We start from the raw sequence: 57671 nt of genomic DNA, 5'->3' as shown, positions 1-57671 counted from the left end.
CTGTTTCCAGCTAAAGGCTTTCACCTGCAGGCGTTTGGCATATTCATCCGCCAGCTGCCACTCGCGATCGTCATTCAGCACCCCGCTGGCGTTGAGCTTGCTGAGCTGCGGCAGACTGATGTTCTGCGCAATCGACAGCTCGATAATCGCCCCCTGCTTCTGGCGCTCTTCCGGCACGCAGACAATCCCGGCCCGGATGGCGTCCGCCGGCTGGCGGAAATGCTGTTCTTTACCGTTCAGCACGATGCTGCCGGAGGAGGGACGCGAGACGCCGGAGAGCGCCTGCATCAGCTCGGTACGCCCGGCCCCCACCAGCCCATAGAAGCCGAGGATCTCGCCTTTGCGCAGGCTAAAGGAGATATTCGCGAACTCGGTGGGATGGCAGAGATTTTTCACCTCCAGCACGGTGTCGCCTTTTTCGCACGCCACTTTCGGGAAGGTCTGGGTAATGGCGCGGCCGACCATCATCGCCACCATCCGCTCTTCGGTGATGTCGTTGATGGCTCCAGCACCAACAAACACGCCGTCGCGCAGGATGGTGTAGTGATCCGCCAGCTCAAAAATCTCGTCGAACTTGTGCGAGATAAACAGGATCGCTTTCCCCTCCTGTTTCAGGCGTTCGACGATCTGATAGAACTCAAGAATTTCATGCTGCGACAGGGCGGCGGTGGGTTCATCGAGGATCACCACCTGGGCGTCAAACGACAGCGCCCGGGCAATCGCCACCATATGCCGCTGGGCGATGCTCAGGGTTTTCAGCGTCGCGCGTGGGTCGATCTGCACCTCCAGACGGGTGAGGATCGCCTGCGCCCGGCGGTGCATCTCCGGCCAGTCGAGTTTTTTGAAAATGCCTTTATAGAGGTACTGACCGACAAAAATATTTTCGGTGACCGACAGCTCATCGAACAGCACGGTCTCCTGGTGAATTGCGGTAATGCCTACCTTGTGCGCCGAATCGGGCGTCGGCAGGTGGATAGGAATGGCTTTGTAGAGGATCTCGCCCTCGTCGGGCTGGTAGATGCCGGTCATCACTTTGACCAGCGTCGATTTACCCGCGCCGTTTTCACCGATCAGGGCGGTGACTTTGCCGGGCCAGAGTTCAAGCTGCACGTTCTCAAGGGCGCGCACACCGGGGAAAACCTTGGTGATGCCTTTAAGTTGAAGCAATGGGGTCATGATAGTTCTCCATTTGATCTCCTCTCCCCTCGGGAGAGGGGAGAGGGAGAAGGAATCAGAAGATTTTCGAGAACTTATCAATGTTGCTGGCATCGTAAACAAACGGCTCAGCCATCGCGCCGCTGCCGTCGGCATCCAGCTTCACTTTGCCCAGTTTGCCCATGCTGGCTTCTTCTTTGGTCGCCGTGCCTTTCACCAGGTCATCCGCTAAGTAAGTGGCGGCATACCCAAGGTCGATCGGGTTCCAGATGGCGAAGCTCTTGCTGGCACCGGATTTCACCGCGCCCGCCATCTCAGACGGCAGGCCCAGACCGGTGACGTACACTTTGCCGATCTTGCCCTGATCTTTCACCGCCTGCGCCGCCGCCACGATGCCGACCGACGACGGAGAGACGATCACTTTCAGATCCGGGTAGGTTTTCAGCAGGCCGACCGCTTCGCGGTAGCTCTTATCCGACAGATCGTCGCCATAGGCCACGGTCACCAGATTGACGGACGGGTACTGCGGCAGCACCTTTTTCATCTCGGCAATCCAGGTGTTCTGGTTGGTGGAGGTTGGGGTGGCGCTCAGCACCGCCACGTCGCCTTTCTCCACGTTCAGCGCTTTCAGCGCTTCGGCCGCCAGCTTGACGTTCGTCTCGCCAATCAGCGCGTTATTGGAAGGGTTGAGGTGGATCTGGCGCCCGGCTTTCGCCACGCCGGAGTCCCATGACACCACTTTAATCCCGCGCTGCATCGCTTTTTTCAGCACCGGCACCACGGCATCGGGATCGTTAGCGGAGATAGCGATCGCATCCACACCCTGGGCGATCAACCCGTTCAGCACTTCGATCTGCGCTTCGGCGGTGGTGGTGGTCGGCCCGGTATAGATCACTTTGACATCACCTAACTCTTTGGCTGCCTCCTGGGCACCCACGTTTGCCGCTTCAAAGAAGCCGTTACCTAAGGATTTCGCCACCAGGGCGATTTTCACTTCAGCTAAAGCAGAACCGGACAACGCCAGGGCGGCAACGGTGAGGATCAAGCTTGTCTTTATTTTCATTGCTTTTACTCCACTTAATGAGGTGATTTGTGTAGGGATTGCAGGTGTAGCTTCGCCCCGTCTCAGTGAGCGGGGCGCGATGTTCTTATTTGTACAGATCTAACGCCGACTGCACAGGGTTAACGCCAAAGCGTTTGCCCAGCGCAATCAGTTCTTCCCGGGTGATGGTCTGCTTCATGCCACCCATCGAATACACTTTTACCAACACTTCGGCAGACTTCTCGGCGGTGTCGATCAGACCAAAGGTTTCATCGAGCGTCGGGCCGCTGCCGAACACGCCGTGGAACGGCCACAGCACCAGAGAGTGTTTTTGCATCTCAATCGCCGTGGCTGCGCCGATCTCGTCGGTACCCGGCACCATCCACGGCAGAATGCCCACGCCATCCGGGAATACCACCAGGCACTCGGTGCTGCCTTCCCACAGCTGACGGGTAATAACGTCAGTGTTGTTCTCCAGGACGAAGGTCAGGGCGATCAGGTTGGTGGCGTGGCAGTGCATGATCACGCGATCTTTCCCACTGGTGGCCTTGATACGTTCGCAGTGGGAGAGGAAGTGGGCCGGCAGCTCAGAGGTTGGCACCGCTTCGTCCGTCAGTCCCCAAAGAATGTGGTAGCCCGCGCCGTCGCTGTCCACTTTTACCACCCCTAAATTCGCGGTGGGATCGAGCTGCACGTTGCGGAAGAATTTGCCGGAACCGGTGACGATAAACGGCGTGTTGGCGAGCAGCGGCATCGGCTGGCTCAGGGCGATATAGCGCGGCTTCTGATGGAAGTCGGCGGCAAAGGGTTCAATATCCGCGTCATCCAGGCGCAGCGTCAGGTTGCCGCCGTTGCGCTCGTCCCAGCCTTTCAGCCAGGCGTCGGAGGTGGCTTTGATCATGCCCTGAACGAACCAGGATTGGGTGATGGTCTGCATTCTGTGTTTCCTTTGAAAATGCCGGGTGGCGCTGCGCTGACCCGGCCTACTTTTACCCGTAGGCCCGGCAAGCGAAGCGCCGCCGGGCAATGTCTTTACTTACGATTAGCTAATACGTCCTGCTCATACGCCCGCACGGTATCCAGCCACTGGCTGCCCGCCGGGGCGTCGTTGCGCTGGCAGTACATTTCCCATACCGCCTGCCACGGCAGTGATTTTTGCTCCTCCAGCAGTGCCAGACGTGCGGTGTAATCCCCTGCGGCTTCCAGCGCGCGCAGCTCGGAGGTCGGCTCCAGCAGGGCGCGCAGCAGGGCTTTCTTCATGTTGCGGGTGCCGATAACCCAGGCCGCAATGCGGTTGATGGAGGCATCGAAGAAGTCGAGGCCGATATGCACCCGGTCAAACAGGTCATGGCGGACGATCTCGCTGGCGATGGCCTGGGTTTCGTCATCCAGCAGCACCACGTGGTCGCTGTCCCAGCGCACCGGACGGCTGACGTGCAGCAGCAGGTGCGGCACATACAGCATCGCGGCGGAAATTTTGTCGGAGATCACTTCGGTGGGATGGAAGTGTCCCGCATCCAGGCACAGCGCGGTCTGACGGCTGGTGGCGTAGCCCATGTAGAACTCGTTGGAACCCACGGTGTAGCTCTCGGCGCCAATGCCGAACAGCTTGCTCTCCACGGCGTCGATGTGGTGCGCCGGGTCCAGCTTTTCGCTGATCGCTTCATCCAGCGCGGCCAGCAGGCGCTGACGCGGGGCGAGGCGGTCAACGGTAATGTCTTTCATCCCGTCCGGGATCCAGATGTTCATCACCGACGGGGTGCCCAGCTGCTCGCCAAAGTACGCCGACACGCGACGGCTGGCCTTCACGTGGTCGATCCAGAACTGACGGATCTCGTCATCGGCATGGGCGAGGGTAAAGCCGTCGGCGCTCAGGGGATGCGAGAAGCAGGAGGGGTTAAAATCGAGTCCCAGCTTTTTGGCTTTGGCCCACTCGACCCAATTCTTAAAATGTTCCGGCTTGATGGCATTGCGATCGACCGGCGTGTCGGACTCCAGATAGATGGCGTGCAGGTTCAGGCGTTTTGGCCCCGGGATCAGGCTCAGGGCCAGCTCCAGATCTGCCCGCAGTTCGGCGGCGTTACGCGCCTTGCCCGGATAGTTACCGGTGGCCTGAATACCGCCGGTCAGCGCGCCGCCCGGATTCTCAAAACCGGCGACGTCATCGCCCTGCCAGCAGTGCATAGAGACGGGCAGACGGTCGAGCTGACGCAGAGCCTCCTCGACATCCACGCCCACGGCGGCGAAACGCTGTTTAGCCAGTTCCCAGGCTTGTTCAAGTTGAGTGGTCATGCGCAAAGCTCCTTAGTCAGTCGTTTTTGCTGAAACTGCGCCCGGTAGCGGGCAATTTCATGGCAGGGATTGGGTGTGAAGGTGGTCAGGCCGTAATTCGCCGATACCACCGAACGGAAATCGTCCACGCTGGTCAGCTCGTCCAGGGTCATCAGCTGAATGCCGATATTGCCGAGGGTAGAAGCCTCGACCGGGCCCGCCACTACGGTAATACCGCAGGCATCGGCACAAAGCTGGTTGAGCAGCTGGTTCTGGCAACCGCCCCCGACGATATGCAGCTGGCTGAACGGCTTACCGCGCAGGTCAGCCAGTTCGTGCAGAATGTCGGCATACAGCAGGGCAAGGCTGTCGAAAATGCAGCGCGCCAGTTCGGCCGGGCGGGAAGGAACCGGGTGTCCGGCCTCGAAGCAGGCGGCCTGGATCTCAGCGCTCATGTGCGCCGGATTGATAAAGCGGTCGTCGTTTGGGTTGATCAGGAACGTGCAGGCCGTCAGCTTTTCGGTCTCGGCGATCAGCGCAGGCAGGTCGGTAATGTTTTGCTCTTTCAGCACCCGCTGCAGCAGCCACAGGCCCATGATGTTTTTCAGCACCCGGTAGCGGCCTTCGGCGCCGCCTTCATTGGTGATGTTCGCCGCCATTGCCGCATCGCTGGTGTACGGAGTCTTGCTCTCAAAGCCCATCAGCGACCAGGTGCCGGAGGAGAGATAGGCGGCGTCTTTACTGGCAAGCGGAGAGGCGATGACCGCGCTGGCAGTATCGTGGCTTGCCACCGCGACCACCGGAATGTGATTGCCCTGCGGGCAAAGCCACTGACCGATCACATTACCCGGATGGGTTGGTGTGCCAAACCAGGCGGGCGAGGCGCCGGTCCAGTTCAGCAGCTTTTCATCCCAGTTATCCGAGTTGATATTAACCAGTTGGGTGGTGGTCGCGTTGGTATATTCCCAGTTCATGTTGCCGGTCAGGCGATAGCTGAAATAGTCCGGGATCAGCAGCGCGTGCGCCACGCTGGCGGCCAGGTCCGGCTGTTGCTCAACCAGCGCGCGCAGCTGGTACAGCGTGTTAAAGGGCAGGAACTGGATGCCGCTGCGCCCGTAAATGGTCTCTTTGCCAAGCTGGGCAATAGCATGCGCCATCACGCCATCGGTACGGTTATCACGATAGGAGACTGGCAGGCCGACGCGCTCGCCGTGGCGGTTAAGCAGCACGTAGTCAACGCCCCAGGTATCAATGCCAATGCTGTCAATGAGAATGCCTTCATTGCAGACGTTGGCCAGGCCGGTACGGATCTCCGTCTCCAGAGCGTCAATATCCCAGGTATCGAAGCCATCCTGCTTTTGCAGGCAGTTAGCAAAACGGTGCATTTCACGAAGCGAAAGCGTGCGCTGGTTACAGTCCCAGGTGGCCAGCATGACGCGGCCGCTGGATGCGCCTAAATCGACTGCCACACAATGGCGAAAAGTCATGGTCGGGTCCTTCTTTAAGTCATTGGCGATGAGTGTAAGAAAGGGAAGAAAAAGCCACCTTCTCGCCACTGACAGACGAAATCTGCGGCTGGCAAGAAAGCAAAGATGAACGTGAGGAAGTTCACAGTTTCCAGTAATGGCGGGGTTTGTGGGCAATGTGATGGTTACCGCATTTCCTGATCTTTCCGCCTGTTTCTTGAAAAACAGACAGCTTTTGCGAGGTTTGCTGCCGAAAATTTAAGGTGAGTCCGGAGAGCCTTAATTACTATTTTGAGAACATTTCTCATTGGTGGGGGCCGTTATGACCGTACTACACAGCGTGGATTTTTTTCCTGCGGGAGGTTCGCCTGTCGCGATTGAGCCACGGCTCCCTCAGGCAGCGTTTCCAGAACATCATCATGATTTTCATGAGATTGTTATCGTTGAGCACGGTACGGGCATTCACGTGTTTAACGGCCAGCCGTACACCATCAGCGGCGGCACGGTGTGCTTTGTGCGCGACCATGACAGGCACCTGTATGAACATACCGACAACCTGTGCCTGACCAATGTGCTCTACCGCTCCCCGGACGCGTTCCAGTTTCTCTCCGGGCTGAACCAGCTGCTGCCGCAGGAAAAGGACGGGCACTATCCGTCACACTGGCGGGTGAATCAATCCACGCTCCAGCAGGTGCGCCAGCTGGTAAGCCAGATGGAGAAGAGCGAAGAGGGTCAGGAAACGCACGCCATTGCCACCCGGGAGCTGTTGTTTATGCAGCTACTGGTGCTGCTGCGCCGCAGTAGCCTGGTGGAAGGGCTGGACAATAACGACGCGCGGTTAAACCAGCTGATGGCCTGGCTGGAAGATCACTTTGCTGAGGATGTCTGCTGGGAAACGCTGGCGGATGATTTTTCCCTGTCGCTGCGCACCCTGCATCGCCAGCTTAAGCAGCACACCGGCCTGACGCCCCAGCGCTATCTCAACCGGCTGCGTTTAATTAAAGCCCGTCACCTGCTGCGCCATACCGACGAAAGCGTGACGGATATCGCCTATCGCTGCGGTTTCGGCGACAGTAACCACTTTTCGACGCTTTTTCGCCGCGAGTTTAACTGGTCGCCGCGTGACATTCGCCACGGCAAGGACGCTTCACTTCAGTAACGCGAAGGCAGTCACCGTTTTTCACCGCAAAAAGGCTAATAATGTCAGGTTATTGGCCGTTGAGGTGATGGTGTGGTTGCTCAGTTAATTCTCCGTAAAGATGATTTTTTTACCTCCGCAGGCCAGGCCGTCGCGGTGGCGGATCGCTATCCGCAAAACGTCTTTGCTGAGCACACCCATGAGTTCTGTGAACTGGTACTGGTCTGGCGCGGCAACGGTTTGCACGTTCTCAACGATCGGCCCTACCGCATTACCCGCGGGGATCTGTTCTACATCCGCGCCGAAGATAAACACTCCTACGCCTCAGTGAACGACCTGGTGTTGCAGAACGTCATTTACTGCCCGGAAAGGCTGAAACTCAACGTCGACTGGGCCGCCAATATCCCCCGTTTTAATGAAGCAAAGAGTACGCCGCACTGGCGCTTAAGCAGCAACGGCATGACCCAGGTGCGCCAGGTGATCTCCCAGCTGGAGCAGGAGAGCCAGAAAAGCGATCCTGCTGCTAACCAGATGGCGGAGCTGCTCTTCGCCCAACTGGTAATGACCCTCAATCGCCATCGTTACGCCACCGATAACCCCTCAGCCACTGCCCAGGAAGCCCTGCTCGATAAGCTGATCACCACCCTGGCGGGCAGCCTGAACAAAAGCTTCGTGCTGGAGAAGTTTTGTGAACAGGAGCAGTGCAGCGAGCGCGCCCTGCGCCAGCAGTTCCGCTCTCAGACCGGGATGACGGTCAACCACTATTTGCGCCAGCTGCGCATCTGCCACGCCCAGTATCTGCTGCAGCATACGGAGCTGATGGTCAGCGAAGTGGCGATGCGCTGTGGCTTTGAGGACAGTAATTATTTTTCGGTGGTGTTTAACCGGGAGGTAGCGATGACGCCGGTACAATGGCGTCATCGCAGTCGAAAGGCCGCGTAATCAGTTTGCCATGCCAAGGCCGACAATGTTGGCCGCGATAATAATCACCACGCAGCCCAGGCTCAGCACGCCCACCGGACGACGCCCGGCGTTGTTCCACTCCTTCAGGATCAAGCCCACCAGCCCGCCGCAGAGCACGTAGAAGCTCATGTGCAGCATCCAGCTCATGTAGTCATACTGCGCCGGAATGCTGGCATGGCCCCAGGCGTAGAAGAAGAACTGCAGATACCACATCAGGCCGCCGAGCGCCGAGAGCAGCACGTTGGTGACGATCAGCGATTTTGCCAGTGAGAAATCCGCTTTTACCGACAGATCCTTCACTTTGGCCAGACGAATAAAGCAGAAGCCGAGGTTAACCAGCGCGCCGCCGCCCATGATCACCACGTAGCTTGGCAGAGCGACGTACAGCGGATCGACCCCCAGCGCGGCTGCGGCTTCATGCATCGGTTTGGCGGCGTTCATCGCAAACGACATCCCCGCTGAGAAGATGCCGCACATGACCGCCAGCACCAGGCCTTTCTTCAGGTTGAAGTCCTCTGCCTTGATACCCATTTTGCGCTCTTTCAACTGACCTGCGCGGGTGACAATACCCACGCCGATCACCGCCACCAGCACCCCCAACAGCGTCATGCGGCCGCCTTCGGTGTTGATCAGCACGTCGAAATTGCCGTTGAGGATCGGCGTCATCAGGGTGCCGACGATCAGCGTAATGCCGATCGCAATGCCGATACCCATCGACATGCCAAGGTAGCGCATGGTCAGGCCGTAGTTGATGTTGCCGATGCCCCACATGGCGCCAAACAGAAACACCGGCAGCAGGGTGGAGGCGCTGAAGGAAGAGAAGTAACCCCAGAAATCCGGGAGCAGCATGGCGCTAATGGTCCAGGGTAAAATCAGCCATGACACGGTACCGCCAACGGACCACATGGTTTCCCATGACCAGCCTTTAACCTTTTTAAACGGGGCATAGAAACAGGCTGCACTGGCCGCGCCTATCAAATGCCAGAAAATACCCATCGTAATCACATGATTCATTTTTACATCCTCATCGTTTTTATAGTCAGTAGCTTCCCGCCGACTTGATGAGTGTAAAAATTAGGCGGTTTGGGTACCTTCGGTAGGTTGCCGCACCTTCGTTTTGAATGGCAATCAACGCGTTAACCGCGTGAGCAGACTCACAAATTCGTTATTTATCAAAACTGAATAACCTTATTAAAACTACGGCATTGATAAACATTTTCAATATCATTTAATTAACTATAATGAACCAACTGCTTACGCGGCATTAACACGTTTGCCGCCCGACTATAATGGAGATGATTATGAGCTATACCCTGCCATCCCTGCCGTACGCTTACGACGCCCTTGAGCCGCATTTCGACAAGCAGACGATGGAGATCCATCACACCAAACACCACCAGACTTACGTTAACAACGCCAACGCGGCGCTGGAAAGCCTGCCAGAGTTCGCCAGCCTGCCTGCTGAAGAGCTGATCACCAAACTGGATCAACTGCCAGCTGACAAGAAAACCGTACTGCGTAACAACGCTGGCGGCCATGCTAACCACAGCTTCTTCTGGAAAGGCCTGAAAACCGGCACCACCCTGCAGGGTGACCTGAAAGCCGCTATCGAGCGCGACTTCGGCTCCGTTGATAACTTCAAAGCTGAGTTTGAAAAAGCCGCTGCGACCCGTTTCGGCTCTGGCTGGGCGTGGCTGGTACTGAAAGGCGACAAACTGGCTGTGGTTTCTACCGCGAACCAGGATTCCCCGCTGATGGGCGAAGCAATTTCTGGCGCGTCTGGCTTCCCAATCGTGGGCCTGGACGTGTGGGAACACGCTTACTACCTGAAATTCCAGAACCGTCGCCCGGACTACATCAAAGCCTTCTGGGACGTGGTGAACTGGGACGAAGCAGCAGCACGTTTCGCCGCTAAAAAATAAGGTTGCAAAGCCGCCTGTGAGAAGCGAGTCTGATGACTCGCTTTTTTTATACCCACAATCTGCACAAGGAGCCGCGATGAACTATCCCGTTAATGTATTCACCGGAAAAATAAGGGACTATGACGGTAGCCGCCCGAGCGCAATTGCCAAACTGCAGGTTGACGGGGAACTGACGTTAACCGAGCTGGGTCTGACGGGAGATGAGCAGGCAGAGAAGAAAATCCACGGCGGGCCGGATCGGGCGCTGTGCCACTATCCGCGCGAGCATTATCAGCACTGGGCGAGCGAATATCCTGCCCAGGCCGGGCTTTTTGTCGCGCCGGCGTTCGGCGAAAACCTCTCCACTGAGGGGCTGACGGAGAAGAACGTCTTTATCGGGGATATCTTTCGCTGGGGCGACGCCCTGATCCAGGTGACCCAGCCGCGCTCCCCGTGCTTCAAACTCAACTTCCATTTTGGCATTAACGACATGGCCACGCAGTTACAGAACGCAGCGAAAACCGGCTGGCTCTATCGCGTGGTGCTGGCAGGGCAGGTTTCGGCTGATGCGCCGCTGACGTTGGTCTCCCGCCTGAGCGATGTGTCGGTGCATGACGCCTGCGCCATCGCCTGGCACATGCCCTTTGACGATGACCAGTACCGCCGGTTGTTATCGGCGGCGGGGCTATCGACCAGCTGGACAAGAACCATGCAGAAGCGGCGAATTAGCAACAAGATCGAGGATAATTCCCGGAGATTATGGGGAAGGTAGGCCGGGTAAGGCAAAGCCGCCACCCGGCACAATAGCTACGATCGTTTGTACAACGGCAACCAGAGCGTTAACCGTAATCCGCCCAGCGGGCTGTCGTCGGCTTTCACCCAGCCGCGGTGCTGCTGAATGGCGGTTTCGACAATCGCCAGGCCCAGCCCGGTACCGCCAGATTCCCTGTCGCGTGCCTCATCGGTACGATAGAACGGACGGAAAATCTGCTCGCGATCTTCCGGGCTCACGCCAGGACCATCGTCATCGACGTTGATGGTGATACCGTCTTTATCCACCGAGAACGCCACCTCGATTTTGGTATGCGAGTAGCGCAGGGCGTTACGTACAATATTTTCCAGCGCGCTTTCCAGCGTATTGGGGTTACCGTACAGCGGCCATGGCCCCGGTGGGAAGTTAACCGTGAAGGATTTCCCCATCTGCTCGGCTTCGAATGCCGCGTTATCCAGCACCTCATGCCACAGGTGGTTAGCTTTCACCGTTTCGCTCACCAGCGCGTTTTTCTGCTGATTGCGTGACATCACCAGCAGGTCATTGATCATGCTGTCCAGACGATGCGCTTCCGTTTCGATACGCTCCAGCTCTTTGCTCTCTCCGCCGCGGCGGCGCAGCAGGGCGGTGCCCAGTTGCAGACGCGTCAGCGGAGTGCGCAGTTCGTGGGAGATATCAGAGAGCAGACGCTGCTGTGTGGTCATCATCCGCTCCAGCGCCGTCACCATCTGGTTGAAGCTGGCACCCGCCGCCAGGAACTCCTGCGGCCCGGCTTCCAGTTCCGGGTGCTGCCGCAGGTTACCCTGCGCCACTTCATCCGCGGCGTTTTTCAACTTACGCGCCGGTTTCGCCAGGCTCCACGCCAGCCACAGCAGCAGCGGTGAACTCACCAGCATAGTGACAATTAAGAGCAGCAGCGGGCGGTCAAACAGCAGGTTGATAAAGTCGGACTGGGAGTTGCTCGCCGGACGAATCAGATAGAGCTGGTAATTATCTTCCCCGTCATTGACGGAGAATGGCCCCACCATCTCTACCCGACCATATTTTTTCTTTTGCGGATGATCGGCGTTATCCGCCTGGCCAATGAAGTTGCGGATGATCTGCATTTCATTGCGATCGGCACCGATTACGCGGCCTTCGCTGGTGACCAGCAGCAGGCGTTGCCCCGGCGGCGCCCATTTTTCGATAGCGCGAAACAGCCTGCGCCACCACATCAAATCATTGGGCGGATCGATGGCCAGCTCTGCTTCTACGTGCTGCTCGATCATCACACCCTGACGTTGCTCGCTGTCGAGGAGCTCCGTCATCTGGCGTGAGTCGAGTTTGGGTAACATCAAAACCAGCATTAACACCAGTGCCAGCGTCAGCCAGAAGATGGCGAAGATGCGGGCGGTTAAGCTGCCTATCATGAAGCGGACACCATCAGATAGCCGCGTCCGCGCAGGGTTTTAAACCACGGGTGACCATCCTTGCGCTCCGGTAATTTGCGGCGCAGGTTGGAGATGTGCATATCAATGGCACGGTCGAACGGGGTCAGGCGCTTACCCAGCACTTCCTGGCTCAGATGTTCACGCGATACCACCTGGCCCAGATGCTGCGCCAGCAGATAAAGCAGGGTGAATTCGGTGCCGGTCAGCTCCAGCGCCTGGCCGTCGAAACTGGCCTCCTGGCGGCCCGGGTTGAGGCTCAGGGAGTCCACTTCAAGGGTTGGCGAACCGTTGTCGGTGTTCTGCTGCTGCTCGCTCCAGTGCGAACGACGCAGGATCGCCCGAATACGTGCCACCAGCTCCCGGTCGTTAAACGGCTTAGGCAGATAGTCATCGGCACCCAGCTCAAGGCCCAGCACGCGATCGAGTTCGCTGCCGCGCGCGGTCAGCATAATTACAGGGGTCTGGTGAGTCTGGCGCAGCTCTTTAAGGGTGTCGATACCGTTCTTCTTCGGCATCATGACGTCGAGCAAAAGCAAGTCGATGCTATCGTCGAGTTGACTCAGCGCCTGCTCCCCGTCATGGGCCACCGACACGTCAAAGCCTTCCATGTCGAGCAACTCCTTTAAAAGGGATGTCAGCTCTCGGTCATCATCAACTAACAGGATTTTATTCATTGTTTAAATACCTCCGAGGCAGAAATTACGTCATCAAGGCTCTCTAATCCATGACTTTACGTTGTTTTACACCCCCTGACGCATGTTTGCAGCCTGAATCGTAGACTGGTTCTCGTTGAATCGCGACACGAAAGATTTTGGGAGTAAGTGATGCGCAAAGTTACCGCTGCCGTCATGGCCTCAACGCTGGCGTTTAGTGCATTTAGCCAGGCTGCTGGAGTCATCACCGGCGATAACCGTCCTTCAGCAGAGGGCATCGCGCAGCAGAGTGGCCAGGGCCATATGTTCGACGGCATAAGTTTAACCGAACATCAGCGTCAACAGATGCGAGATCTGATGCAGCGGGCTCGACATGACCAGCCCCCTGTTAATGTTAGCGAAATGGAGACAATGCATCGCCTTGTCACCGCAGAAAATTTTGACGAAAACGCTGTGCGCGCTCAGGCAGACAAAATGGCGCAGGAGCAGGTTGCCCGACAGGTCGAAATGGCTAAAGTCCGCAACCAGATGTTCCACCTGCTAACGCCCGAGCAGCAAGCGGTTTTGAACCAGAAACACCAGCAACGTATGGATCAGTTGCGTGAGGTTGCACGGATGCAAAAGAACGCTGAATCGACGCTTTTTAGTAGCAATACCCGTAGTAACCAGTAGACCCTGTTTTCCTTGCCATAGACACCATCCCTGTCTTCCCCCTCATGATGAGGGGGTTTTTTTTGCCCGTCATTCAAACGTAGTAACCGTTTATTCATCTTAATGACTCCTCTGCATCCGTTATACTAGCGGCATAGCATGACAGGAGTGTTTATGAATCAATCCTATGGGCGGCTGGTAAGCCGGGCCGCATTGGCTGCGACGATCATGGCGTCGTGCCTGTTAGTGATTAAAATTTTTGCGTGGTGGTATACCGGTTCAGTCAGTATTCTGGCGGCGCTGGTCGATTCGCTGGTGGATATTGCTGCTTCGCTCACTAACCTGTGGGTGGTGCGCTACTCGCTGCAGCCGGCGGATGAAGAGCATACCTTTGGTCACGGCAAAGCCGAGTCGCTGGCGGCGCTGGCACAAAGCATGTTTATTTCCGGTTCGGCGCTGTTCCTCTTTTTGACCGGTATTCAGCATCTGTATACCCCGTCACCGATGAAAGATCCGGGCGTGGGCGTTGTCGTCACGGTTATTGCACTTATTAGCACATTGATTCTGGTAACGTTCCAGCGCTGGGTTGTGCGCAAAACGCAAAGTCAGGCGGTACGGGCCGATATGCTTCATTATCAGTCTGATGTTATGATGAACGGCGCGATCCTGATTGCGCTCGGTCTGGCCTGGTATGGCTGGCATCGGGCCGATGCGCTATTTGCGTTAGGGATTGGCTTTTATATTTTATACAGTGCGTTGCGCATGGGGTACGATGCGGTGCAATCGCTTCTCGATCGCGCCTTGCCAGACGCAGAACGGCATGAAATCTTCGAAATTGTGACCTCCTGGCCTGGCGTCAGCGGCGCTCACGATCTTCGCACGCGGCAGTCAGGGCCGACCCGCTTTATTCAGATTCATTTAGAAATGGAAGATAACCTGCCGCTGGTTCAGGCACATCTGGTGGCTGAGCAGGTTGAGCAGGCGATTTTGCAGCGTTTCCCGGGGTCAGACGTCATTATTCACCAGGATCCCTGTTCAGTCGTACCTAAGCCAGGCAATGGACATTTTGAGCTTTCGTAATTCGTTGTAAAAAAGTGAACCGGGCCAGCATTTTGTGGAAAAATAACCGCCATATGGCCTGACCTGAATCAATTCAGCTGGAAGTGATTGATATACTATTTGCAGTATTCGTTGGTCGTCAGAAGTCTTCCGGCAACAGATTTCATTTTTGCATTCCTAAGTTCAGAGGTAGTCATGATTAAGAAAATCGGTGTGTTGACAAGCGGCGGTGATGCGCCCGGCATGAACGCAGCAATTCGTGGTGTAGTTCGTGCTGCGTTGACGGAAGGTCTGGAAGTTTTTGGTATCTATGACGGTTATCTGGGCCTGTATGAAGATCGCATGGTGCAGCTCGACCGCTACAGCGTGTCCGACATGATTAACCGCGGCGGTACCTTCCTGGGTTCCGCTCGTTTCCCTGAATTCCGCGATGACCGCATCCGTGAAGTGGCTATCGAAAACATGAAAAAACGTGGCCTCGACGCGCTGGTCGTTATCGGTGGTGACGGTTCCTATATGGGCGCCAAACGACTGACCGAAATGGGCTTCCCGTGCATCGGTCTGCCTGGCACCATCGACAATGACATCAAAGGTACCGACTACACCATCGGCTACTTCACTGCCCTGGGCACCGTGGTTGAAGCGATTGACCGCCTGCGCGACACCTCTTCTTCTCACCAGCGTATCTCTATCGTTGAAGTAATGGGCCGCTACTGTGGCGACCTGACTCTGGCTGCGGCGATTGCCGGTGGCTGTGAGTTTGTCGTGGTTCCGGAAGTGGAATTCAGCCGTGAAGACCTGGTTGCGGAAATCAAAGCCGGTATCGCGAAAGGTAAGAAACACGCCATCGTAGCCATCACCGAGCACATCTGCGACGTTGACGAGCTGGCGAAGTACATCGAAACCGAAACCAAACGCGAAACCCGCGCCACCGTTCTCGGCCACATCCAGCGCGGCGGCTCCCCGGGTCCTTACGACCGTATCCTGGCCTCCCGTATGGGTGCGTACGCGATTGAACTGCTGCAGCAGGGCTTCGGCGGTCGTTGCGTCGGCATTCAGAACGAAAAACTGGTTCACCATGACATCATCGACGCTATCGAAAACATGAAGCGTCCGTTCAAAGGTGACTGGCTGGACTGCGCGAAAAAACTATACTAATCAGCAGATTGTTGCCGGGTGGCGGCTACGCCTTACCCGGTCTACAAAAGCAGGGTCCGTAGGCCCGGTAAGCGAAGCGCCACCGGGCTTTTTTATGTGCACAATACCGCTTTTTATTCCCTGAAGTTATAGCCAATCTTTTTTTATTCTTTAATCATTGGTTTCCTTTCTGGCACGCTGCATTCATCAAACACAACATTAAGAGAGTGGGACGATGAACAAGTGGGGCGTGGGGTTAACTTTATTGCTGGCATCGACCAGCGTTCTTGCAAAGGATATCCAGTTACTGAACGTGTCTTACGATCCGACACGTGAACTGTACGAACAGTACAACAAAGCGTTTGCCGCACACTGGAAACAGGAAACCGGCGATAACGTGGTGATTCGTCAGTCGCATGGCGGCTCCGGCAAGCAGGCGACCTCGGTGATTAACGGTATTGAAGCCGATGTCGTGACTCTGGCGCTGGCGTACGACGTGGACGCCATTGCGGAACGCGGTCGTATCGATAAAAACTGGATCAAACGTCTGCCAGACAACTCTGCGCCATACACCTCCACCATCGTTTTCCTGGTGCGTAAAGGCAACCCGAAACAGATCCACGACTGGAACGACCTGATTAAGCCGGGCGTTTCCGTGATTACCCCGAACCCGAAAAGCTCCGGCGGCGCGCGCTGGAACTATCTTGCAGCCTGGGGCTACGCCCTGCACCACAACAATGGCGATCAGGCCAAAGCCCAGGACTTCGTGAAATCGCTGTTTAAAAACGTTGAAGTGCTGGACTCCGGCGCGCGTGGCGCAACCAACACCTTTGTTGAACGCGGCATTGGCGATGTGCTGATTGCATGGGAAAACGAAGCGCTGCTGGCGACCAACGAGCTGGGTAAAGACAAGTTTGAAATCGTGACCCCAAGCGAATCGATTCTGGCTGAGCCGACCGTCTCTGTGGTCGACAAAGTGGCGGATAAGAAAGGCACCCAGGCCGTGGCGGAAGCCTATCTGAAGTACCTTTACACCCCGGAAGGTCAGGAGATCGCCGCGAAGAATTTCTATCGTCCACGTGATGAAGCGGTGGCGAAGAAGTATGAGAACGAATTCCCGAAACTGAAGCTGTTCACTATCGATGAAGAGTTTGGCGGCTGGACCAAAGCGCAGAAAGATCACTTCTCGAATGGCGGCACCTTCGATCAGATCAGCAAACGTTAATCACCCATAGCGTTTAAAAAGCCCGGCAGAATCATACTGCCGGGCTTTTTTGTTTGTCATCAAAGTGCGTTACTCTTTTGGTTCAACCGGATACAGGGAACGCGTTGTGAAAAAAATAATTGTGCTGGCACTGATCCTCATCGCGCTTGCCGCGGGGGGCTGGTTCTGGATGAAGTCGGGTAACCCAAACGCATTACGGCATATCGTTCTCGACCAGTGTGTACCCAATCAGATGCAAAACCGTAACCCGGCGCCCTGTGTCCTGGTGAAGAGGGATGCGGGATATGTGGTATTCAAAGACCGCAACGGCCCCCTGCAATATCTTCTGATGCCAACGTACCGCATCAACGGCACCGAAAGCCCGCTTCTGACTGAGGCCTATACGCCGAACTTCTTCTGGCTGGCGTGGCAGTCGCGCAACTTTATGAGCATGAAGCGGGGTGCCAAAGTGCCTGACAGCGCCATTTCCCTGACCATTAACTCCCCAACGGGCCGTACGCAAAATCATTTTCATATCCATATCTCGTGCCTGCGGCCGGACGTGCGCGAGAAGCTCAATACTCATCAGGGGCAAATCAGCACCCAATGGCTGCCGTTTCCCGGTGGGCTGAAAGGGCACGAGTATCTGGCGCGTCGGGTGACGGAAGCGGAGCTGGTGAAACGCAGCCCATTTATGATGCTGGCAGAAGAGCTGCCGGAAGCGCGCGACCATATGGGACGCTTTGCGCTGGCGATGGCGCAGCAGGCGGACGGCTCTTTTGTCCTGCTGGCGACCGAGCGCAATCTGCTGACGTTCAACCTGGCCTCCGCTGAGGAATTGCAGGATCATCAATGTCATATCCTGAATTGACCCCACCATAAATAGCGTTTACTCCCGCTGCCTGCCGCCGTAGACTTGCTGAAAAATTCTACAGGAGACAGGCATGTCGCTCTGGATCACTCACCCGCTGTTTCTGCCCTCGCTGATTATCGTCGTCACCATCATCCTGTGGGCGACCTCGCTGTTGCCGGAATTCCTCACCGCGCTGCTGTTCTTTACCGCAGCGATGATCGCCAAAATTGCGCCGCCGGAGGTGATATTCGGCGGGTTTGCCTCGTCGGCATTCTGGCTGGTGTTCAGCGGGTTTGTGCTGGGCGTGGCGATCCGTAAAACCGGGCTGGCGGACAGAGCCGCGCGGGCATTATCGTCCAGGCTGACCGACTCCTGGCCGCTGATGGTGGCCAGCGTCGTGCTGCTTACCTATGCGCTGGCGTTTGTGATGCCCTCCAACATGGGGCGCATCGCGCTGCTGATGCCGATTGTGGCGGCGATGGCGAAGCGGGCGGGCATTGCCGATGGCTCCCGGGCGTGGTTTGGTCTGGCGCTGGCGGTGGGATTTGGCACTTTCCAGCTGTCGGCCACTATCCTCCCGGCTAACGTACCTAATCTGGTAATGAGCGGGGCGGCGGAAGGGTCGTATGGTATTCATCTCAACTATGTTCCGTACCTGCTGCTGCACACCCCGGTGCTGGGCATTCTCAAGGGCCTGATTCTGATCGGCCTGATCTGCTGGCTGTTTCCCGGCGCCCCCAAACCGGCAAAAGATCTGTCTCCGCCGGAGCCCATGGGCCGTGACGAAAAGCGCCTCGCCTGGCTGCTGGCGGTAGTACTGGTGATGTGGGTGACGGAGAGCTGGCACGGTATCGGCCCGGCATGGACCGGGCTTGCGGCATCGCTGGTGGTGATGCTGCCGCGAATTGGTTTTATCACCGGCGAGGAGTTCTCGGCCGGGGTGAACATGCGCACCTGTATTTACGTGGCGGGCATTCTCGGGCTGGCGATCACCGTGACGCAGACCGGGATCGGCAGTGCCGTGGGCGAGGCGCTGATGCGGGTGATGCCGCTGGATGCCGACGCGCCCTTCACCAGTTTCCTGGCGTTAACCGGCATCACTACCGCGCTGAATTTTATCATGACCGCCAACGGTGTTCCGGCGCTGTATACCACTCTGGCGCAAAGCTTCTCGGACGCCACCGGCTTCCCGTTATTGTCGGTGATTATGATTCAGGTGCTGGGATACTCCACGCCGCTGCTGCCGTATCAGGCGTCGCCGATAGTGGTGGCGATGGGGCTGGGAAGAGTGCCTGCGCGGGCGGGGATGCTGCTCTGCCTGGCGCTAGCGGTGGCAACCTATCTGGTGCTGCTGCCGCTGGATTATCTGTGGTTTAGTATCCTGGGACGGCTGTAAAAAAGCCCGGTGGCGCTTGCGCTTACCGGGCCTGGAGAACCCTAGGGCGGGTTAGCGAAGCGCCACCCGCCGCAAAGGTTTTTTACGCCTGTTTAGCCGCTTCTGCTGCTTTAACGATCACCGCGAAAGCGTCTGCTTTCAGGGATGCGCCGCCAACCAGCGCGCCGTCGATGTCCGGCTGGGTGAACAGCTCTGCTGCGTTCGCTGCGTTTACGGAACCGCCGTACTGGATGATTACTTGCTCAGCCACTTTCGCGTCTGCTTTAGCAATATGGTCACGGATGAATTTGTGAACCGCCTGAGCCTGAGCTGGGGTTGCAGATTTGCCGGTACCGATCGCCCATACTGGCTCGTAAGCAATGACCGCGCCTTCGAACGCGCTCGCGCCCTGAGTGGTCAGCACTGCGTCGATCTGGCGTGCGCACACTTCTTCAGTTTTGCCCGCTTCGTTTTCAGCTTCGGTTTCACCGATGCACAGAACCGGGATCAGACCCTGCTCTTTCAGTACCGCGAATTTTTTAGCGATGAATTCGTCGGACTCTTTGTGGTAGGTACGACGCTCAGAGTGGCCGATGATGATGTATTTTGCGCCGATATCTTTCAGCATTTCAGCGGAGGTTTCACCGGTGAACGCGCCAGACAGGTTAACGTCAACGTTCTGCGCACCCAGAACGATGTGGCTGCCGTCAGCGGCGTGTTTAGCCATATCCAGGTACATGTCCGGCGGAGCGATCGCAACAGCACAGCCAGTCACGCCAGCCAGCTCTTTACGCAGGTTAGCTACCAACTCGTTTACCATGTGGCGGCTGCCGTTCAGTTTCCAGTTACCCATCACTAAAGGATGTCGCATTTCAATTCTCCACGCTCAAGAGCGAATTAAGGAATATGGCCACCCGGCTGGGCAGCATGGTCTGTGAATCAGTATAGAGATTTTCCCTCGAAAGGCTTTGCTTTTTGTCATGAATTCGCCCCGCCGAGGGTCTCAGATAACGCCAGCTTAATCGGTTCAACAGCGAAGGTCAGCCCCTTTTCGCCGTTATCTGCCACCACATAGCGAACCGCGCCTTCCGTTTCGGCGTAATAACGTTTGTTTTTACCGGCAGCCAGCAGCTTTTGCAGCTTTTGCTGGCTTTGTGATTTGGTTAACGCCGGGGTGAACGCCCGTAAAATGGCGCTCATATACTCCAGCGCTTTGGCTTTGGCGGCCTTTTGCTCAGGCCCCTGAATCGGCAACCAGGTAATCTGCATACTCTTAATTTTGAGCGTTCCACGCTCCAGCGCCGTTGAGGCGTACAGATTCTCGTTAATCTTGCTGGCGGCACGGGTCAGGTTGGGGGTATCGCGGGCACCATCGATGGCGCGAAACTCATTCAGCGACAGGCCAGGGTTAGCGCTGTTGAAGGCCTCGCGGAACAGGCTAATGGATTGATCAAACGACGGCGCGCCCGGCATCACGTAGGGGGCAGTGGCAGGTGCGGAGGTCTCGGCAGCGCGCAGAGAAACGCTCGCGCACGACAGTGTTAAACCCAGCCAAATAAGGTGAAACCACATCTTCATCAATAAAGTCTCTGAATGTTACTGTCACGATTAAAACGATATCTGGCTGGCTTGTCAAAAGGATGCGACTCCAGGGTAAACTACGCTCCGCAATGATTTTAAGGAACCTGACATGACCATACAGCAGTGGTTGTTTTCATTCAAAGGGCGTATTGGACGCCGTGATTTCTGGATCTGGATTGGCGTATGGATTGTCGCCATGCTGGGTCTGTTTATTTTTGCGAATAACGCGTGGCTGAATACCCAGACGGCGGCATTCGCGCTGGTTTCGCTGCTGTGGCCGACCGCGGCGGTGTTAGTGAAACGTCTGCACGATCGTGGCCGCTCGGGGCTGTGGTCGCTGCTGGTGGTGCTGGCGTGGATGCTGCTGGCGGGCAACTGGTCGATGCTGCCCTCCATGCTGCCGTGGGCGGTTGGCAGGCTGATCCCTACCATTATTTTTGTGATGATTATTGTCGACCTGGGCGCGTTCGTGGGCACCCAGGGCGAGAATAAATACGGTAAAGATACGATCGACGTAAAGTACCGCTAATTACCAGTAGTGTTCTGCAGTCATATGGCCCGGACGGCGGCGTAAATGTTTGGTCATCTGCCGGGTCTCTTTCAGCAGCTGTTGAGTGTCGCGCACCATCTGCGGGTTGCCGCACAGCATGACATGGCTGCTCTCGGCCGTCATCGGCAGGCCAACCGCAGCTTCCAGTTCACCGCTTTCAATCAGGGCCGGCACGCGGCCGGTCAGTGAGCCCGCCACCGTTTCACGGCTCACCACCGTCTGAATTTTCACTTTCCCTTCATAGCGTTGCTGCAACTCCAGCATCTGCGGCAGGTAGCTCAGGTCCGCGGCATAGCGTGCGGCATGCACCAGCACGATATTTTTAAAACGCTCCAGGTCTTTCCCGTATTGCAGGATCGAAAGGTACGGGCCGATGGCGGTACCGGTCGCCAGCATCCACAGGGTGTCGCAGTCCGGCACTTCATCCAGCACGAAGAAGCCTGCGGCTTCACTGACTATCTGGATCTCGTCGCCGGGTTTGAGGGCCGCCAGGCGCGGGCTGAGTTTGCCATCGGGAACGGTGACAAGATAGAACTCGAGATCCGGGTTATCCGGCGGGTTGACATAGGAGTAGGCGCGCTGCACGCGTTCACCGTCGATTTCCAGCCCTAGCTTGGCGAATTGTCCGGCCGTGAAGGGATGGATGGGCGCATTGACGGTAAGACTAAATAGCGCATCGGTCCAGAACTCTACCTTTTTGACTTTACCTGTTACCCAGTCTGCCATGATGTTCTCCTGTACTGATCTCGGGTTCTATCTTCCTTACCTGAGAGAGAGATTTCCAGCCCGTGCGGGCCGGAAAGCTCAATTGATCAAACGGTTTTACAGAATGTGAGTCTGCACGTCGGGATCTTTGCGGTCGAGATAGTGAATCGACTGGATGCGGCGAATGGTGCGTGATTTACCGCGGATCAGCAGCGTTTCGGTGGTCGCCATATTGCCTTTGCGGGTGATGCCGTCCAGCAGATCGCCTTTGGTGATACCGGTGGCCGAGAAGACGACGTTATCGTTGCGCGCCATATCATCCAGACGCAGCACGGTATTGGCCTCGATGCCCATCGCGGCGCAGCGGGCCAGCTCCTGTTCACCGATACGGCGGTTCTCTTCGCTGTCGCCTTTCACTTCATGGCGGGCCAGCAGACGACCCTGCATGTCACCGTCGAGGGCGCGGATCACTGCGGCAGAAACCACCCCTTCCGGCGCGCCGCCGATGCCGTACAGCACGTCCACTTCGCTGTCCGGCATGCAGGTAAGGATGGAGGCTGCCACGTCGCCATCGGGAATAGCAAAGACGCGCACGCCCAGCTGCTGCATATGGGCGATGGTGACATCATGACGCGGTTTGGCCAGGATGGTGACCGTCAGTTCGCTCAGCGGTTTATTGAGCGCGGCGGCGATGTTACGCAGGTTGTCCGCCAGCGGCAGGTTGAGGTCGATAACCCCTTTGGCGCCCGGCCCGACAATCAGCTTCTCCATATACATATCAGGCGCGTTGAGGAAGGTGCCTTTGTCGCCCACGGCCAGTACGGCCAGGGCGTTAGCCTGACCCATGGCGGTCATGCGGGTGCCTTCAATCGGGTCGACGGCGATATCCACCGCGTCTCCCTTGCCGGTCCCGACTTTTTCACCGATAAACAGCATTGGCGCTTCGTCGATTTCGCCTTCACCAATCACGATGGTGCCGTCAATATTGACCTGGTTAAGCATAATGCGCATGGCATGGACGGCTGCACCGTCGGCGATATTTTTGTCGCCACGGCCAAGCCACTTGTAGCCCGCCAGAGCGGCGGCTTCGGTCACGCGGGAAAATTCGATAGCAAGTTCACGTTTCATTGGGTACTCGTGCGGTCAAAAGGAATTGCACGAAGTTTATCACAGAGTGGGGCGGGGTGCGGGCTGAGGACCCCTCTCCCCAAAGGGAGAGGGAATGTGAAGTGGATTACGACTCGTCGTGATCTTCCCACGCCAGCGCGCGTTTCACGGCTTTCTTCCAGCCGCTGTAGCGGAAGTTACGCTCGGTGGTTTCGATGCCCGGGCGGAATTCGCGTTCGATAACCGCTTTCTCCTGCAGCTCGTCCAGGTTCTGCCAGAAGCCGACCGCCAGACCGGCAAGGTAAGCCGCCCCCAGCGCCGTCACTTCACGCACTTCAGGACGCTCCACGCGGGTGCCCAGAATGTCGGACTGGAACTGCATCAGGAAATTGTTAGCCACCGCGCCGCCGTCCACGCGCAGGGCGTGGAGACGAATGCCGGAGTCGGCCTGCATCGCTTCCAGTACGTCGCGGGTCTGATAGGCAATTGACTCCAGCGTGGCGCGAATGATGTGGTTCGAGTTCACCCCACGCGTCAGGCCGAAAATCGCCCCGCGAGCATAGGGATCCCAGTACGGCGCGCCCAGCCCGGTAAAGGCCGGTACGACGTACACCCCGTTGGTGTCTTTCACTTTAGTAGCGAAATACTCCGAGTCGAAAGCGTCGCTGATAAGCTTCATCTCATCGCGCAGCCACTGGATAGAGGCTCCGGCCATAAACACCGCGCCTTCGAGGGCGTAGTTCACCTCTCCGCGAGGGCCGCAGGCGATAGTGGTCAGCAGGCCATGCTCTGATTTCACCGCCTTCTCGCCGGTATTCATCAGCATGAAGCAGCCGGTGCCGTAGGTGTTTTTCGCCATCCCTTCTTTCACGCACAGCTGGCCAAACAGCGCCGCCTGCTGGTCCCCGGCGATCCCGGCAATCGGAATACGGGTGCCGCCTTTACCGCCGATGTTGGTCTGGCCGTACACTTCAGAGGACTTACGCACCTGCGGCAGCATGGCACGCGGGATATCCAGCGCGTCCAGCATTTTGTCATCCCAGTCCAGATCGTGGATGTTGAACAGCATGGTGCGCGAGGCGTTGGTGTAGTCGGTAACGTGGACGCGTCCCTGAGTCATCTTCCAGATAAGCCAGGTATCCACCGTGCCGAACAGCAGTTCACCACGTTTGGCACGCTCGCGAGAGCCTTCCACATGGTCGAGGATCCACTTCACCTTGGTGCCGGAGAAATACGGGTCCACAACCAAGCCGGTGGCGCTGCGCACGTACTCTTCCATGCCGTCACGCTTGAGCTTCTCGCAGATATCCGCGGTACGGCGGCACTGCCAGACGATGGCGTTATAAATCGGTTTACCGGTTTCGCGTTCCCAGACGATGGCCGTTTCACGCTGGTTGGTGATGCCAATGGCAGCAATCTCGTCGGAACTGATATCGGCTTTCGCCAGCACTTCAACCAGCGTCGAGCTTTGCGAGGCCCAGATTTCCATCGGGTCGTGTTCAACCCAGCCTGGCTTAGGATAGATTTGCTCGAATTCGCGCTGTGACACGCTGACAATGTTCGCGTCATGATCCATAACGACAGCGCGGGAGCTGGTCGTGCCCTGGTCGAGCGCAACGATATATTTTTTGTCGGTCATTTTATGAGTCCCGTAGTCAGATTACAGCGAAGCTTTTGATTCAGTCGGGGAGAGGCTTTTTTTCTCCTCAACCACACAGGTGTCGCACGGCAGATGGCGTCCAATCAGCTTACGATAGCCGAATGCGCCCAGCGATGCCCCAACGATCGGGCCGAACAGGGGCACCAGGAAGTAGGGAATATCTTTCGCACCGGTAAAGGCCACGTTGCCCCAGCCCGCGAAGAAGGCAAAGGTCTTCGGCCCCAGGTCACGTGCCGGGTTCATGGCGAAGCCGGTCAGTGGTCCCATCGATGCGCCGATGACCGCAATCAGTAAACCAATCAGCAGCGGTGCCAGCGGGCCGCGTGGAATGCCGTTGCCGTCATCACCCAGCGCCATGATGACGCCCATCAAGATAGCGGTGATCACCATCTCCACCGCGAAGGCCTGCACAAAGTTAATATGCGGGTTCGGATAGGTTGAGAAGATGCCGGCCAGCTCGAGGCTCTCGGTACTGCCACGCACCATCTGGTGCGTCTGTTCGAAGTCGATAAACAGATTGTAATAGAGCCCGTAAACTAACGCCGCTGCACAAAAGGCACCGGCAAACTGCGCCACAATAAAGGGCACAACCTTGCGTTTATCGAAGCAGGCAAACAGCCACAGCGCGATGGTAACCGCAGGGTTAAGATGGGCACCTGAAACACCCGCCGTCAGGTAGATGGCCATCGCCACGCCCAGACCCCAGATGACGCTGATTTCCCACTGCCCAAAGCTGGCGCCCGCTACTTTCAGCGCCGCCACGCATCCTACGCCAAAGAAAATCAACAACCCAGTACCCAGGAACTCTGCGATGCACTGGCCTTTCAAGGTTGATGTTTCACTCATAATCGGATCCTGACAGAAAATTAATGGTTATTGTCATCGCAGCGATCGTCACTCTTGCCACGATGTCCTGTAGACACAGTGTTAATTTATCGTTAACGAGCAAAAACGAGAAATATCGAAATTAAAATGTGTGTGCCGCGTCAACAAAATGAGCGATAACGCGCCATTAAGTGTGCGTTAGCGTTTATACGCGGAGGCGGGCTGAAGCATTCCATTAACTAAAGTGTTAACAATTTAGGGGTATATGATGCGAACGCACCAGGAGGAGGCTGAAAAGTGTTGCAAACCGCAATCTGCGCGGTCTGCCGCTGGACAGGGAGGGCGGGGCTCCATACAATCGACACCAGGTGTTGTGCGCGTTTACGTCAAAGCGTCGCCTTGCAAATTCAGGAGAGGTAGGATTATGTCTTTAGAAGTGTTTGAGAAACTGGAATCCAAAGTACAGCAGGCGATTGATACCATCACCCTGCTGCAGATGGAAATCGAAGAGCTGAAAGAAAAAAACAACGCGCTGTCGCAGGAAATTCAGACTGCTCAGCAAGGTCGTGAAGAGCTGGAGCGTGAAAACCACCATCTGCGCGAACAGCAGACCGGCTGGCAGGATCGTCTGCACGCCCTGCTGGGACGTATGGAAGAAGTGTGATTTTCTTTCGACATAAAAAAGCATCCTGAGGATGCTTTTTTTGTTTCTGCAAAAGGCAGAGTAGAATTTGTAGGCCGGGTAAGGCGAAGCCGCCACCCGGCTTTTTGTTACTCAATATCCAGCGGATCTTCAGACAGGATAATACCGGTGTTATCGGCATACAGATGGTCGCCGGAGAAGAACGTCACCCCGCCGAAATTGACGCGGACGTCGCTTTCGCCAATGCCTTCACCTGCGGCACCCACCGGAATAGCGGCGATCGCCTGAATGCCGATGTCCAGCTCTTCAAGGTCGTCCACCTGGCGCACTGCGCCATACACCACCATGCCTTCCCACTCGTTTTGCGTGGCGAGACGGGCAAGTTCTGCATCGATTAATGCGCGACGCACGGAGCCGCCGCCGTCAATCAGCAGAATGCGACCACGGCCGTTCTGTTCGAGCAGATCGTACAGCAACCCGTTGTCCTCAAAACATTTCACCGTGATGATCTGTCCGCCAAACGATGACCGTCCTCCAAAGTTGGAAAACAGCGGTTCTACGACGTTGATATCTTCCTGGTAGATGTCACAAAGCTCAGAGGTATCGTATTTCATAGGCTTAAGGTTCAGTTGCTGCGAGTGATTTCAGTATATCGCGCGAAACGCATTGTTGGCAAAATCATCAATTGTTAATTGATATTTGTCAGCTAGTTCAGCGTCTGGCTGAGCACAATTCCCACCACGAACAACAGGTTAGTAAGCAGTGCCCCTTTTACCGTGCGTTCCAGCATTGGCGGCATGGCCGAGGCGCTCTGTTCGCGGATCACGTACCGCGCCTGTTTGACCAGCAGCGGCGTGGCGAGCACAAACAGCCAGCCCCACAGGCTGTGCAGGGAAAGCAGGTTAAACAACGCCAGACAGAGCAGGGCGCCCATCAGCAGGCAGGCATGGTAGCGGCGCGCATTTACCGGCCCAAGACGGACCGCCAGGGTGTTTTTCCCGTTCAGTCGATCGCTGTCGATATCGCGCAGGTTGTTAATGTTGAGCACCGCCGTCGCCAGCATGCCGCAGGCGGTGGCTGGCAGGAACAGGGCCGGGATCAGGGTATGTGCCTGCAGATACCAACTGCCCATCACGCTCAGCCAGCCGAAGAACACCAGCACCGAAATGTCGCCCAGCCCGATGTATCCGTAAGGGCGGGTGCCGACGGTATAGGTTATCGCCGCAACAATCGCCAGCAGGCCGAGCACGAGGAAGCCAACCGCATCCGCAGGGGTTTTACAGGCCACCAGCACCAGCGCAATCCCGGAGAGACAAATCAGCGCCACGGTGATAATCAGCGCCCGCTTCATCTGCTCCTGAGTGATCACCCCTTTCTGCATCCCGCGCAAAGGCCCGATACGGTCGGGTTTATCGCTGCCCTTAACGGCATCGCCATAGTCGTTGGCGAGGTTAGAGAGGATTTGCAGGAGCCCGGCGGTGATCAGCGCCAGCGCAGCCACCAGAGGGTCGAAATGTCCCTGCCACCACGCCAGGGCTGTGCCCACCACAATGGCGGCGAAAGCGAGAGGAAGGGTTTTAGGACGCAGGCTTTCCAGCCAGGCACGCGTACGGCTGATTTTAGTCATAGGATGTTTAGCCAATAAAAATGGGGCTTTTCAGCCCCATCATCAGTGATGAAAATGCAATGACCGCGATTATAAGATAAAACGGCTCAGATCTTCATCTGCTACTAAAGCATCAAGGTGCTTACTCACATAGTCGGCATCAATGGTAATGCTTTGACCATTCAGGTCGCTTGCATCATAGGAGATGTCTTCCATCAGGCGTTCCAGCACGGTGTGCAGACGACGTGCGCCGATGTTTTCGGTGGTTTCGTTAACCTGCCACGCCGCCTGGGCGATACGCTTGATACCGTCTTCGGTGAACTCAATGTTCACGCCTTCGGTCGCCATCAGCGCTTTGTACTGTACGGTCACAGAGGCGTTCGGCTCGGTCAGGATGCGCTCGAAGTCTTCGGTGGTCAGCGCCTGCAATTCAACGCGGATCGGCAGACGACCCTGCAGCTCCGGGATCAGGTCAGACGGCTTGGCCACCTGGAATGCGCCAGAAGCGATAAACAGAATGTGGTCGGTTTTCACCATGCCGTGCTTGGTGGAGACGGTGCAGCCTTCAACCAGCGGCAGCAGGTCGCGCTGTACGCCTTCACGGGAGACGTCCGGACCGTTGGACTCACCGCGCTTACAGATTTTATCGATCTCATCGATAAACACGATGCCGTGCTGCTCTACAGCGTCGATGGCGTCCTGCTTCAGCTCTTCCGGGTTCACCAGTTTTGCGGCTTCTTCTTCAATCAGCAGCTTCATCGCATCTTTGATTTTCAGCTTACGCGGCTTCTGCTTCTGCCCGCCCAGGTTCTGGAACATGGACTGCAGCTGGCTGGTCATCTCTTCCATGCCCGGAGGGGACATGATTTCCACGCCCATCGGCGCGGCGGCGAGATCGATCTCAATCTCTTTGTCATCCAGCTGGCCTTCGCGCAGTTTTTTGCGGAATGCCTGGCGTGCAGCAGACGGCTCTGCAGGTTGCTCTGCCTGGCCCCAGTTGTTTTTCGCCGGTGGGATCAGGACGTCCAGCACGCGCTCTTCCGCCATCTCTTCGGCGCGATAGCGGTTTTTCTCGATGGACTGTACGCGTACCATTTTGATTGCGGAATCGGTCAGATCGCGGATGATAGAGTCCACTTCTTTCCCGACATAGCCCACTTCGGTGAACTTCGTCGCTTCAACTTTGATAAAAGGCGCGTTTGCGAGTTTGGCCAGGCGACGGGCGATCTCGGTTTTACCGACACCGGTTGGGCCGATCATCAGAATGTTTTTTGGCGTTACTTCATGGCGCAGCACTTCATCCAGCTGCATACGACGCCAGCGGTTACGCAGGGCGATCGCCACGGAACGCTTGGCGTTATCCTGGCCGATGATGTGTTTGTTCAGTTCGCTGACAATTTCGCGTGGAGTCATTTCAGACATGAGAAATCCTTACGCCTTAGACGGCAATTCTTCGATGGTGTGGAAGTGGTTGGTGTAGATGCAGATATCACCTGCAATATCCAACGCCTTCACAGCGATATCGCGCGCGCCCAGGTCGGAGTTTTCCAACAGCGCGCGAGCGGCGGCCTGGGCGTACGGGCCGCCGGAACCGATAGCAATCAGATCGTTTTCTGGCTGGACCACGTCACCGTTACCGGTGATGATCAGCGAGGCATTTTCATCGGCTACCGCCAACAGCGCTTCGAGTTTGCGCAGCATGCGGTCGGTACGCCAGTCCTTCGCCAGCTCAACGGCGGCTTTCACCAGATGGCCCTGATGCATTTCCAGTTTGCGTTCAAACAGTTCAAACAGCGTGAAGGCGTCAGCAGTACCGCCTGCAAAACCGGCGATCACTTTGTCGTTATACAGACGACGCACTTTTTTCACATTGCCTTTCATGACGGTATTACCCAGCGTGGCCTGGCCATCACCGGCAATCACCACCTGGCCGTTACGGCGTACACTTACTATTGTTGTCACGAGCAGACCCCCTGGTTACAGAATCGGGAAACAGAAGCCCTGAGCCTGTGCTCAGGGCTGAATAGAATGATAGATGGGGGGGATTTTGGGGGTTTCAACCCCCGGAAGCGAGTCGAATGCAGTTTGTGTGACCTGCCATCTTCAGACGAGAGATGGTGCCATCGGCATTGTCTTTACCTTTGACCGGGCCAATCACCACGCGATTCCAGCCGTTGTTGGTGGTGATGCGTGAATCAAAGCCTTCAAAAGCCAGCTGCGCACGCACGGTTTCTGCCTGCTCTGCGCCTTTAAAGGAGCCGCACTGCACCATCCAGCGGCGTTCGTCTTTCTTCTCAGCCGTCTGCTTTGGCGCCTCTGTCTCTTTGGTGATCGGCGCGGCTTTCGGCTGCTGCGCGGTGGTATGCGCCGGGGTCTGCAGCAGATCCTGATACGGCTGATTTTGCTTAGCCAGCTGCGCTTTAGGCTGCTGAACCGGCTGCGTCTGCGCGGTACGCGGTTGCTGATACGGCTGTTCCGTTACCCGCGGCTGCGCTTTCGGCTGCTGTACCGTCTGGCTCTGCGCCCACTGCTGTTGTTGCTGTTGCTGCTGAATTTGTTGCTGCGCCTGACGTTGACGCTGGAGCGTTTGCTGGCGCTGCGCCGCCGTCTGCTCATTCCACGGCACTTCGTTGAGCTGGGTAGGCTGCTGGCGCATATCGGCCTGCATCTGAGCCAGCAGCTGACGCTGTTCGTTGGTTAACTGGGTAGGATCCACCACCTCGCCACCGGCAGAAGGTTCTGTCGGCGCGCGGACGCCCGGCTGGCGGCTCTCAAGCTCTTTGATATAGCGCCAGCGCTCTTCCGGCTTCGGTGGTAAGCCATTGCCGACAACTTTATTGCCCTGCAGCGCTTCCGCTTCTTCTTTTTTATGGTGCGTAATGAACCAGAGGCCGCCGATGAATGCCACCAGTACCGCCGCTGCAATCGCGACCATGGCAGGCGAGACCGCAGGCAGGCTGCGTTGCGGGCTCCGTGAGCTACTCTTTTTGCGTCGCGAAGGTGCCGGCTGGCCGCGACGTACATAATCTCGTTGTGCCACTATCGTTTCGCTGTATTTATTCGTTTGTCAGCCCGCCATGTTACTTAAGCGGCGGGCCTTTGACCAGTCGAGGAAGTCTGAAAGGCGGCGGCTTTACGTTAGCGGCTGGGTTGAGCCGCGAACGATCAATTCGCAGTCCAGTAAACGGGAGCCGCTGCTGACCGTCTGGCCGTTGAGTTGATCCAATAACAGCAGCATCGCTTCCCGGCCAATCTCATAGCGAGGCTGCGCCACGGTTGTGAGCGGCGGATCGCAAAACTCAGACAGGGAAATGTTATCGAAGCCAATGATGGAGAGGTCTTTCGGCACATTCAGACCGTGCCGCTTCGCATACGAGAGTGCGCCGAGCGCCATCACGTCACTGTGACAGAACACCGCGGTCGGCGGCTGTGGCAGCGACAGCAGTTTTTCCAGCGCCAGCCCGCCTGCGGCATAGGTAAAGTCGCCCCGGGCAATATAGTGTGGATCCACCGTCGCCCCGGTGCGGCGCAGCGCCTGAACGTAGCCCTGCAGGCGATAATGACACAGCGGCATCTCTTCCGGCCCGGCGATGCAGCCGATGCGTTTATGGCCCAGCTCCTGCAGATAGTTCACGGCGTTGAACGCAGCGGTGAGGTTATCAATGTGAACAGTAGGCAGTTCCAGCTCGGGGGCGAACTCGTTGGCCATCACCATCGGCGGCAGGTTGCGCTGCTCTTCAATGCTGGCATCGAAGGGCAGGCGTGAACCGAGCAGCAGCATGCCGTCGATCTGCTTGGTAATGATCAGGTCGATGAAGGTTTTTTCCTGCTGGTTCTGGTGGGCGCAGTCGCCAATCAGCACCAGGTAACCCTGGGCCGCGGCGGTCACTTCAATGCCGCGGATGATTTCGCTGAAAAAGGGATCGCAGATGTCGGGCACAATGACCAGGATGGTGCGGGATTCGTTACGTTTGACGTTACGTCCCATCGCCTGGGGCAGATAACCCACCTCCAGCGCAGCCTGCTCAACACGATTGCGTGTGGTCTGAGAGACTTTATCGGGATTCATTAAGGCTCGGGATACCGTTGCCGTTGAGACTTTTGCTTTCAGGGCAACATCTTTCATGGTCGCTGAGGCGACCTCTTTCCTGGACTTCAACCTCTTCTCCTCGCCGGCGTATCACCGCTCTTCTGACTGAATCAGTTTTATCAGATTGCGAATGGAAGCGGTTACAGAATTTTCATAAAAAGTGTGAGGCATGTTGAATTTTTCGATCCGCCTCCCACCATTTTTTAGCTTTCGATGGGATCGACGTCCAGCACCCACTTCACTTTGCGCGCTTCCGGCAGCGTGTTAATTAACGCCAGGGTACCGCTGACGATATGTTGCAGGCGGATCCGCGACGGGTGTTGCAGCAGGATTTGCCAGCGGTAGCGCCCGCCGCGTTTCGGTGCCAGTGCCGGAACCGGGCCTAAAATCCACAGCTGATTATCCACCAGCGGGCTGGCCTGCAGCAGATTGCGCAGCTGCTGGAGGAACAGCGGTGCCTGCTGGTTGTTGTGATCCTCGGCGCGGATAATCACATGGCTGGTCCAGGGCGGTAATTGCAGGGTCTGGCGCTCGGCCAGCGCCTGCTCGGCAAAGGCGTCATAGCCTTTATGCAACAGGGTTTGCAGCAGCGGATGCTCGGGATGGTGAGTTTGCAGCACGACTTCGCCCTGCTTGCCGGCACGCCCGGCGCGGCCTGCCACCTGGGTATAGAGCTGGGCAAAGCGCTCTGCGGAGCGGAAATCCGCCGAGAACAGCGCGCCGTCAACGTCCAGCAGCGCCACCAGCGTCACGTCCGGGAAGTGGTGCCCTTTCGCCAGCATCTGGGTGCCAATCAGGATCCGCGCTCCGCCGCGATGCACTTCCGCCAGCTGCTGCTCAAGCGCCCCCTTGCGGCTGGTGGTGTCGCGGTCGATACGCGAGATCGCCACGCCGGGGAAGAAGGGGGTTAACGCCTGTTCCAGCTGCTCGGTGCCCAGCCCGACCGGCACCATATGCGTCGAGCCGCAGGACGGACACTGACGCGGGATCGGCCGCTGGCTGTCGCAGTGGTGACAGCGCAGGTGGTGCTGGGCCTGATGCAGAGTGTAGTAATGATCGCAGCGCGGGCATTCGGCTATCCAGCCGCAGTCATGACACAGCAGCGCCGGGGCAAAACCGCGCCGGTTGAGAAACAGGATCACCTGGTTGTTGGCCTGCAGATGCTGGCGCATGCGGGCGATCAGCGCCGGGGCTAGTCCCGCCTGCACCTGCTGGCCTTTCAGATCGAGAACATGTTGTACGGCAGGGCGCGCATTCCCCGCCCGGCGCGTCAGGCGCAGCATGTGGTATTTGCGCTGGCGCACGTTGTGCAGCGTCTCCAGCGCAGGGGTGGCCGAGCCGAGGATAATCGGGATCTGCTCGCTATGAGCGCGGTATACGGCCAGATCGCGGGCGTGATAGCGCCAGCCTTCCTGCTGTTTATAGGAGCTGTCGTGCTCTTCGTCGATGACGATCACACCCAGGTTTTTGAACGGTGTGAACAGCGACGAGCGGGTGCCAATCACGATCGCCGCTTCGCCATTTCGGGCTTTCAGCCAGGCGCTGAGGCGTTCGCTGTCGTTTAAACCGGAGTGCAGCACCTCGACCGGGGCGTTAAACCGCTCGCGGAAACGGGCGATGGTCTGCGGGGTCAGGCCGATTTCCGGCACCATCACCAGGGCCTGCTTGCCCTGTGCCAGCACGTTTTCCAGCACGCTCAGATAGACTTCAGTCTTACCGGAGCCGGTGACGCCCGCCAGCAGCCAGGCCGAGAAGCGATCCGAGGCGCTGTGGATCGCCCCGACGGCGGTGGCCTGTTCGGTATTAAGACGCAGGCGATCACCCGCCACGCTAAAGCCGTCGCGCCAGTCGACCAGCGCAGGGGCTTCGCAGGCCAGCTCGCTCAGCCCCTTTTTGCGTAAGCTCTGCAGCGCCGCGTCGTTAAAATCGAGGCTTTCGACCTGATGACGCCAGATCCTGCCCTGGCGTAACGCCGCCAGCGCCTGCTGCTGTTTTGGGGAGCGTTTCAGGCTGTTGATATCCACCGCTTGCCCCTGCTCGGTGGCAAACCAGTACCACATCGGCGCGTGGCTGGCGCTTTTACCCTGCCGCAGCAGAATGGGCAGGGCGTGGAACAGCACGTCGCCAATGGGATGGTGGTAGTAGTCGGCGGCCCACAGCAGCAGGCGCCAGACGCTATCCGAGAACACCGGCTCATCGTCCAGCACCTCCACCACGCTTTTCAGCTCATTGAGGGGCAGCTCGCTTTTCTCGCTCACGGAGACCACAATGCCCACCCGCTGCTGTTTGCCAAAGGGCACCGTCACGCGACAGCCCGCTTTGGCCTGCATGCTGTCCGGGAGCAGGTAATCAAAGGTACGGGGAAGCGGAACGGGCAGGGCAACGTGAGCAACGGGCATCGAATCTTCCTGACTTGAAAAGTGGCGCGTTAGTATACACATTAGTGAAAGACGGCGTGCGGATCAGTTTGCATACCCTGGTTAAATTCTGTATGATTCGCCGCCTTTGGTGCACTTTGCATCAAAGAACTTACATTCAACATCGCGTGGTGTCTGGCGTTAGGGCTGGAAGAGCGACGCGGCCTTAACTGAGGTTCTCCCCATGAAAAAAGATATCCATCCTAAATACGAAATGATTACTGCAAACTGCTCTTGCGGTAACTCTATCCAGATCCGCTCTACCGTGGGCCACGATCTGAACCTGGACGTGTGCGGCCAGTGCCACCCGTTCTACACTGGTAAGCAGCGTGACGTTGCAACCGGTGGCCGTGTTGACCGCTTCAACAAGCGTTTCAGCATCCCGGGCTCTTCCAAGTAAGATGCATCCCGAAAAAAAAGCGCCGCAAGGCGCTTTTTTTATATCTGTAAATCAGTATTCCCACGTATCCGGGTCGATACCCAGCTCACGCATGATCACCTTCGCCTCTTCCGGAATTTCGTCACTACGCTCTTTGCGCAGGTCTTCATCGTTCGGCAACGGTTGACCGGTAAACGCGTGCAGGAACGCTTCGCACAGCAGTTCGCTGTTGGTAGCGTGACGCAGGTTATTCACCTGACGACGCGTGCGTTCATCGGTGAGGATCTTTAACACCTTCAGAGGAATGGAAACCGTAATTTTTTTTACTTGTTCACTCTTCTTACCGTGCTCAGCGTATGGGCTGATATATTCGCCGCTCCATTCAGCCATGAGATACCTTTAATCCTCTCTGTCATTAATATGAGGCCGATACCGCAGCGGTTCGCAGGGTTTCGCGCCATAATCTTGCGTAGTTTACCGTAGAGACGCCACCGTGACACGGATATTGCCTCTGCGTTATGCGCTAAAGCATGTAATTTTAACGGCTATTTGCGTATTGCTCAATCTATACGCAAAGAAGTTTAGATGTCCAGATGTATTGACGTCCATATAATCAATGTTTACTCTGGTGCCTGACTTTTCATCCATTAAGCCAGGAAGCCTTCACCATGACGCGTAAACAGGCCACCATCGCAGTGCGTAGCGGATTGAATGATGACGAACAGTACGGCTGCGTTGTCCCGCCGATTCATCTCTCCAGTACCTATAACTTCACCGGATTTAATGAACCACGCGCCCATGACTACTCGCGCCGTGGCAACCCGACGCGTGATGTCACCCAGCGTGCGCTGGCGGAACTGGAAGGCGGCGCAGGCGCGGTGATGACCAATACCGGCATGTCGGCTATCCACCTGGTGACCACCGTGTTCCTGAAGCCTGGCGATCTGCTGGTGGCCCCGCACGACTGCTACGGCGGCAGCTACCGTCTGTTCGACAGCCTGGCGAAGCGCGGTTGCTATCGCGTGCTGTTTGTCGATCAGGGTGATGAGCAGGCGCTGAAACAGGCGCTGGCAGAAAAACCGAAGCTGGTTTTAATCGAGAGTCCAAGCAACCCGCTGCTGCGCGTGGTGGATATTGCGAAAATTTGTCAGCTTACGAGGGATGCGGGAGCGATAAGTGTAGTGGATAATACCTTCCTCAGTCCGGCCTTGCAGAACCCGCTGGCGCTGGGAGCAGATCTGGTATTGCATTCATGCACCAAATACCTGAACGGCCACTCTGACGTCGTGGCCGGGGTCGTGATTGCTAAAGATCCGGAGCTTGTCACCGAACTGGCATGGTGGGCGAATAATATCGGCGTCACCGGCAGTGCGTTTGACAGCTACCTGCTGCTGCGCGGGCTGCGTACCCTGTCGCCGCGTATGGAGGTGGCGCAGCGTAATGCCCAGGCGATTGTCGATTTCCTGAAGACCCAGCCGCTGGTGAAGAAGCTTTATCACCCGTCGCTGCCGGAGAATCAGGGGCACGAGATTGCTGCGCGTCAACAAAAGGGTTTTGGCGCGATGTTAAGTTTCGAACTGGATGGCGATGAGCAGACGCTGCGTCGCTTCCTGAGCGGGTTGTCACTGTTTACGCTGGCGGAATCATTAGGGGGAGTCGAAAGCTTAATCTCCCACGCCGCAACAATGACGCACGCAGGCATGGCACCAGAAGCGCGTGCCGCCGCCGGGATCTCTGAGACGCTGCTGCGTATCTCAACCGGTATTGAAGATTGTGAAGATTTAATTGCCGATCTGGAAAATGGCTTCCGGGTCGCAGCCAAGGGGTAATCATGAGTGTGATAGCGCAGGCAGGGGCGAAGGGTCGCCAGCTGCACAAGTTTGGTGGTAGTAGTCTTGCTGATGTGAAATGTTACCTGCGGGTCGCGGGGATCATGGCAGAATATTCGATGCCGGGGGACATGATGGTTGTCTCTGCGGCAGGCAGCACCACCAATCAGTTGATTAGCTGGCTGAAGTTAAGCCAGACCGATCGTCTCTCTGCGCATCAGGTTCAACAAGCGTTACGCCGTTACCAGAGTGAACTGATCGCCGGTTTATTGCCTGCCGACGTTGCCGATGGCCTGATTAGCACCTTTATCCAGGATCTGGAGCGGCTGGCCGGTTTACTCGACAGCGGCGTCACCGACGCCGTCTATGCCGAAGTGGTGGGCCACGGTGAAGTGTGGTCTGCCCGTCTGATGGCAGCCGTTCTGCAACAGCAGGGCCTGGAAGCGGCCTGGCTGGACGCACGTGATTTCCTGCGTGCCGAGCGCGGCGCCCAGCCGCAGGTTGATGAAGGCCTCTCTTATCCTCTGCTCCAGCAGCTGCTGGTGCAGCACCCGAATAAACGTATTGTCGTGACCGGCTTTATCAGCCGCAGCAATGCGGGTGAAACCGTATTGCTGGGACGTAACGGCTCCGACTACTCCGCAACGCAGATCGGTGCTCTGGCGGGCGTATCCCGCGTCACCATCTGGAGCGACGTAGCCGGTGTCTACAGCGCTGACCCGCGTAAGGTTAAAGATGCCTGCCTGCTGCCGCTATTGCGTCTCGACGAAGCCAGCGAGCTGGCCCGTCTGGCGGCCCCGGTGCTTCACGCCCGTACCCTGCAGCCGGTTTCCGGCAGCGATATCGACCTGCAGCTGCGTTGTAGCTATACGCCGGATCAGGGCTCAACCCGTATTGAGCGAGTGCTGGCCTCCGGCACGGGGGCGCGTATCGTCACCAGCCATGACGATATCTGCCTGATCGAATTCCTCGTCCCTGCCGGACATGATTTCAAACAGACGCATAAAGAGATCGACCTGATCCTGAAGCGGGCCCACATCCGCCCGCTGGCGGTGGGGGTGCACACTGACCGTCACCTGCTGCAGTTCTGCTACACCGCAGAAGTGGCCGACAGCGCGCTGAAAATCCTCGATGAAGCGGGCCTGCCGGGCGAGCTTCGTCTGCGTCAGGGGCTGGCGCTGATTGCGATGGTAGGCGCGGGCGTTACCCGTAATCCGCTGCACTGCCACCGCTTCTGGCAGCAGCTGAAAGGTCAACCGGTAGAGTTTACCTGGCAGTCGGAAGAGGGGATCAGTCTGGTGGCGGTGATGCGTACCGGGCCAACCGAGAGCCTGATCCAGGGCCTGCACCAGTCCCTATTCCGCGCTGAAAAACGTATCGGCCTGGTGCTGTTTGGTAAAGGCAACATCGGCTCCCGCTGGCTGGAGCTGTTTGCCCGCGAACAGACCACGCTCTCGGCGCGTACCGGCTTTGAATTTGTGCTGGCGGGCGTAGTGGATAGCCGCCGCAGCCTGCTCAGCTACGAAGGGCTGGATGCCAGCCGTGCGCTGGCCTTCTTTAACGACGAAGCCATTGAGCAGGATGAAGAGTCGCTGTTCCTGTGGATGCGCGCTCATCCGTACGATGACCTGGTGGTGCTGGATGTGACCGCCAGCGAGCAGCTGGCCGATCAGTATCTCGATTTTGCCAGCCACGGTTTCCACGTCATCAGCGCCAACAAACTGGCGGGCGCCAGCAACACCCGCAACTATCGCCAGATCCACGACGCCTTTGAAAAAACGGGTCGTCACTGGCTGTACAACGCTACCGTGGGTGCCGGTTTACCGGTGAACCATACCGTGCGCGATCTGATTGAAAGCGGTGACAGCATTCTGGCGATCAGCGGTATTTTCTCTGGCACCCTGTCGTGGCTGTTCCTGCAGTTTGATGGCACCGTGCCCTTCACCGACCTGGTGGATCAGGCGTGGCAGCAGGGGCTGACCGAGCCCGACCCGCGCGTCGATCTCTCCGGTAAAGACGTGATGCGCAAGCTGGTGATTGTGGCGCGTGAAGCGGGCTACGACATCGAGCCGAATCAGGTGCGTGTGGAGTCGCTGGTGCCGGCGGGCTGCGAAGAGGGGTCTGTCGATCACTTCTTCGAGAACGGCGATGCCCTGAACGAGCAGATGTTACAGCGCCTGGAAGCGGCCCGCGAAATGGGTCTGGTTCTGCGCTACGTGGCGCGTTTCGATGCCAATGGTAAAGCGCGGGTCGGCGTTGAGGCCGTACGCCCGGAACATCCGCTGGCGGCGCTGCTGCCGTGCGATAACGTCTTCGCCATCGAAAGCCGCTGGTATCGCGATAACCCGCTGGTGATCCGCGGTCCGGGCGCGGGCCGCGACGTGACCGCCGGGGCGATCCAGTCAGATATCAATCGTCTGGCGCAGCTGTTGTAGTCCATATGCTGCTCCCTCTCCCCACAGGGGAGAGGGAGCAGTCACCCCCACCCTGAACTTTTTTCACCTTCCCTGAACATTCCTCACCGTCAATGATGATATTTTCAGTTGACGCCAGTCCGCTTTTCCGTCATTTTTACATCTGGACGTCTAAACGTATAGAAGTTCGAACACAACACATAACGACACGCGATTGATGAGGTAAGGTATGAGCTTTTTTCACGCCAACCAGCGGGAAGCCCTGAATCAGAGCCTGGCTGAAGTAAACGGCCAGATTAATGTCTCTTTTGAATTTTTCCCGCCGCGCACCAGTGAAATGGAGCAGACCCTGTGGGCCTCTATCGATCGCCTGAGCAGCCTGAAGCCGAAATTTGTCTCGGTGACCTACGGTGCGAACTCCGGCGAGCGCGACCGCACGCACAGCATCATCAAAGGCATTAAGGATCGTACCGGTCTGGAAGCCGCGCCGCATCTGACCTGTATCGACGCCACCCGCGACGAACTGCGCACCATCGCCCAGGATTACTGGAACAACGGCATCCGTCACATCGTGGCCCTGCGCGGCGACCTGCCGCCGGGCAGCGGTAAGCCGGACATGTACGCGACCGATCTGGTGGCGCTGCTGAAAGAGGTGGGCGACTTCGACATCTCCGTGGCGGCTTACCCGGAAGTGCACCCGGAAGCGAAAAGCGCCCAGGCAGATCTGCTCAACCTGAAACGCAAAGTGGATGCCGGCGCCAACCGCGCCATCACCCAGTTCTTCTTTGATGTCGAAAGCTATCTGCGCTTCCGCGACCGTTGCGTCTCTGCCGGTATCGACGTTGAAATTATTCCGGGCATTCTGCCGGTCTCTAACTTCAAGCAGGCGAAGAAATTTGCCGACATGACCAACGTGCGTATCCCGCTGTGGATGGCGAAGATGTACGAAGGCCTGGACGATGACGCCGAAACCCGCAAGCTGGTGGGGGCCAATATTGCCATGGACATGGTGAAGATTTTAAGCCGCGAAGGGGTGAAAGATTTCCATTTTTATACCCTCAACCGCGCCGAAATGAGCTACGCGATCTGCCATACGCTGGGGGTTCGCCCGGGTCTGTAACGGCAAAGCCCTCAATAATATGAGGGCTTCTATATTTCAGGCAGATATCAACGGTATTAACTATCAAATCTGTGGATGGTTTCAATTATCTCTTGTTCCCGGTGGTGTATATCCTAACGATAAAACCATAGAGGGAGCAGAGCGATGAGTACGTCCGACGAGAACCAGAATTCAGGCAAGTGCCCTTTCCATCAGGGCAGTTATGACAAGAGCGCGGGTGCCGGCACCAACAGCCGGGACTGGTGGCCCAAACAGCTTCGTATCGACCTTCTTAATCAGCACTCCGAACGTTCCAACCCGCTAGGCAAAGACTTCAACTACCGCAAAGAATTCAGCAAATTAGACTACTCCGCCCTGAAAGGCGATCTGAAAGCCCTGCTCACCGATTCCCAGCCGTGGTGGCCTGCGGACTGGGGCAGCTACGCCGGTCTGTTCATCCGTATGGCGTGGCACGGCGCGGGGACCTACCGCTCCGTGGACGGACGCGGCGGCGCGGGCCGGGGTCAACAGCGTTTCTCTCCTCTCAACTCCTGGCCGGATAACGTCAGCCTCGATAAGGCGCGTCGTCTGCTGTGGCCGATCAAGCAAAAATATGGCCAGAAAATCTCCTGGGCTGACCTGTTTATTCTTGCCGGTAACGTGGCGCTGGAGAACTCCGGCTTCCGTACCTTTGGCTTTGGTGCCGGGCGTGAAGACGTCTGGGAGCCGGATCTGGACGTTAACTGGGGCGATGAGAAAGCCTGGCTCGAGCATCGTCATCCCGAAAGCCTGGCGAAAAGCGCCGTTGGCGCCACCGAGATGGGGCTGATCTACGTGAACCCGGAAGGGCCAAACGCCAGCGGTGAACCGCTGTCTGCGGCGGCGGCGATCCGCGCCACCTTCGGCAACATGGGGATGAACGATGAAGAGACCGTCGCGCTGATCGCCGGGGGTCATACGCTGGGTAAAACTCACGGTGCCGGGGAAGCGACCCACGTGGGTATCGATCCGGAGGGGGGCCCGCTTGAAGCGCAGGGCCTGGGCTGGGCCAGCACCCACGGCAGCGGTTTCGGTGCCGACACCATTACCTCCGGTCTGGAAGTGATCTGGTCCCAGACGCCGACCCAGTGGAGCAACTACTTCTTTGAGAACCTGTATAAATACGACTGGGTGCAAACCCGCAGTCCGGCAGGTGCTATCCAGTTCGAAGCGTCGAATGCGCCGGAAATCATGCCCGATCCCTTCGACCCGTCGAAAAAACGTAAACCGACCATGCTGGTTACCGATCTGACGCTGCGTTTCGATCCTGAATTCGACAAGATTTCCCGTCGTTTCCTTAACGATCCGCAGGCCTTTAACGAAGCCTTCGCCCGGGCGTGGTTTAAACTGACCCACCGAGATATGGGGCCGATTGCACGTTATATCGGGCCGGAAGTGCCGAAAGAAGAGCTGATTTGGCAGGATCCGCTGCCACAGCCGTTCTTCCATCCGACCGCGGAAGATATTCAAAGCCTGAAAGAGGATATTGCAGCTTCCGGGCTCTCGGTCAGCGAGCTGGTGTCGGTGGCATGGGCGTCGGCATCCACCTTCCGCGGTGGCGATAAGCGTGGCGGGGCCAACGGTGCCCGTCTGGCGCTGGCGCCGCAGCGCAGCTGGGATGTCAACGCCGTAGCCGCGCGCGTGCTGCCGGTGCTGGAAGGTATTTATAAATCGGCGCATAAGGCGTCGCTGGCTGACATCATCGTGCTGGCGGGTGTGGTGGGCGTTGAGCAGGCGGCCAAAGCCGCTGGCGTCAACATCACCGTACCCTTTACGCCGGGCCGGGTTGACGCGCGCCAGGATCAGACCGATATCGGCATGTTTACGCTACTGCAGCCGGTTGCCGATGGTTTCCGTAACTACCGGGCGGCGATCGACGTGTCGACCACCGAATCGCTGCTGATTGATAAAGCGCAGCAGCTGACGCTGACCGCGCCAGAGATGACGGTGCTGCTGGGCGGGCTGCGCGTGCTGGGCGCTAACTTCGATGGCGGTAAGAGCGGTGTCTTTACCGATCGCGTGGGCGTACTCAGCACGGACTTCTTCGTCAATCTGCTGGATATGGGCACCCAGTGGAAGGCCACCGACGAGTCCAGCGAGCTGTTTGAAGGCCGCGACCGCGTGAGCGGGGACGTGAAATACCTGGCGAGCCGTGCTGACCTGGTGTTTGGTTCCAACTCCGTGCTGCGCGCCCTGGCTGAGGTTTATGCCAGCAGCGATGCCCACGAGAAGTTCGTGAAGGACTTTGTGGCGGCATGGGTGAAAGTGATGAACCTCGACCGGTTTGATCTGCTGTAAACCAGAAAATCCCCGCTTCGGCGGGGATTTTTTTGCCCGGCGGCGCTGCGCTTGCACGGGCCTACGGGTTCTGTAGGCCGGGTAAGGCGAAGCCGCCACCCGGCAATAATGGCTACTCCCATTCCTGCAGGAAGCGCTGACCATACTGGTCGGCAACCAACAGCGCGGCATACACCTGGTCCGGCGTTGCACCGCCCGGCATGTTGTGGATAGTTTCATCTTTCGCACAGGACGCGACCGCCACCAGACGCATCTTGGTGGGGATATCCGTGGTGATATCCAGCTGCGCCAGGGTAATGGGCAGCCCCACGCTGTGACATAAGGCCGCGACGGTTTCGATCTCTTCCACCGGGGCGTTCTCCAGCACCAGCTGGGTCAGGGTGCCAAAGGCCACTTTCTCGCCGTGGTAGTAATGATGGGCATCCGGTATGGCGGTCAGACCGTTGTGGATCGCATGTGCCGCTGCCAGGCCGCCGCTTTCAAAACCGACGCCGCTGAGATAGGTATTGGCTTCAATCACCCGCTCAAGGGCCGGGGTCACCACATGCTGCTCCGCCGCCAGCATCGCTTTTTCGCCCTCTTCAACCAGCGTGTTGTAGCATAGCTCGGCCAGCGCCAGCGCGGCCTGGGTGCACTTGCCGCCCGCCATGGTGGTTGCGCCGCTGCGTGAGCAGGCCCGGGCTTCAAACCAGGTCGCCAGCGCGTCGCCAATCCCGGCAGCCAGCAGACGTGCAGGAGCCCCTGCCACCACTTTCGTATCCACAATCACCATGTTCGGGTTGTGCGGCAGCATCAGATAGCGGTCAAATTCGCCGCTGTCGGTGTAGATCACGGAAAGCGCGCTGCAGGGCGCATCGGTAGAGGCAATGGTCGGGGCGATGGCGACCGGGACATCCATAAAGTGCGCCAGCGCTTTTGCGGTATCCAGCGTCTTACCGCCACCGATGCCGATAATAGCCTGGCAATCGGCATTTTTCGCCAGCTCACGCAGCCGGTCGATCTCATTTTGCGAACATTCGCCGCCGAAGGGCGCAATTTCGACATACAGTTGCGCCTGGTCGAAGCTCTGACGCAGCGTCTCTTCAGCAAATCCCAGCACAAATTTATCGCCAACAACCAGCCAGCGTGCCGCCAGCGGCTTGAGATAATCGCCGAGGCGGGTCAGCACATCGGCACCCTGAATGTATTTTCCGGGTGATTGAATAATATGGTCCATACTGTGTCTCCCTTAGAGCATGAGGTTACCAAACGCGTTGTTCCAGTCCTGCTCAAACTTGTCGATGGCCGACTCTACGGCGGGGGTATTGAGCATTTGCTGCGCGACATCGGTGGGCAGGGTGATTGCTTCGCAGCCGGCGAGCAGACAGTCCAGCGCCTGACGCGGGGTTTTGAAGCTGGCGGCCAGCACCTTGCTCTCCGGCGCGTGCATTTCCAGCAGGCTTTGCAACTCCTGCACCGTGCGGATCCCGTCGCCGCCCTGGGCATCCACGCGATTGACGTACGGCGCGATATATTTCGCTCCGGCCAGCGCGGCCAGCAACCCTTGTGAAGCGCTGTAAACCGCGGTGCCGAGGATGGTAATTTTCTCTTTTTTAAGGGTTTTAATGGCGATAAGCCCCTGTGCAGTCACCGGGACTTTAACCACGAGACCGGGGATAGCCTTACTTAGCTGTCTGGCCTCGGCGATCATGCCCGGTGCATCGCGGCTCATGGTCTGGGCAAACAGAATGCCGTCCGGACCGATAGCGTTTTGCAGGCGCGGCAGCACGTCCCAGATGGATTCGCCGTTGGCGGCAATAATGCTCGGGTTGGTGGTTACGCCTGCAATCGGGAAGATTTGCGCCAGGCGTTCAACGTCCGCCACGTTGGCGGTATCCAGATACAGTTCCATTATTTTTCCTTAAGTCTCCAGGTCTGAATTAAGGATACGGCGGGCCGGACGGGGGGAACCAGAGGTCAATTTTGCTAAATACTGGACAAATGTAAGGTCCTTAGCGAAGTGAGAGAGGGATCACAATGCTAGTTTTTGGCGGTAAGATGGCTGTGATACTGGCGGCGATATTCCGAGGGCGAGCGCTCGGTGTGCTTGCGAAACAGGCGGCAGAAGTAGTTGCTGTCCGTAAAGCCGCAGTGTGTGGCGATCTCTTTAATTTTTAGGTCGTAGCCTTTGAGTAACTGCCGGGCATGTTCGAGACGGGTCTTTGTCAGATATTCATTGAACCCAACGCTGCCGGTCTTTTGAAAAAGATGCGAAAGGTAGTTCGGTGAAATGTAAAACGCCTGCGCTACCGACTCGCGGGTAAGGGCTGAGTCATGGTGTTCTTCGATATACATCCGAATGGCTTCAAACAGCGCCCGGCTGCGGGAAGCCGTGTGGATATCGCTGCCCAGCAGATCGCGACAGTGGCTGAGCAGACTTAAGACCACCAGCCTGGCGGTTTCCTGCTCATCCGGCTGCATCTGCAATTCGGCCAGCGTTTGCAGCAGAAAAGCACCCGTTCTCGGCCCGCGCCTGGCGACCTGCTGCTGGCATAAAACGGTGGCGTCACGCTGTAGCTGGATCGTCAGCTGTTGCTTACCGAAGCTGATGCTGAGACAGGTTGTGGGTTGCAGAGGAACATGCCCGGATGAAGAGAACACCGCGTCATGGGTCTGGCCCTCAGGCACAATCATCAGACGAGGAGAGGCGTGGGGGATCTGTTCGGCCGAAGAAGCAAAATGTACCTGACGCAAAGGCGACACGCCGTTGATCAGATCGGTGAGGATAGGATTTATATCGTGTTGCATAGTGAGACTACCGAAATGTGCCGGGTGGCGCTAACGCTTACCCGGCCTACTTATCGTAGGCCCGTGCAAGCGCAGCGCCGCCGGGCATAAAGCCTTAACCGGTGTTACGCATCCCCGCCGCAACGCCCGCGATGGTGACCATCAGCGCTTGTTCCACGCGTGGATCCGGCTCCAGACCCTCTTCTTCCGCTTTACGCGAGCGGTACAGCAGCTCTGCCTGCAGCACGTTCAGCGGGTCGGTATAGATGTTACGCAGCTGGATAGACTCGGCAATCCACGGCAGATCGGCCATCAGATGGGAGTCGTTGGCGATATCCAGCACCACTTTGATATCGTCTTCCAGCAGCTCGCGCAGCTCGCTACCCAGCGCCCACAGCTCCGGTTTCACCAGACGCTGATCGTAGTATTCCGCCAGCCACAGGTCAGCTTTGGAGAACACCATTTCCAGCATGCCGAGGCGCGTGGAGAAGAACGGCCAGTCGCGACACATCGTTTCCAGCTCGCTCTGTTTGCCATCTTCCACCACTTTTTGCAGCGCGGCACCGGCTCCCAGCCAGGCTGGCAGCATCAGGCGGTTCTGCGTCCAGGCGAAGATCCACGGGATAGCACGCAGGGACTCCACGCCGCCGGTCGGACGACGTTTTGCCGGACGTGAACCCAGCGGCAGTTTGCCCAGCTCCTGCTCCGGCGTTGCCGAGCGGAAATAAGGCACAAAGTCTTTGTTTTCGCGCACATAGCCGCGATACATATCGCAGGAGATATCCGACAGCTCGTCCATGATATGGCGCCAGGCGTCTTTAGGCTCCGGCGGCGGCAGCAGGTTCGCTTCGAGGATCGCGCTGGTGTAGAGCGACAGACTGCTGATGGTCACTTCCGGCAGACCGTACTTGAAGCGGATCATCTCGCCCTGTTCAGTCACACGCAGGCCGCCTTTCAGGCTGCCCGGCGGCTGGGAGAGCAGGGCCGCATGGGCTGGGGCACCGCCACGGCCAATCGAGCCGCCGCGACCGTGGAACAGGGTCAGTTCAATCCCGGCTTTTTCGCAGGTTTTGATCAGCGCATCCTGGGCCTGATACTGCGCCCACGAGGCGGCCATGACGCCCGCATCTTTTGCGGAGTCGGAATAGCCAATCATGACCATCTGCTTGCCCTGGATAAAGCCGCGATACCAGTCGATATTCAGCAGCTGGGTCATCACGTCGTTAGCGTTATTCAGGTCGTCGAGGGTTTCAAACAGCGGCGCAACCGGCAGGGCGAAGGTGATACCCGCCTCTTTCAGCAGCAGGTGAACCGCCAGCACGTCGGACGGGGTTTTCGCCATGGAGATCACATAGGCGGCCACCGATCCTTTCGGCGCATCGACGATCGCTTTGCAGGTGTCGAGCACTTCGCGGGTCTCTTCGCTGGGTGCCCAGCTCCGCGGCAGTAGCGGACGTTTGGAATTCAGTTCGCGGATCAGGAAAGCCTGTTTGTCAGCTTCTGACCAGCTTTCGTAGTCGCCAATGCCGAGGTAGCGGGTCAGTTCGCCCAGCGCCTCGGTGTGGCGGGTGCTCTCCTGACGCACATCGATACGCACCAGCGGCACGCCGAAACACTTCACGCGGCGCAGGGTATCGAGCAGCTCGCCGTTAGCGATGATGCCCATCCCGCAGGCCTGCAGCGACTGATAACAGGCGTACAGCGGCTCCCACAGCTGCTCGTTCTGGCTCAGCAGACCGGCAGGCTTCGGCAGGCGCTGGCCCTTAAGGCGCGCTTCCAGCCAGGCCTGAGTGGCCAGCAGCTGGCTGCGCAGGTTTTTGAGCAGGAAGCGGTAAGGTTCAGTTGCACCGGCTTCACCCACCAGCTCAAGCAGTTCCGGCGTGGCTTCAACCATCGACAGCTCTGAAATCAGCACCTGAATGTCTTTCAGGAACAGATCGGTGGCTTTCCAGCGGCTCAGCAGCAGGACGTGACGGGTGATCTCGGCGGTGACGTTCGGGTTGCCGTCGCGGTCGCCGCCCATCCAGGAGGTGAAACGCACCGGGACAAAATCCACCGGCAGGCGATAGCCGAGGTTCTCTTCCAGCTGTTCATTCAGCTCACGCAGGTAGTCAGGTACCCCTTTCCACAGGCTGTTTTCCACCACCGCAAAGCCCCACTTGGCTTCGTCAACCGGGCTTGGGCGGTGCTTACGAATTTCATCGGTATGCCAGGACTGAGCAATCAGCTGGCGCAGACGGCGCATCAGCTGGTTACGTTCGTAGTCGGCAATCTCTTTGTTATCCAGCTGCTTGAGGCAGCTGTTCACTTCACCCATTTTGTGGATCAGGGTGCGGCGGGTGATCTCGGTCGGGTGGGCGGTTAACACCAGCTCCAGTGACAGAGACTCGACGGCCTTCTTGATGGTCGCTTCGTTGAGGTCGGGCTGGTCCTTGAGTTTTCTGAGCGTGCGGGCAATCACTTCCGGGTTGCTGGCCCCTTCGCCATTCGGCGAAATGCTGTGGTACTGCTCGGCGGTATTCGCCAGGTTAAGGAACTGGCTGAAGGCACGGGCTACAGGCAGCAGCTCGTCGTTGGAAAGGTTCTGCAGCGTGGTGAGCAGCTCCTGACGATTGGCTTCGTTACCGGCACGGGAAGATTTAGACAGCTTACGGATTGTTTCAACGCGATCGAGAATGTTCTCGCCCAACGCATCCTTGATGGTATCTCCCAGCACCTTGCCGAGCATACTGACATTACTACGCAACGCGGAATATTGTTCGTTCATAAAAACCCAGTCACCCCATCATTTTTGTTTATGCCCGGCCAGACATCTAACGGACATTATTTTGTCATCTCCCTTTATAAAGCCACGTAAAACCCCCGTCGTCAATTGCTGCGAAAACGGTTCAGCAAACGAATAAATGCGGGCAATTTACGAAATTTAATTGGCTTTGCGTCAGATAAGAGATGCTTATGAGAGTGTGACGAAGATCATGAGATTTTTCCCCTCTCGTGAGAGAGGGGAGCAGTCATTAATGCCAGCAGAAGTGATGCACAACCTGAGTAATTAACTCACGGGTTGGTTTGATAAAGCGTGTTTCCAGGTACTCATCCGGCTGGTGGGCCTGATTGATGGAGCCCGGTCCGAGGACCAGCGTCGGACAGAGGGTCTGAATAAACGGCGCTTCGGTGCAGTAGTTCACCACGTCGGTTTTCTCGCCGAGCAGTTTTTCCACCACTTCGACCAGCTGATGGTCCGGCGGGCACTCATAGCCCGGGATCGGCGGATGCAGTTCAGAAACCGTCAGACGACCCGGCCAGCGCTCGCTCACCGGCGCCAGCGCTTCATTCAGCAAGCCGTCGAGGTCGCTAAGCGTCATGCCCGGCAGCGGACGGATGTCCATATGCAGTTCGCAGCAGGCGCAGATGCGGTTGGAGGCATCGCCGCCGTGCAGGCTGCCGAGATTCAGCGTCGGATAAGGCACGGTGAAGGCCTCGTAGTGATAACGCTCCTTCAGGTCGTCACGCAGCGTCATGATGCGGCCAATGGCGTCATGCATCAGCTCGATGGCGTTCACGCCGCGCGCCGGATCGCTGGAGTGGCCGGACTGGCCCAGCACGCGTACTGCCGTGGAGATATGGCCTTTGTGCGCGCGGATTGGCTGCAGGGAAGTCGGCTCGCCGATGATGGCGCAATCCGGGCGAATTGACGTGTTTTCAGAGAAGTAGCGTGCGCCCGCCATGCTGGTCTCTTCGTCAGCGGTCGCCAGAATGTAGAGCGGCTTTTTCAGTTTTGTCACGTCCACGTCACGCAGCGCGTCGAGGATAAAGGCGAAGAAGCCTTTCATGTCGGCAGTGCCCAGCCCGTAGAGCTTATTGTCGTGCTCGGTCAGGGTGAAGGGATCGCGCGTCCAGCGGCCATCGTCAAACGGCACGGTATCGGTATGTCCCGCCAGCAGCAGCCCGCCCGCACCCTGACCGGTACTGGCGAGCAGGTTAAATTTATTACGGGTTCCCGGGACCGGCTGAACCTCCACCTTAAACCCAAGATCGCTGAACCATCCCGCCAGCAGATTGATTAAAGTCTCATTACTCTGATCCAGCGCTTCTTCCGTTGCGCTGATGGACGGCGTGGCAATCAGGGCGCGGTAGATCTCGATAAATGGCGGTAAATTCATTTTCATTGTTGACACACCTTAGGTCGTGATAGTATCAATATTCATGCAATAAATGTGAATAAAAATACATTAACGTTGAGCATAAAGGAACCCGATGTTGAATACGCTGATTGTAGGCGCTAGCGGTTATGCGGGCGCAGAGCTTGTAAGCTACGTGAATCGCCATCCTCATATGACCATAACCGCTTTGACTGTCTCAGCGCAAAGCAATGATGCAGGAAAGTTAATTTCCGATTTACATCCGCAACTTAAAGGGATTGTCGATCTGCCGTTGCAGCCAATGTCGGATATCAGCGAGTTTACCGACGGCGTGGACGTGGTGTTTTTAGCCACCGCTCACGAAGTCAGCCACGACCTGGCGCCGCAGTTCCTGGCCGCCGGCTGCGTGGTATTCGACCTCTCCGGTGCGTTCCGTGTGAACGACGCCGCGTTCTATGAAAAATACTATGGCTTCACCCACCAGCACCCGGATCTGCTTGAAAAAGCGGTGTATGGTCTGGCGGAGTGGAGCGCAGATGCGCTGAAAGAAGCGAACCTGATTGCCGTACCGGGTTGCTACCCGACGGCGGCGCAGCTCTCCCTGAAGCCGCTGATCGACGCGGACCTGCTGGATCTGAACCAGTGGCCGGTGATCAACGCCACCAGCGGCGTCAGCGGAGCCGGGCGCAAGGCCGCTATCTCCAACAGCTTCTGCGAAGTGAGCCTGCAGCCGTATGGCGTGTTCAATCACCGTCATCACCCGGAAATCACTACCCATCTGGGGGCGGATGTCATCTTCACCCCGCATCTGGGCAGCTTCCCGCGCGGGATCCTCGAAACCATTACCTGCCGCCTGAAGCCGGGCGTGACTAAAGACCAGGTGAATGCGGTCTTCACGACGGCCTATGCGGATAAACCACTGGTGCGTCTGTATGACAAAGGCGTGCCGGCGCTGAAAAACGTGGTCGGCCTGCCGTTCTGCGATATCGGCTTCGCCGTGCAGGGCGAGCACCTGATTGTGGTGGCCGCAGAAGATAACTTACTCAAAGGCGCAGCCGCCCAGGCAATGCAGTGCGCAAATATTCGTTTTGGCTATGCTGAAACGCAGTCTCTTATTTAAGGTGTGATGATGAACCCATTAATTATCAAGCTTGGTGGTGTACTGCTGGACAGCGAAGAGGCGCTGGAGCGTCTGTTTACCGCGCTGGTCAACTATCGCGAATCCCATCAACGCCCGCTGGTGATTGTTCACGGCGGCGGCTGTGTGGTCGATGAGTTAATGAAAGGCCTTAACCTGCCGGTGAAAAAGAAGAACGGCCTGCGCGTCACGCCTGCTGACCAGATCGATATTATTACCGGCGCGCTGGCGGGCACCGCCAACAAAACCCTGCTGTCCTGGGCGAAGAAACACCATATCGCTTCCGTTGGCCTTTATCTGGGCGATGGCGACAGCGTGAAAGTGACCCAGCTTGATGAAGAGCTTGGCCATGTAGGGCTTGCCCAGCCGGGTTCGCCAAAACTGATTAATACGCTGCTGGAAGGTGGTTTTCTGCCGGTGGTGAGCTCTATCGGTGTGACCGAAGAGGGCGATCTAATGAACGTCAACGCGGACCAGGCGGCAACCGCCCTGGCGGCGACGCTGGGTGCTGACCTGATCCTGCTCTCTGACGTGAGCGGTATTCTGGACGGCAAAGGCCAGCGCATTGCGGAAATGACGGCTGAGAAAGCCGAACAGCTGATCGCTCAGGGCATTATTACCGACGGCATGATTGTGAAAGTGAATGCGGCGCTGGATGCCGCCCGCACGCTGGGTCGGCCGGTGGATATCGCCTCCTGGCGCAACGCGGAGCAACTGCCGGCGCTGTTTAACGGCACGCCGATCGGCACGCGTATTCTGGCTTAAGATTTTATTGAATGACCGTAGGCCGGGTAAGCGTAGCGCCACCCGGCAGAACTAACGAATAAAGGAAGCATGTTATGGCACTTTGGGGTGGGCGTTTTACACAGGCAGCGGATCAGCGGTTCAAACAGTTCAACGACTCTTTGCGCTTCGACTACCGCCTGGCCGAACAGGATATCGTCGGCTCTGTGGCCTGGTCCAAAGCGCTGGTCACCGTGGGCGTGCTGTCCACTGACGAACAGCTGCAGCTGGAAGAGGCGCTAAACAACCTGCTGGAAGAGGTGCGTCTGGATCCGCAGCAAATTCTTGCGAGTGACGCCGAAGATATTCACAGCTGGGTGGAAGGCAAACTGATCGACAAAGTTGGCCAGCTGGGTAAAAAGCTGCACACCGGCCGGAGCCGTAACGATCAGGTCGCAACCGACCTGAAGCTGTGGTGTAAAGATACCGTGGTGGAGCTGCTGGCGGCGAACCGTCAGCTGCAGAACGCGCTGGTGGAAACCGCGCAGAACAATCAGGATGCGGTGATGCCGGGTTATACCCACCTGCAGCGCGCGCAGCCTGTCACTTTTGCGCACTGGTCGCTGGCCTACGTTGAAATGCTGGCGCGCGACGAGAGCCGTCTGCAGGATACCCTGAAGCGTCTGGACGTGAGCCCGCTGGGCAGCGGCGCGCTGGCCGGTACCGCCTATGAAATCGACCGTGAACAGCTGGCCGGCTGGCTGGGTTTTGCCTCTGCGACCCGCAACAGCCTGGACAGCGTGTCCGACCGCGATCACGTGCTGGAGCTGCTTTCCAATGCCTCTATCGGTATGGTGCACCTGTCGCGCTTTGCCGAAGACCTGATCTTCTTCAACTCTGGTGAAGCCGGTTTTGTTGAGCTGTCGGATCGTGTGACCTCCGGCTCTTCCCTGATGCCGCAGAAGAAAAACCCGGATGCGCTGGAGCTGATCCGCGGCAAGTGTGGCCGTGTGCAGGGCGCGCTGACCGGCATGATGATGACCCTGAAAGGGCTCCCGCTGGCCTACAACAAAGATATGCAGGAAGACAAAGAAGGGCTGTTCGACGCGCTCGACACCTGGCTGGACTGTCTGCATATGGCGGCGCTGGTGCTGGACGGCATTCAGGTGAAACGCCCGCGTTGCCAGGAAGCGGCCCAGCAGGGCTATGCGAACTCCACCGAGCTGGCGGATTACCTGGTCGCCAAAGGCGTACCCTTCCGTGAGGCGCACCATATTGTCGGTGAAGCGGTTGTTGAGGCCATTCGTCAGGGCAAACCGCTGGAAGATCTGCCGCTGGCCGACCTGCAGAAATTCAGCAGCGTGATTGGCGATGATGTTTATCCAATCCTGGCGCTGCAATCCTGTCTGGATAAGCGTGCGGCGAAAGGCGGCGTGTCGCCGAAGCAGGTGGCGCAGGCGATTGCGGATGCGAAAAACCGCCTGGTATGACGGTTTAAACGCCGGGTGGCGCTTCGCTTACCCGGCCTACGTACTGAAGCCCAACCTCGAGTTGGGCTTTTTTACGCAAAAAAAAGCGGACCACGGGGTCCGCAAAAGTTCACGTTGGCTTTAGTTGTTCGAGCTTTGAGAGAAACTCGTAAGACGGGGCGGGACTTCAAGGGTAATCGGTGCCGCCTCGTCTCTGTGATGCATTATTCAACAGAACGCTTGATAGGGATAATCGTTCGTTGCTATGCTATCTATCGCCATGAACTATCGTGGCGACGGAGGATGAATAATGAATATTCGTGATCTTGAATACCTGGTCGCATTAGCTGAACACCGCCATTTTCGCCGCGCGGCAGATTCCTGCCACGTCAGTCAGCCTACGCTTAGCGGTCAAATCCGTAAGCTGGAAGACGAACTGGGCGTGATGCTGCTGGAGCGCACCAGTCGTAAAGTGCTGTTCACCCAGGCAGGTCTTCTGCTGGTGGATCAGGCGCGCACCGTACTGCGCGAGGTCAAAGTGCTCAAGGAAATGGCAAGCCAGCAGGGGGAGACCATGTCCGGCCCGCTGCATATTGGCCTGATCCCAACCGTTGGCCCGTACCTGTTGCCGCAAATTATTCCGATGCTGCATCAGACCTTCCCGAAACTCGAAATGTACCTGCACGAAGCGCAAACCCATCAGCTGCTGGCGCAGTTAGATAGCGGTAAGCTCGACTGTGCCATTCTGGCGCTGGTCAAAGAGAGTGAAGCCTTTATCGAAGTGCCGCTGTTTGACGAGCCGATGATGCTGGCGATCTACGAGGATCACCCGTGGGCAAACCGCGATCGTGTGCCGATGGCCGATCTGGCCGGTGAAAAACTGCTGATGCTGGAAGATGGCCACTGCCTGCGCGATCAGGCGATGGGCTTCTGTTTTGAAGCGGGTGCCGATGAAGATACCCACTTCCGTGCAACCAGCCTGGAAACGCTGCGCAACATGGTGGCGGCAGGAAGCGGTATTACGCTGCTGCCCGCGCTATCGGTCCCGCCGGAGCGTCGTCGCGATGGAGTGGTTTATCTGCCGTGCATTAAGCCTGAGCCACGTCGTACTATTGGTCTGGTCTATCGTCCGGGGTCGCCGCTGCGCAGCCGCTATGAGCAGCTGGCAGAGGCCATCCGCAGTTCGATGGATGGCCGTTTCGACAGTGCGTTAAAACAGGCGGTTTAAGCCGTTCAGCGCCGCTACCCGATAGGCTTCCGCCATGGTCGGGTAGTTAAAGGTGGTATTAACAAAGTATTCGATGGTGTTACCGCCACCTTTTTGCTCCATGATCGCCTGGCCGATGTGAATGATTTCCGCCGCACGCTCACCGAAGCAGTGAATGCCGAGGATCTCTTTCGTCTCGCGATGGAACAGGATCTTCAGCGTACCCACGCTCATCCCGACGATTTGCGCCCGCGCCAGATGTTTAAACTGGGCACGACCCACCTCGTAAGGCACCTTCATGGCCGTCAGCTGCTGTTCGGTTTTACCGACTGAGCTGATCTCCGGAATGGTGTAAATGCCGGTCGGGATATCTTCAATCAGATGGGCCGTCGCTTCACCTTTCACCAGCGCCTGAGCGGCAATGCGCCCCTGGTCATACGCCGCTGACGCCAGGCTTGGGTAACCAATCACGTCACCCACGGCATAGATATGCGGCAGGGCGGTCTGATACATGCTGTTGACCTTGAGCTGTCCACGACTGTCGGTGGTCAGGCCGATGTTTTCCAGCGCCAGCGAATCGGTATTACCTGTACGGCCGTTGGCATACAGCAGGCAGTCGGCTTTCAGCTTTTTGCCGGACTTCAGGTGCATGATCACGCCATCATCGCAGGGTTCGATCTTCTCGTACTCTTCGTTGTGACGAATGACGACGCCGCTGTTCCAGAAGTGATACGAGAGCGAGTCGGACATCTCCTGATCGAGGAACGCCAGCAGACGGTCGCGGGTGTTGATCAGGTCAACTTTGACGTTCATGCCGCGGAAGATGGAGGCATATTCACAGCCGATCACCCCGGCGCCGTAGATCAGCACGTGGCGCGGCTCGTGGTGCAGGCTCAGAATGGAGTCGCTGTCGTAAACGCGCGGGTGGGAAAAATCCACATCGGCCGGACGGTACGGGCGCGAGCCGCAGGCGATCACAAATTTCTCGGCGGTGATGGTCTCGACGGAACCGTCATGACACTCCAGCGCCAGCGTATGCTCATCAACGAAATGTGCGCTGCCCTGCAGAATTTCACAGTGGTTACGCTCATAAAAACCCTGGCGCATACGCGTTTGCTGATTAATCACGGTATCCGCATGATTCAGGATATCGGCAAAAGAGGAGCGGAGAAGACGGGAGTGATCGCTGTAAAGAGGGTTCTGATTGAATTCAATAATGCGGCTGACGGCGTGGCGGAGAGCTTTGGAAGGGATGGTGCCCCAGTGGGTACAGCCGCCGCCAACGTTATGGTAGCGCTCAATGACCGCTACTCTGGCTCCCTGTTTTACCAGTCCCATAGCAGCGCCTTCGCCGCCGGGGCCGGAACCAATAACTATTGCGTCGTAATCGTAGGAATGTGACATGGTAAGGCTTACCTGTTCTTATACATAAAAGCAACAGAATAGTAACATCATTGGCAGGATAACCCAATTATCGTTGTGCTCTTTTCGCGTGATGGAGCACAAACAACATGGAAACCCTCATTCTGTAAGCCAGGTAAACCGATTAATTTTATTCTCTGGTATAGTGCCAGCGGGCCTTTGGAAGGATTCAACTATCGTGATGGGCGTAAGAGCACAACAAAAAGAGAAAACCCGGCGTTCGCTGGTAGAAGCCGCATTCAGTCAACTGAGTGCCGAGCGAAGTTTTGCCAGTCTGAGCCTGCGCGAAGTCGCACGCGAAGCCGGGATTGCGCCTACCTCTTTCTACCGTCACTTCCGTGACGTAGATGAACTGGGTCTGACCATGGTGGATGAGAGCGGGCTGATGCTCCGCCAGCTGATGCGCCAGGCGCGTCAGCGTATCGCCAAAGGGGGCAGCGTGATCCGCACCTCCGTTTCCACCTTTATGGAGTTTATCGGCAACAATCCTAACGCATTTCGTTTACTGTTGCGGGAACGCTCGGGTACCTCGGCCGCGTTTCGTGCCGCCGTGGCGCGTGAGATTCAGCATTTTATTGCGGAACTTGCCGACTATCTTGAACTCGAAAACCATATGCCGCGCGCCTTCACTGAAGCGCAGGCCGAGGCGATGGTAACAATAGTCTTCAGTGCGGGCGCCGAAGCACTGGATGTAAGCGTTGAACAACGCAAGCAACTCGAAGAGCGACTGGTATTGCAACTGCGGATGATCTCTAAGGGAGCGTATTACTGGTATCGCCGTGAACAAGAAAAACTGGCGCATCAATCCGATGAGTGAAAGGTGAGTAATGAAACAGACAGGACAGGATAAAGGAACATTGTTGCTGGCATTGATCGCTGGCTTATCCATTAACGGTACCTTTGCAGCGATTTTTAGCTCTATTGTACCGTTCTCGGTTTTCCCGATGATCTCTCTGGTGCTGACGGTGTACTGTCTGCATCAGCGTTATCAGAATCGCACCATGCCGGTGGGGTTACCGGCATTGTCGGCGGCGTTCTTTGTGCTGGGTGTCCTGCTGTATAGCACCGTGGTGCGTGCAGAGTACCCGGACATTGGCTCTAACTTCCTGCCTGCGGTGCTGTCGGTAGCGCTGGTCTTCTGGATCGGCTTTAAAATGCGTAACCGTAAGCAGCAACTGCCAGAGTAACGGTTTTGTAGGCCGGGTAAGCGCAGCGCCACCCGGCAATACGACTTACCGGGCCGTCAGTAATACGCCGCACTCCATATGGTGCGTATACGGGAACTGATCGAACAATGCCAGACGTTCAACATTGTGCGTCTGGCTTAATGTTTCCAGGTTCTTGCATAAGGTCTCCGGGTTACAGGAGATATACAGAATACGCGGGTATGCCTGCACCATCTTCTCGGTTTCGCTGTCCAGCCCGCTGCGCGGCGGATCGACGAAAATCGTCTCACACTGGTAGCTCTTCAGATCAATCCCCTGCAGACGATTAAACTCCCGCACGCCGTTCATCGCCTGAGTAAACTCTTCCGCCGACATGCGAACGATCTGCACATTATCAATGTGGTTCGCCGCGATGTTGTACTGTGCGGAAGCGACCGACGGTTTGGCGATTTCGGTAGCCAGTACGCGATTAAAGTTACGCGCCAGCGCCAGCGAGAAGTTACCGTTACCGCAGTACAGCTCCAGCAGATCGCCGGTTGAACCTTCAGTAGCCTTCAGCGCCCACTCCAGCATCTGCACGTTCATTGCCGCGTTCGGCTGAGTAAAGCTGTTCTCAACCTGGCGATAAATCATCTCTTTGCCCGCTACCGGCAGGCGCTCGTCAATGAAATCCTGATCCAGCGTGATTTTGGTTTTTGTCGCGCGGCCAATCAGGTGCACGTTGATATTCTGCGCGCGCAGCGCATCACGCAGGGCTTCTGCGGCCTGGCGCCACTCGTCATTCAGCGCTTTATGGTACAGCAGGGAGACAATGGCCTGATTGCTTTGGGTGGTCAGGTAGTCAATCTGGAACAGCTTATGGCGCAGCAGCGGATTATTGCGCACGCCGTCCATTATCAGCGTCATTAACTGGTTAATCAGCTCGCTGGCCGCCGGGAAACTGTCCACGCGGATACGGCTTTTGGTCTGCTGATCGAAAATGATGTGATACAGGTCGTCGCCGTCGTGCCAGATGCGGAATTCGGCACGCATACGGTAGTGGCTGACCGGGGAGCGGAACACCTCAGGCGCAGGCGCAGCAAAAGGCGTCATCATACTTTGCAGACGGACGACTTTCTCTGCCAGTTGCGCGTCGTACTGTTCTGTCGGGAGGTGTTCGGGGGTCATGATGCTTCCTGATTGATGATGAATTACGCGGGGATTGTAGGGATTGTGCAGGGGATGTCCAGCCTTAATGGTTAACGGCAGTCTGGACATCTATACGTGTCTAAATGTAGCATTATGTTTCCGGTCTCTTTTGAGTGAAAAGGGAATCCAGTGCAAATCTGG

52 protein-coding genes and 1 riboswitch (2 of these 53 cut by a window edge) are annotated in these 57671 nt (G+C 57.3%); of the genes, 23 read left to right on the top strand and 29 right to left on the bottom strand.

The window, feature by feature from the left end:
* The 5 genes from ES815_RS09485 to rhaB form a co-directional block, all read right to left on the bottom strand.
* Window positions 1-1176 carry the 5' portion of a sugar ABC transporter ATP-binding protein gene (locus tag ES815_RS09485; protein WP_142487588.1) on the bottom strand. 327 nt of this gene lie to the left of the window's left edge, so 1176 of the gene's 1503 nt are visible here — the first part of the coding sequence; the start codon lies at window positions 1174-1176; the stop codon falls past the left edge of the window.
* Window positions 1177-1231: 55 nt separating this feature from the next.
* On the bottom strand, window positions 1232-2218 hold the full coding sequence (gene rhaS / locus ES815_RS09480) for a rhamnose ABC transporter substrate-binding protein (RefSeq protein ID WP_032615332.1): 987 nt from the start codon (window positions 2216-2218) through the stop codon (window positions 1232-1234).
* 85 nt (window positions 2219-2303) lie between these two features.
* Window positions 2304-3134 carry a rhamnulose-1-phosphate aldolase gene (gene rhaD / locus ES815_RS09475; RefSeq protein ID WP_142487587.1) on the bottom strand — a complete coding sequence of 277 codons (831 nt, stop codon included), beginning with the start codon at window positions 3132-3134 and terminating at the stop codon, window positions 2304-2306.
* 95 nt (window positions 3135-3229) lie between these two features.
* Entirely contained in the window at window positions 3230-4489 is a 1260-nt protein-coding gene (gene rhaA, locus ES815_RS09470; protein WP_142487586.1) for an L-rhamnose isomerase, read from the bottom strand.
* Window positions 4486-5955, bottom strand: a complete 1470-nt coding sequence (rhaB, locus tag ES815_RS09465) for a rhamnulokinase (RefSeq protein ID WP_142487585.1) — start codon at window positions 5953-5955, stop codon at window positions 4486-4488. The genes rhaA and rhaB overlap by 4 nt, the downstream gene beginning before the upstream one ends.
* A 301-nt stretch (window positions 5956-6256) precedes the next feature.
* Here rhaB and rhaS (ES815_RS09460) point away from each other — a divergent pair, with 301 nt between their 5' ends.
* The gene (gene rhaS / locus ES815_RS09460) at window positions 6257-7093 is read left to right on the top strand and encodes an HTH-type transcriptional activator RhaS (RefSeq protein ID WP_142487584.1); all 837 of its coding nucleotides are present in this window, start codon (window positions 6257-6259) and stop codon (window positions 7091-7093) included.
* A gap of 72 nt (window positions 7094-7165) precedes the next feature.
* Window positions 7166-8014: an HTH-type transcriptional activator RhaR gene (rhaR, locus tag ES815_RS09455; protein ID WP_142487583.1), complete on the top strand. Its 849-nt coding sequence runs from the start codon at window positions 7166-7168 to the stop codon at window positions 8012-8014.
* On the opposite strand, the gene rhaT is transcribed toward rhaR, so the two are convergent.
* Complete coding sequence (rhaT, locus tag ES815_RS09450) at window positions 8015-9049, bottom strand: L-rhamnose/proton symporter RhaT (RefSeq protein WP_142487582.1); 1035 nt, start codon at window positions 9047-9049, stop codon at window positions 8015-8017.
* A gap of 287 nt (window positions 9050-9336) precedes the next feature.
* On the opposite strand from rhaT, the gene sodA reads away from it, so the two are divergent.
* Together sodA and yiiM are read left to right on the top strand one after the other, a co-directional pair.
* Complete coding sequence (gene sodA, locus ES815_RS09445; protein ID WP_032615319.1) at window positions 9337-9957, top strand: superoxide dismutase [Mn]; 621 nt, start codon at window positions 9337-9339, stop codon at window positions 9955-9957.
* A 76-nt stretch (window positions 9958-10033) separates the two neighbouring features.
* A complete protein-coding gene (yiiM, locus tag ES815_RS09440; protein WP_142487581.1) occupies window positions 10034-10708 on the top strand; it encodes a 6-hydroxyaminopurine reductase in 675 nt (224 codons plus the stop codon).
* Window positions 10709-10743: 35 nt separating this feature from the next.
* Here yiiM and cpxA read toward each other — a convergent pair whose 3' ends face one another.
* On the bottom strand, window positions 10744-12117 hold the full coding sequence (gene cpxA, locus ES815_RS09435; protein WP_142487580.1) for an envelope stress sensor histidine kinase CpxA: 1374 nt from the start codon (window positions 12115-12117) through the stop codon (window positions 10744-10746).
* Complete coding sequence (cpxR, locus tag ES815_RS09430) at window positions 12114-12812, bottom strand: envelope stress response regulator transcription factor CpxR (protein WP_106995771.1); 699 nt, start codon at window positions 12810-12812, stop codon at window positions 12114-12116. Before cpxR ends, cpxA begins: the two co-directional genes overlap by 4 nt.
* Before the next feature lie 150 nt (window positions 12813-12962).
* On the opposite strand from cpxR, the gene cpxP reads away from it, so the two are divergent.
* The 6 genes from cpxP (at window position 12963) to ES815_RS09400 (ending at window position 19091) form a co-directional block, all read left to right on the top strand.
* The gene (gene cpxP, locus ES815_RS09425) at window positions 12963-13463 is read left to right on the top strand and encodes a cell-envelope stress modulator CpxP (protein WP_142487579.1); all 501 of its coding nucleotides are present in this window, start codon (window positions 12963-12965) and stop codon (window positions 13461-13463) included.
* Window positions 13464-13616: 153 nt separating this feature from the next.
* A complete protein-coding gene (fieF, locus tag ES815_RS09420; protein ID WP_142487578.1) occupies window positions 13617-14522 on the top strand; it encodes a CDF family cation-efflux transporter FieF in 906 nt (301 codons plus the stop codon).
* Window positions 14523-14696: 174 nt separating this feature from the next.
* Window positions 14697-15659 (top strand): 6-phosphofructokinase, encoded by a 963-nt coding sequence (gene pfkA / locus ES815_RS09415; protein ID WP_142487577.1) that lies wholly within the window; start codon window positions 14697-14699, stop codon window positions 15657-15659.
* A 214-nt stretch (window positions 15660-15873) separates the two neighbouring features.
* On the top strand, window positions 15874-16863 hold the full coding sequence (locus tag ES815_RS09410; RefSeq protein ID WP_142487576.1) for a sulfate ABC transporter substrate-binding protein: 990 nt from the start codon (window positions 15874-15876) through the stop codon (window positions 16861-16863).
* Between the two features lie 106 nt (window positions 16864-16969).
* On the top strand, window positions 16970-17713 hold the full coding sequence (locus ES815_RS09405) for a CDP-diacylglycerol diphosphatase (RefSeq protein WP_142487575.1): 744 nt from the start codon (window positions 16970-16972) through the stop codon (window positions 17711-17713).
* A gap of 73 nt (window positions 17714-17786) precedes the next feature.
* Window positions 17787-19091: an SLC13 family permease gene (locus tag ES815_RS09400; RefSeq protein ID WP_142487574.1), complete on the top strand. Its 1305-nt coding sequence runs from the start codon at window positions 17787-17789 to the stop codon at window positions 19089-19091.
* An 82-nt stretch (window positions 19092-19173) separates the two neighbouring features.
* Here ES815_RS09400 and tpiA read toward each other — a convergent pair whose 3' ends face one another.
* Window positions 19174-19941 carry a triose-phosphate isomerase gene (tpiA, locus tag ES815_RS09395; protein WP_106995778.1) on the bottom strand — a complete coding sequence of 256 codons (768 nt, stop codon included), beginning with the start codon at window positions 19939-19941 and terminating at the stop codon, window positions 19174-19176.
* 107 nt (window positions 19942-20048) lie between these two features.
* Complete coding sequence (locus tag ES815_RS09390) at window positions 20049-20648, bottom strand: DUF1454 family protein (RefSeq protein ID WP_142487573.1); 600 nt, start codon at window positions 20646-20648, stop codon at window positions 20049-20051.
* Between the two features lie 112 nt (window positions 20649-20760).
* On the opposite strand from ES815_RS09390, the gene ES815_RS09385 reads away from it, so the two are divergent.
* Entirely contained in the window at window positions 20761-21180 is a 420-nt protein-coding gene (locus ES815_RS09385; protein ID WP_142487572.1) for a DUF805 domain-containing protein, read from the top strand.
* On the opposite strand, the gene fpr is transcribed toward ES815_RS09385, so the two are convergent.
* The 4 genes from fpr to ES815_RS09365 all read right to left on the bottom strand — a co-directional run bounded on the left by fpr (window position 21181) and on the right by ES815_RS09365 (window position 25519).
* On the bottom strand, window positions 21181-21927 hold the full coding sequence (fpr, locus tag ES815_RS09380) for a ferredoxin--NADP(+) reductase (protein ID WP_142487571.1): 747 nt from the start codon (window positions 21925-21927) through the stop codon (window positions 21181-21183).
* A gap of 96 nt (window positions 21928-22023) precedes the next feature.
* Window positions 22024-23034, bottom strand: a complete 1011-nt coding sequence (gene glpX / locus ES815_RS09375; RefSeq protein WP_142487570.1) for a class II fructose-bisphosphatase — start codon at window positions 23032-23034, stop codon at window positions 22024-22026.
* A gap of 106 nt (window positions 23035-23140) precedes the next feature.
* Entirely contained in the window at window positions 23141-24652 is a 1512-nt protein-coding gene (glpK, locus tag ES815_RS09370; RefSeq protein ID WP_142487569.1) for a glycerol kinase GlpK, read from the bottom strand.
* Between the two features lie 21 nt (window positions 24653-24673).
* Window positions 24674-25519 carry an MIP/aquaporin family protein gene (locus tag ES815_RS09365; RefSeq protein WP_142487568.1) on the bottom strand — a complete coding sequence of 282 codons (846 nt, stop codon included), beginning with the start codon at window positions 25517-25519 and terminating at the stop codon, window positions 24674-24676.
* Between the two features lie 403 nt (window positions 25520-25922).
* Between ES815_RS09365 and zapB the strand changes: the two genes are divergently transcribed.
* Window positions 25923-26162: a septal ring assembly protein ZapB gene (zapB, locus tag ES815_RS09360; RefSeq protein ID WP_142487567.1), complete on the top strand. Its 240-nt coding sequence runs from the start codon at window positions 25923-25925 to the stop codon at window positions 26160-26162.
* A gap of 107 nt (window positions 26163-26269) precedes the next feature.
* Here the strand turns inward: zapB and rraA are convergent, their stop codons facing one another.
* From rraA to priA, 7 genes are all read right to left on the bottom strand, one after another.
* Complete coding sequence (gene rraA / locus ES815_RS09355) at window positions 26270-26755, bottom strand: ribonuclease E activity regulator RraA (protein WP_142487566.1); 486 nt, start codon at window positions 26753-26755, stop codon at window positions 26270-26272.
* 92 nt (window positions 26756-26847) lie between these two features.
* Window positions 26848-27768, bottom strand: a complete 921-nt coding sequence (gene menA / locus ES815_RS09350) for a 1,4-dihydroxy-2-naphthoate polyprenyltransferase (protein WP_142487565.1) — start codon at window positions 27766-27768, stop codon at window positions 26848-26850.
* A gap of 69 nt (window positions 27769-27837) precedes the next feature.
* On the bottom strand, window positions 27838-29169 hold the full coding sequence (gene hslU / locus ES815_RS09345; RefSeq protein WP_142487564.1) for an HslU--HslV peptidase ATPase subunit: 1332 nt from the start codon (window positions 29167-29169) through the stop codon (window positions 27838-27840).
* Window positions 29170-29178: 9 nt separating this feature from the next.
* Entirely contained in the window at window positions 29179-29709 is a 531-nt protein-coding gene (hslV, locus tag ES815_RS09340; RefSeq protein WP_032615282.1) for an ATP-dependent protease subunit HslV, read from the bottom strand.
* Between the two features lie 94 nt (window positions 29710-29803).
* Window positions 29804-30787: a cell division protein FtsN gene (gene ftsN, locus ES815_RS09335; protein ID WP_142487563.1), complete on the bottom strand. Its 984-nt coding sequence runs from the start codon at window positions 30785-30787 to the stop codon at window positions 29804-29806.
* Window positions 30788-30880: 93 nt separating this feature from the next.
* The gene (cytR, locus tag ES815_RS09330) at window positions 30881-31906 is read right to left on the bottom strand and encodes a DNA-binding transcriptional regulator CytR (protein ID WP_142487562.1); all 1026 of its coding nucleotides are present in this window, start codon (window positions 31904-31906) and stop codon (window positions 30881-30883) included.
* Window positions 31907-32040: 134 nt separating this feature from the next.
* Entirely contained in the window at window positions 32041-34236 is a 2196-nt protein-coding gene (gene priA / locus ES815_RS09325) for a primosomal protein N' (protein ID WP_142487561.1), read from the bottom strand.
* A gap of 202 nt (window positions 34237-34438) precedes the next feature.
* Here priA and rpmE point away from each other — a divergent pair, with 202 nt between their 5' ends.
* Complete coding sequence (gene rpmE, locus ES815_RS09320; protein ID WP_039032122.1) at window positions 34439-34654, top strand: 50S ribosomal protein L31; 216 nt, start codon at window positions 34439-34441, stop codon at window positions 34652-34654.
* A 51-nt stretch (window positions 34655-34705) separates the two neighbouring features.
* Here rpmE and metJ read toward each other — a convergent pair whose 3' ends face one another.
* Entirely contained in the window at window positions 34706-35023 is a 318-nt protein-coding gene (metJ, locus tag ES815_RS09315) for a met regulon transcriptional regulator MetJ (protein ID WP_007369220.1), read from the bottom strand.
* A gap of 278 nt (window positions 35024-35301) precedes the next feature.
* Between metJ and metB the strand changes: the two genes are divergently transcribed.
* From metB to katG, 4 genes are all read left to right on the top strand, one after another.
* Window positions 35302-36462 (top strand): cystathionine gamma-synthase, encoded by a 1161-nt coding sequence (gene metB, locus ES815_RS09310; protein ID WP_142487560.1) that lies wholly within the window; start codon window positions 35302-35304, stop codon window positions 36460-36462.
* A 2-nt stretch (window positions 36463-36464) separates the two neighbouring features.
* A complete protein-coding gene (locus ES815_RS09305; RefSeq protein WP_142487559.1) occupies window positions 36465-38897 on the top strand; it encodes a bifunctional aspartate kinase/homoserine dehydrogenase II in 2433 nt (810 codons plus the stop codon).
* A 208-nt stretch (window positions 38898-39105) separates the two neighbouring features.
* Window positions 39106-39996, top strand: a complete 891-nt coding sequence (gene metF, locus ES815_RS09300; protein WP_106995794.1) for a methylenetetrahydrofolate reductase — start codon at window positions 39106-39108, stop codon at window positions 39994-39996.
* 144 nt (window positions 39997-40140) lie between these two features.
* Complete coding sequence (katG, locus tag ES815_RS09295) at window positions 40141-42312, top strand: catalase/peroxidase HPI (RefSeq protein ID WP_142487558.1); 2172 nt, start codon at window positions 40141-40143, stop codon at window positions 42310-42312.
* A gap of 112 nt (window positions 42313-42424) precedes the next feature.
* On the opposite strand, the gene ES815_RS09290 is transcribed toward katG, so the two are convergent.
* The 5 genes from ES815_RS09290 to argE all read right to left on the bottom strand — a co-directional run bounded on the left by ES815_RS09290 (window position 42425) and on the right by argE (window position 49244).
* Window positions 42425-43528 carry a glycerol dehydrogenase gene (locus tag ES815_RS09290; protein ID WP_142487557.1) on the bottom strand — a complete coding sequence of 368 codons (1104 nt, stop codon included), beginning with the start codon at window positions 43526-43528 and terminating at the stop codon, window positions 42425-42427.
* Window positions 43529-43540: 12 nt separating this feature from the next.
* Window positions 43541-44203, bottom strand: a complete 663-nt coding sequence (fsa, locus tag ES815_RS09285) for a fructose-6-phosphate aldolase (RefSeq protein ID WP_142487556.1) — start codon at window positions 44201-44203, stop codon at window positions 43541-43543.
* A 128-nt stretch (window positions 44204-44331) separates the two neighbouring features.
* Window positions 44332-45099, bottom strand: coding sequence for an AraC family transcriptional regulator (locus ES815_RS09280; protein WP_142487555.1), 768 nt, complete (start codon window positions 45097-45099; stop codon window positions 44332-44334).
* Window positions 45100-45193: 94 nt separating this feature from the next.
* A complete protein-coding gene (gene ppc, locus ES815_RS09275; RefSeq protein ID WP_142487554.1) occupies window positions 45194-47845 on the bottom strand; it encodes a phosphoenolpyruvate carboxylase in 2652 nt (883 codons plus the stop codon).
* A 247-nt stretch (window positions 47846-48092) separates the two neighbouring features.
* Window positions 48093-49244 carry an acetylornithine deacetylase gene (argE, locus tag ES815_RS09270; RefSeq protein ID WP_142487553.1) on the bottom strand — a complete coding sequence of 384 codons (1152 nt, stop codon included), beginning with the start codon at window positions 49242-49244 and terminating at the stop codon, window positions 48093-48095.
* Between the two features lie 88 nt (window positions 49245-49332).
* On the opposite strand from argE, the gene argC reads away from it, so the two are divergent.
* From argC to oxyR, 4 genes are all read left to right on the top strand, one after another.
* Window positions 49333-50337, top strand: coding sequence for an N-acetyl-gamma-glutamyl-phosphate reductase (gene argC / locus ES815_RS09265; RefSeq protein WP_142487552.1), 1005 nt, complete (start codon window positions 49333-49335; stop codon window positions 50335-50337).
* A 6-nt stretch (window positions 50338-50343) separates the two neighbouring features.
* Window positions 50344-51120: an acetylglutamate kinase gene (argB, locus tag ES815_RS09260; protein WP_142487551.1), complete on the top strand. Its 777-nt coding sequence runs from the start codon at window positions 50344-50346 to the stop codon at window positions 51118-51120.
* A gap of 74 nt (window positions 51121-51194) precedes the next feature.
* Complete coding sequence (gene argH, locus ES815_RS09255) at window positions 51195-52568, top strand: argininosuccinate lyase (RefSeq protein ID WP_142487550.1); 1374 nt, start codon at window positions 51195-51197, stop codon at window positions 52566-52568.
* Window positions 52569-52857: 289 nt separating this feature from the next.
* Window positions 52858-53775, top strand: coding sequence for a DNA-binding transcriptional regulator OxyR (oxyR, locus tag ES815_RS09250; protein WP_142487549.1), 918 nt, complete (start codon window positions 52858-52860; stop codon window positions 53773-53775).
* Here oxyR and sthA read toward each other — a convergent pair.
* Window positions 53758-55158, bottom strand: a complete 1401-nt coding sequence (gene sthA / locus ES815_RS09245; RefSeq protein ID WP_142487548.1) for a Si-specific NAD(P)(+) transhydrogenase — start codon at window positions 55156-55158, stop codon at window positions 53758-53760. The two genes, oxyR and sthA, sit on opposite strands and share 18 nt — an antisense overlap.
* A 196-nt stretch (window positions 55159-55354) precedes the next feature.
* On the opposite strand from sthA, the gene fabR reads away from it, so the two are divergent.
* Together fabR and ES815_RS09235 are read left to right on the top strand one after the other, a co-directional pair.
* Complete coding sequence (gene fabR, locus ES815_RS09240; RefSeq protein ID WP_032615233.1) at window positions 55355-55993, top strand: HTH-type transcriptional repressor FabR; 639 nt, start codon at window positions 55355-55357, stop codon at window positions 55991-55993.
* 10 nt (window positions 55994-56003) lie between these two features.
* Entirely contained in the window at window positions 56004-56363 is a 360-nt protein-coding gene (locus ES815_RS09235) for a YijD family membrane protein (protein WP_032615232.1), read from the top strand.
* A gap of 45 nt (window positions 56364-56408) precedes the next feature.
* Here ES815_RS09235 and trmA read toward each other — a convergent pair whose 3' ends face one another.
* Window positions 56409-57509: a tRNA (uridine(54)-C5)-methyltransferase TrmA gene (trmA, locus tag ES815_RS09230; RefSeq protein WP_142487547.1), complete on the bottom strand. Its 1101-nt coding sequence runs from the start codon at window positions 57507-57509 to the stop codon at window positions 56409-56411.
* A 104-nt stretch (window positions 57510-57613) separates the two neighbouring features.
* Window positions 57614-57671, top strand: a riboswitch (cobalamin riboswitch) (it continues 119 nt past the right edge of the window).

It is taken from the genome of Leclercia adecarboxylata (assembly GCF_006874705.1).
Lineage (GTDB): Bacteria > Pseudomonadota > Gammaproteobacteria > Enterobacterales > Enterobacteriaceae > Enterobacter > Enterobacter adecarboxylatus_C.
The sequence above is the reverse complement of the archived record's forward strand: the minus strand, read 5'-3'. Positions and strand labels throughout refer to the sequence as shown.

Excerpts from the sequence above, each read along its gene's own strand:
- rhaS (WP_032615332.1), bottom strand. The coding sequence starts at position 2,218 with ATGAAAATAAAGACAAGCTTGATCCTCACCGTTGCCGCCCTGGCGTTG.
- rhaD (WP_142487587.1), bottom strand. The coding sequence starts at position 3,134 with ATGCAGACCATCACCCAATCCTGGTTCGTTCAGGGCATGATCAAAGCC.
- rhaA (WP_142487586.1), bottom strand. The coding sequence starts at position 4,489 with ATGACCACTCAACTTGAACAAGCCTGGGAACTGGCTAAACAGCGTTTC.
- rhaB (WP_142487585.1), bottom strand. The coding sequence starts at position 5,955 with ATGACTTTTCGCCATTGTGTGGCAGTCGATTTAGGCGCATCCAGCGGC.
- rhaS (WP_142487584.1), top strand. The coding sequence starts at position 6,257 with ATGACCGTACTACACAGCGTGGATTTTTTTCCTGCGGGAGGTTCGCCT.
- rhaT (WP_142487582.1), bottom strand. The coding sequence starts at position 9,049 with ATGAATCATGTGATTACGATGGGTATTTTCTGGCATTTGATAGGCGCG.
- sodA (WP_032615319.1), top strand. The coding sequence starts at position 9,337 with ATGAGCTATACCCTGCCATCCCTGCCGTACGCTTACGACGCCCTTGAG.
- yiiM (WP_142487581.1), top strand. The coding sequence starts at position 10,034 with ATGAACTATCCCGTTAATGTATTCACCGGAAAAATAAGGGACTATGAC.
- cpxA (WP_142487580.1), bottom strand. The coding sequence starts at position 12,117 with ATGATAGGCAGCTTAACCGCCCGCATCTTCGCCATCTTCTGGCTGACG.
- cpxR (WP_106995771.1), bottom strand. The coding sequence starts at position 12,812 with ATGAATAAAATCCTGTTAGTTGATGATGACCGAGAGCTGACATCCCTT.
- cpxP (WP_142487579.1), top strand. The coding sequence starts at position 12,963 with ATGCGCAAAGTTACCGCTGCCGTCATGGCCTCAACGCTGGCGTTTAGT.
- fieF (WP_142487578.1), top strand. The coding sequence starts at position 13,617 with ATGAATCAATCCTATGGGCGGCTGGTAAGCCGGGCCGCATTGGCTGCG.
- pfkA (WP_142487577.1), top strand. The coding sequence starts at position 14,697 with ATGATTAAGAAAATCGGTGTGTTGACAAGCGGCGGTGATGCGCCCGGC.
- ES815_RS09410 (WP_142487576.1), top strand. The coding sequence starts at position 15,874 with ATGAACAAGTGGGGCGTGGGGTTAACTTTATTGCTGGCATCGACCAGC.
- ES815_RS09400 (WP_142487574.1), top strand. The coding sequence starts at position 17,787 with ATGTCGCTCTGGATCACTCACCCGCTGTTTCTGCCCTCGCTGATTATC.
- tpiA (WP_106995778.1), bottom strand. The coding sequence starts at position 19,941 with ATGCGACATCCTTTAGTGATGGGTAACTGGAAACTGAACGGCAGCCGC.
- ES815_RS09390 (WP_142487573.1), bottom strand. The coding sequence starts at position 20,648 with ATGAAGATGTGGTTTCACCTTATTTGGCTGGGTTTAACACTGTCGTGC.
- ES815_RS09385 (WP_142487572.1), top strand. The coding sequence starts at position 20,761 with ATGACCATACAGCAGTGGTTGTTTTCATTCAAAGGGCGTATTGGACGC.
- fpr (WP_142487571.1), bottom strand. The coding sequence starts at position 21,927 with ATGGCAGACTGGGTAACAGGTAAAGTCAAAAAGGTAGAGTTCTGGACC.
- glpX (WP_142487570.1), bottom strand. The coding sequence starts at position 23,034 with ATGAAACGTGAACTTGCTATCGAATTTTCCCGCGTGACCGAAGCCGCC.
- glpK (WP_142487569.1), bottom strand. The coding sequence starts at position 24,652 with ATGACCGACAAAAAATATATCGTTGCGCTCGACCAGGGCACGACCAGC.
- ES815_RS09365 (WP_142487568.1), bottom strand. The coding sequence starts at position 25,519 with ATGAGTGAAACATCAACCTTGAAAGGCCAGTGCATCGCAGAGTTCCTG.
- zapB (WP_142487567.1), top strand. The coding sequence starts at position 25,923 with ATGTCTTTAGAAGTGTTTGAGAAACTGGAATCCAAAGTACAGCAGGCG.
- rraA (WP_142487566.1), bottom strand. The coding sequence starts at position 26,755 with ATGAAATACGATACCTCTGAGCTTTGTGACATCTACCAGGAAGATATC.
- menA (WP_142487565.1), bottom strand. The coding sequence starts at position 27,768 with ATGACTAAAATCAGCCGTACGCGTGCCTGGCTGGAAAGCCTGCGTCCT.
- hslU (WP_142487564.1), bottom strand. The coding sequence starts at position 29,169 with ATGTCTGAAATGACTCCACGCGAAATTGTCAGCGAACTGAACAAACAC.
- priA (WP_142487561.1), bottom strand. The coding sequence starts at position 34,236 with ATGCCCGTTGCTCACGTTGCCCTGCCCGTTCCGCTTCCCCGTACCTTT.
- rpmE (WP_039032122.1), top strand. The coding sequence starts at position 34,439 with ATGAAAAAAGATATCCATCCTAAATACGAAATGATTACTGCAAACTGC.
- metJ (WP_007369220.1), bottom strand. The coding sequence starts at position 35,023 with ATGGCTGAATGGAGCGGCGAATATATCAGCCCATACGCTGAGCACGGT.
- metB (WP_142487560.1), top strand. The coding sequence starts at position 35,302 with ATGACGCGTAAACAGGCCACCATCGCAGTGCGTAGCGGATTGAATGAT.
- ES815_RS09305 (WP_142487559.1), top strand. The coding sequence starts at position 36,465 with ATGAGTGTGATAGCGCAGGCAGGGGCGAAGGGTCGCCAGCTGCACAAG.
- metF (WP_106995794.1), top strand. The coding sequence starts at position 39,106 with ATGAGCTTTTTTCACGCCAACCAGCGGGAAGCCCTGAATCAGAGCCTG.
- katG (WP_142487558.1), top strand. The coding sequence starts at position 40,141 with ATGAGTACGTCCGACGAGAACCAGAATTCAGGCAAGTGCCCTTTCCAT.
- ES815_RS09290 (WP_142487557.1), bottom strand. The coding sequence starts at position 43,528 with ATGGACCATATTATTCAATCACCCGGAAAATACATTCAGGGTGCCGAT.
- fsa (WP_142487556.1), bottom strand. The coding sequence starts at position 44,203 with ATGGAACTGTATCTGGATACCGCCAACGTGGCGGACGTTGAACGCCTG.
- ES815_RS09280 (WP_142487555.1), bottom strand. The coding sequence starts at position 45,099 with ATGCAACACGATATAAATCCTATCCTCACCGATCTGATCAACGGCGTG.
- ppc (WP_142487554.1), bottom strand. The coding sequence starts at position 47,845 with ATGAACGAACAATATTCCGCGTTGCGTAGTAATGTCAGTATGCTCGGC.
- argE (WP_142487553.1), bottom strand. The coding sequence starts at position 49,244 with ATGAAAATGAATTTACCGCCATTTATCGAGATCTACCGCGCCCTGATT.
- argC (WP_142487552.1), top strand. The coding sequence starts at position 49,333 with ATGTTGAATACGCTGATTGTAGGCGCTAGCGGTTATGCGGGCGCAGAG.
- argB (WP_142487551.1), top strand. The coding sequence starts at position 50,344 with ATGATGAACCCATTAATTATCAAGCTTGGTGGTGTACTGCTGGACAGC.
- argH (WP_142487550.1), top strand. The coding sequence starts at position 51,195 with ATGGCACTTTGGGGTGGGCGTTTTACACAGGCAGCGGATCAGCGGTTC.
- oxyR (WP_142487549.1), top strand. The coding sequence starts at position 52,858 with ATGAATATTCGTGATCTTGAATACCTGGTCGCATTAGCTGAACACCGC.
- sthA (WP_142487548.1), bottom strand. The coding sequence starts at position 55,158 with ATGTCACATTCCTACGATTACGACGCAATAGTTATTGGTTCCGGCCCC.
- ES815_RS09235 (WP_032615232.1), top strand. The coding sequence starts at position 56,004 with ATGAAACAGACAGGACAGGATAAAGGAACATTGTTGCTGGCATTGATC.
- trmA (WP_142487547.1), bottom strand. The coding sequence starts at position 57,509 with ATGACCCCCGAACACCTCCCGACAGAACAGTACGACGCGCAACTGGCA.